We start from the raw sequence: 57,671 nt of genomic DNA, 5'->3' as shown, positions 1-57,671 counted from the left end.
GGGCCTGTTCGAGGAATATCGCGCGCTTGCGCTGGCGCAGTTCGGCAGCCCCGAACGGTTCGAGGCCGCGGTCGGCATGTTGTACGCGTTGCTACCCGACGGACACTATCGCCTGGATCTGGCGCGCACGCGCGACCTGCGCGACCTGATCGATCCCCCACGCGGAGGCGTGCTGACCGCGGCGCACCACGATCTCGCCGCGGCGCTGCAGCAGGCGATGGAGCGGATCGTGCTGCATGTCCTTGCGCATCATCGTGCGACGACCGGGCTGCACAACCTGTGCACCGCGGGCGGCATGGCGGACAATATCGCCACGAGCACCGCAATCCGCAGTGCCGGGCTGTTCGACGAAATCTTCGTCCATCCCGCGGCATACGACGCCGGATGCGCGCTGGGCGCGGCGTTGCTGGCATCGCAGGCCGCCGGCACGCCGCCGCCGCGCGCGCGCATCGACGATGTTCGCTGGGGTAGCGATGTCCGCGACGCCGCCGCCCTGCTGCGCGGTTGGAACCCTGTCGTGTCGACCGACGCGAAGAACGATACCCCGCGGCGCGCCGCCGAGTGCATCGCGCGCGGTGCGACGATCGGCTGGGTGCAGGGGCGCTCGGACTTCGGGACGCATGCACTCGGCGCGCGCAACGCCTTCGCCGCGGCAGCCCCGATCGCCAATCGCGAGCGGCTGCATCGTGCGCTCGGGCGTGTCGAAACCTATCGACCGCTTGCGGCAATGATCCGCGCCGAAGACCTGGCGCGATGGTGCGAAGGCGAAAGCGACGGCGGCGCGCTTGGTTTTCAGACCTTCCTGGTACGTGCCCGCGCCGAGACGCGCGCGCCGTTGGCCGCTGCCCTGACGCATGACGACCGGTTCTGCGTGCAGACCGTCGCGCGTGATCGCCAGCCCTTGCTCTGGCAGTTGCTCACCCATCTCGACGCGCTGACCGGGTCGCCGGTGTTGCTCAGCGCATCGCTCAACCGCAGCAACGAGCCCACCGCCGAAAGCGTCGAAGACGCGGTCGTGAGCTATCTCGGCTCGCAGCTCGATTATCTGATCGTCGGCGACTGCTTCGTCGAACGCCGCGAGATCGACTGGGACGCGCGCGGCGCGCTGCACCTGGCATTGCCGCCGCACGTCAAACTGGTCCGCAGCCAGGGACTGATCGAGCGACATTCGCAACGCATGACCGCCGAACTGCGCACCACCACCACCGCCCCGATGCGCCGCGCGGTCACCCCGCTTCTGGGCGACCTCCTGGCGACGATCGGGGAGGCCGCGCCGCTCGGCGAGATCGTGTCGGAAGCGCGACTGGCGGCGGATGATGCGCGGCAGTTGATCGACGAAATCGACGCGCTGTGGTCCGCTGGCATGGTCTTGCTCCGACCGGCGCCCGCGAAGGAAGCGGCATGAACGCGGCGTTCCTCGACGCCGACGCGCGCAGCGGCGGGTCGACGAGCGGCGCGCGGTTCGACGACGAGCTGACCGCGGCGACCGACGCGCTCGCGATCGCGCTGCGCGAACGCGATCTCGCGATATTCTATCGGGCGTTCCGCGCGACGCAGCTGCCGTTTCTGTGCGGGCCGATGCGCGACGACGTCGACGCGCTCTTTCCCGCCTGTTTCGCGGTGGTCCACCGCCTCGGCGGGCTCTCACCAGCGCTCGCACTCGCGGTCGAAAACCACTATTACGTGACCTCGGCGGTGGCGACCTTCCCCGCGGCGGCCGATCCCGCGCTCGAAGTATTTCGCCACCGGCTGCTCGATCGCGTGACCGATGCCAGGCTGCTGGTCGCCAATACCAATTCGAAGATACATGGAACCCGGTTGGGGGAGATCGGCACCGCCGCGCATCGGCATGGCGACGGGTTCCGCATCAGCGGCAAGGCCGCCTATACCTCGCTCGCGACCGAGGCCGATCTGCTGGTGCTGCTTACCGAGATCGCCGACGAAGGCACCGCGCTGTTCGTACTCGATCGGCTGCGCGACAACCCCGCGGTCGTGATCGGCGATTATCTTCTCCCGACCGCGATGATCGATTCGGATACGCGGCACATCGGGTTCGATGATCTCGACCTGCCGAAGGAAGCGCTCGCGACGGCGGCGGGCAGCCCACTCACCGCGTTGCTCATCCGCTTCGAAATGGCGTGGCACCAGGCGCTGATCGGCGCGCTTTACCTTGGCTGCGCCGCGCGCGCGCTCGACGAGATACGGCGCTTTGCAGGCGAAATGCGGGGCCGCGACGGGGTGCCGCTCGCCAAGCTCGACGGGATGATCGTCGATACCGGGCGGCTGGCGATCGACTATGCGACCGCGCGCGCCGCGGTCGAGCGCTGCGGCGCCGCGATCGCCCGCGTCCGCGCGCTTCCGCGCGACAGCGAGGCGATAGAGCGCGCGTCGAACGAGGCCAGCGTCGCCAAATATTCGGCCTGCCGTGTCGCCGAGGCGATCGTCACCGCCGCGCGCCGGATCGTCGGCGCGCGCAGCTTTGCCGGCAATTCGGTGCTCGAACGACTGTCGAGCGAGGTGATGTTCGGCGTGCTCGGCCCCGAAGTCGGCGCAGTGACCGAACGCCGGCTCGGCAAGCAGGTGCTCGAGGGCAGTTTTTTCGCGCGCACGTTCGGATAGCGCGCGACGCACGATCCATCCCGAACGGGAGAAGTGACGATGTTATGTCTGGGGTTGGCGGGTGGCCTGAACCGTGTGCATGAGAACGCGCTGGGGCTCGCGGGGGCGTTCCTGCACGACGGTGCCGCGGTGCTGGTCGAGGACGGGCGGGTGATCGCCGCGGTCGAGGAGGAGCGGCTCAACCGGATCAAGCATTCGAACAAATTCCCGTCGCTCGCGATCCGCTATTGCCTGGCCGAAGCCGGCGCCGAGCTTCGCGATGTCGATGCGATCGGCTTCTACGCCACTGAATCCTACTGCAACGCGCTGCTCGGCCAGCTCTTCGCCGCGCAGCCCGATGGCGCGGTGCCGCTCGATTCGCGTAGGTTGCTCCACGGTCTGCTGACGCACGAGTTCGGTGACCAAATCGACCCCGAACGGTTGCATTTCGTTCCGCATCACGAGGCACATGCGGTCAGCGCATTCGCGATGTCGGGGCTCGACGAGAGCCTGATCCTGACGATCGACGGCTATGGCGACTTCCTGTCGGGAAGCGTCGCGATCGGCCGCGGTTCGCAGGTCACGACGATCGAATCGTTCAGCCAGCAGCAGTCGCTGGGGCTCTTCTACCTCGAGGTGGTGCGCTTCCTCGGCTACAAGCCGTTCGACGAATACAAGGTCATGGGGCTCGCGCCCTATGGCGATCGCGCGGTGTTCCGCGCGGCATTCGATTCGTTCTACGAACTGCTCGCCGATGGCGGTTACCGCGTGCATATCGACCGGATCGGTGCCGCGTTGATCGAGCGGGGCGCGATCCGGCGCGGCGGCGATCGGTTCGAACAGCGGCATTGCGACGTTGCTGCGGCGCTGCAGGAAGCGCTCGAACGGATCGTCCTTCATATGCTGCGGCACCGGCGCGACACCATTGGCCAGCGCAATCTGTGCCTGGCGGGCGGCGTCGCACACAACTGCACTATGAACGGCAAGCTCCTGTTTTCGGGCATGTTCGACAATATCTTCGTCCAACCCGCGGCGCACGACGCCGGATGCGCGCTCGGGGCGGCGTTGATGCTGTCGGCCGACCTGGGCGCCCCTGCACCGCGCGAACCGCTGCGCCGCGTCTATTGGGGTCCCGATCTCGCCGACGACGAAACGATCGAGCAGTTGATCGAGGGCTGGGGCGCGTTCCTCGATCTCGAGCATAGCGACGACGCAGCCGAGGCAGCCGCCGATCTCATCGCGCAAGGAGCGGTCATCGGCTGGGTGCAGGGACGTTCGGAATTCGGCCCGCGCGCGCTCGGCAACCGCAGCATCGTCGCCGACCCGCGCCCGGCGTCGAACAAGGACCGGATCAATGCGATGGTCAAGAAGCGCGAAGGCTATCGGCCATTCGCGCCCTCGGTGCTCGAAGAAGAGGCGGCCGAATATTTCGCGCTGCCGCCGGGGCAGAATCACTTCCCCTTCATGAACTTCGTCGTGCCGGTGCGCGAGGATCGCCGCGAACTGCTCGGGGCAATCACCCATGTCGACGGAACCGCACGGATTCAGACCGTCGCGCGGCAGGACAACCCGGCATATTGGCGGCTGATCGCAGCCTTCAAGGCGCGCACCGGCGTTCCGGTGGTGCTCAATACATCGTTCAACAACAACGCCGAACCGATCGTCGATTCGGCCGGAGACGCGATCGTCTCGTTCCTCACCACCGATCTCGATGCGCTGGTGATCGGGCGCTTCGTCGCGCGCAAGCGTGTCGCGACGGCAGCAGATTGGCTCGCGCTCGACGTGTCGCTGCCCGACTATGTCCTGCTCGCGCAAAGCCGCTCGCTCTCGCACGACGGGCGCCGGGTGACCGCGTACGAGGCGCGCACGAGCTTCAGCGCGCGCGTCGCTGCCACCCTGTCGCCCGCGCTGTTCGACGCGTTGATGACGGTCGACGGCGCATGCGGTGTCGAAGACCTGCTGCAACGGGCGGGCGCCGCGCACGATCCCGAACCGCTGCTTGCCGAGCTTCGCGAGCTATGGGCGCGGCGGCTGGTCCGATTGGTACCGGCGCGGGTGCAGCGCACCCCGCATCGGTTGTCGCGTGTGGCGGCGGATGCGGTCGCATGATTCCGGGGAGCACGCTGGTCGACGTGCTTCGCGCCACGGTCGATTCGCGTCCCCACGCGCTCGCCTTCCGCTTCCTCGATCCCGAGGGGACCGGAATCGAGGAATGGACCTATGCCGAGGTCGATTCGCGCGCTCGCGCCATCGCCGCGCATCTTGCGGGGACGTTGCCCGCGGGTGAGCGCGCGTTGCTGCTCTATCCCTCTGGCCTCGAATTCGTCGCGGCGTTCCTGGGCTGCCTCTATGCCGGGGTCGTCGCGGTGCCGCTCCATCCCCCCGCGCCGGGGCGGCCCGGGCGCTCGGCCGAGCGGCTCGGGCTGATCGCCGCCAATTGCGCGCCGCGCGCGGTGCTCACCACCGCGCGGCTGAGCGAGAGTCGCGACGCAATCGCCGATGCATCGCCCGCGCTCGGCGACATTCCGTGGATCGTGACCAGCGCCGTCCCGGGCACGATGGCGTCGCAATGGCGCCCGCCCCGGCTCGGCGGCGACAGCGTCGCGTTCCTGCAATTCACCTCGGGATCGACCGGGACGCCCAAGGGGGTGATCAACCGCCACGCGGGTATCCTCGCCAACGAAGCCGCGATCGCGAACGGCTTCGGCACCGACGAGTCGGTCCATGTCGTCGGCTGGTTGCCGCTGTTTCACGACATGGGGCTGATCGGCAACGTGCTGCATCCGATTTGCATGGGCGGCAGCTGTACGCTGATGGCGCCCGCGACCTTTCTGAAGCATCCGCTGAACTGGCTCACCGCGATCTCGCGCTATCGGGGCAATGTCAGCGGCGGCCCCGATTTCGCCTATGCACTCTGCACCGCAAGGATCGGCGACGCCGAACGCGAGACGCTCGACCTGAGCGGGTGGCGCGTCGCCTATAATGGCTCGGAGCCGGTGCGCGCCGAAACGATGGCGCAATTTGCCGAGGCCTTCGCCCCCTGCGGCTTTACGCGCGACCAGTTCCTGCCCTGCTACGGGCTGGCCGAAGCGACGTTGTACGTCACCAGCAGCCGTGGCGGCTATCGCGACCTGCTGGTGAGCGAGGCGGCGCTTGCGGGCAATCGCGGTTCGCCGCCCGCCGCCCGGGAACCCGCTCGCGCGCTGGTATCGTCGGGCCTCGTCGCGCCTGGGCATTCGGTGCTGATCGTCGACCCCGATACCGGGCTCGATTGCCCCGATACTCAGGTCGGGGAAGTCTGGGCGAGCGGCCCGAGCATCGCCGCCGGCTATTGGAACGACCCCGATCGAACTGCGCAAACCTTCGTCGAACGCGCTACCCCGCAAGGGACGCTGCGGTTCCTGCGCACCGGCGACCTGGGGTTCGTAGCCGAGGACGAACTCTTCGTCACCGGTCGCCTGAAGGATCTCATCATTCTGCGCGGGCGCAACCTCTACCCGCACGACATCGAGGCGACTGCGGCGCGGGCCGACCCGCAGTTGCGCGCAATCGGCGCCGCGGCCTTTCCATTCGAGCGCGCGGGCGAGGAGCGTCTCGGCATCGTGGTCGAAGTACCGCGCCGGCTGCCCGCGGAGGACCGCGCAAGGGTAATCGAGGCGGTGCGCACCGCGATCGCGCGCGACCATGACGCCTGGGTCGATGTGGTGGTGCTGACGCAACCCAACGCCATCCCCAAGACGTCGAGCGGCAAGATCCGCCGGCGCGCGACTCGCGAGCAATGGCTGACCGGCGAACTGTCGGTGATCGAAACTGCAATTTCGGGCGCCAGCGACGTCCGCGCAGCCGACGACATGGCGGCATCCGAGCAGCTCGATCTGACCGCGATCGATCGCACCGCGGCCTGTGCGCTGGTTCGCGATCTGCTGATGCGCGAGATCGCCGCGATACGCGGCGGCGGCACGATCGCCGCCGACGCGGGACTGGCCCGGCTAGGGCTCGACTCGCTGATGACGCTCGAGCTGCAGGCGCGGATCGAGCGCCGGCTCGGCGTGCAGCTGCCGGGCGACCTGCTGATGCCCGCGCCGACGATCGATGCGCTTGCCGACGCGATCGCGCAAGGCGCGCAGGCGCCGGCTGAGGCGGCATTGCCGCGACCGCTTTCCGCTGTACGCGCTGCCGATGGGCAGGTTTCGTCGGGGCAATGGCGACTGTTCGTGCTCGAGGGGCTCGCGCAAGGGCTGCCGGTCTATCATGTTCAGGCCGGGGTGCGGATCGACGGCGCGCTCGACGCGCTCGCGCTCGAGGCCGCGTTTCGTACGGTCGAGGAACGCCACCCGATCCTGCGCACTGGCTTTGTCGAGCAAGACGGCGTGCCGCGGCGGCGGTTCGATCCCGCTATCCGCAACCGCTTTCGCGTCGAGACTATCGAATCCGACCCCGCCCGCCTCGACGCGCTTCGCCATGAAGAGGCGTGGGCGCCCTTCGATCTGGCCGGCGGTCGACTGACGCGCATCCTGTTGTGCTCTATCGGGCCCGATGCGCACATGCTCGTCATCACCCAGCATCACCTGATCACCGATGGCTGGTCGATCAAGCGCCTGATCGGCGATCTCGCTCGGGTCCATGCCGCGCGGATCGCCGGCGATCCGCTGCCTCCCGCCCCGGCCTTTGATTTCGGCGATTTCGTCGATCACGAAGCGTCTGCGGACTCGGTCGAAGATCGCGCGTTCTGGGAACGCCAGCTGCGCGACCTCGACCAGCTGGCGTTGCCGGGGGCGGTAGCGCCGATCGCCGATCGCTACCGCGGCGGTCGGATCGACTTCACGATTCCACCTGCGGCGGTGCGCCGGCTGTCGCAAATCGCGCGCGATGCCGACACGACGTTGTTCACCGTCCTGCTGACCGCGTACGCGCTGCTGCTGCGGGACTATGGCGGGCGCGACCGGTTTGCGATCGGCGGCGTGGTCGCCAACCGGCGACCGCAATTCCACGACCTGCTGGGTTTCTTCGCCAACACCGTCGTACTTCGCTGCGACCTGTCGGGCGCGCGGGCGTTCGGGCCGCAGCTGGCGCGCATGGAGGCGATGCGGCGCGAAACGCTGCGCCATGCCGCCTTTCCCTTCGCCGAGGCCGCGCGGCTGGCGCATGCCAGCGGCGGCGACCACCCCGCGTTCCAGGCGGCGTTCGTCTTCGAAAGCGGGGTGCCGCGCGCGATCGACGCTGCGGGCGCGCAATGGATCCCGAGCGCCTGGAGCCCCGATGGCGCGATCGACGGTACCGCCAAGTTCGACCTGTCGCTCGCGATGGTCGAGATGCCGCACGGGATAGCCGGCGGGTTCGAATATAACGCCGCGCGCTTCGACGAAGCGACCGCGCGCCGCTTTGCCGCGAGCTTCGAGCATATCGTCGCGGCGCTTGCCGCCGCTCACGCGCCGGCCGAAATCGAGCTCGATCCGCTCACGCCGACCGACCGCATTTTCCTCGCCGAAACGAATGCGACGTGCGCACCCTTTCCCGACGAGCAGGGCTTTGCCGCGCTGTTCGAGGCGCAGGCACGTCGCACCCCCGATCGGCGCGCGATCCGCGATGGCGTGGCCGACTGGACCTATGCGCGGCTCGACGCCGGCGGGGACGGGGTGGCGTGCGGGCTGGCAACGCACGGAGCTGGCCCCGAAACGCTGGTCGCGCTTCTCGCGCCGCGGGGGTGCATGCTGGCGGCAGCGATGCTCGGCACCTTTAAGGCCGGCGCCGCCTATGTGCCGATCGATCCGCACTATCCGACCGAGCGCCAGCGGCAGATCGCCGAGCAGTCGGGGGCGCGATTGCTGCTGACGACCCGCGCGCTGCTGAGCGAGGCGCGGGAAATCGCCGGCGCCGATACCGCAGTGCTCGCGATCGAAGACCTGATCATGTCGGGCGGGCGCCCGGCTGCCCCGGCCCCGGTTTCGCCGCGCAACATCGCCTATGTCATCTACACCTCGGGCTCGACGGGCACGCCCAAGGGCGCCGCGGTCGAGCATCGCGGCATGATCAACCATCTCTACGCCAAGATCGAAGCGATGGCGCTCGGCGAAGCCGACGTCGTCGCGCAGACCGCCTCGCAATGTTTCGACATTTCGGTGTGGCAGACCTTGGCCGCGCTCGCGGTCGGCGGCAGCGTCGAAGTCATCGATACCGAGATCGCTGCGCAACCCGAAGCCTTGTTCGCGCACGCCGCCGCCTCGGGGGTCACGGTGCTAGAGATCGTCCCGTCGCTGCTGCGCGCGGCGTGCGACCTGCTCGCGCACAACCGCGCCGATGCCTATGCTACCGGCGCGTTGCGCTGGCTGCTGCTGACCGGCGAAGCGCTTCCCGCCGAGCTGGTCCGTCGCTGGCTCGATCGCCACGCGGTGCCGGTGATCAACGCCTATGGCCCGACCGAATGTTCGGACGACGTGACGCACGGCGTGTTGCGTGACCCCGCGGCACTCACGGGTGCGCAGGCACCGATCGGGCGGCCGATCATCAACACCCAGCTCCACATCCTCGATCGCGGCGGCAGGCTGGCGCCGATCGGCGCGGTGGGCGACCTGCATGTCGGCGGGACCGGGGTAGGCCGCGGCTACTGGCGCGATCCCGCGCGCACCGCCGCTGCGTTCCTCCCCGATCCTTTTGCGCCCATCCCCGGCGCGCGCATGTATCGCACCGGGGATCGCGCAAGGATACTGCCCGATGGCGAGCTTCTGTTCCTCGGGCGCGACGACGATCAGGTAAAGATACGCGGCTTCCGAATCGAGCTCGGCGAGGTCGAAGCAGCGATCGAACGGCACGAAGCGGTCGCAGCAGCCGCGGTGGTCGCGTACCGCGCCGACGGCGAGCAGCGGCTGGTCGCCTATGTCGTGGGGGCCGTTGGTGCGATGTCGGAGGCATCGCTTCGGCGGCATTTGGCGGGGTTGTTGCCCGATTACATGCTGCCCGCGGGCTATGTCTTTCTCGAGTCGCTGCCGCTCACCCCGAACGGGAAGCTCGACCGGAGGGCATTGCCCGATCCGGCCGATGCGATCGGGCGCGGTGGTGCCGCCTATGTCGCGCCCGCGGGGCCGATCGAGGAGCTGGTCGCGCAGGTCTGGGGCGAGGTGCTCGGGATCGCGCGCATCGGCGCGGCGGATCACTTCTTCGAGCGCGGCGGGCATTCGCTGCTGGCGACGCGCGTGGTGGCGCGGTTGCGATCGGTGCTCGGGGTCGAGCTGCCGCTGCGCGCGCTGTTCGAAGCGCCGAGCGTCGCGGCGTTCGCGCGCGCGGTCGAGCAGGCCCGCGGCGACGCGAGCACCGTGCCGCCGCTGCAGCCGCGCGCCGATCGCGATGCTCCCGCGGCGCTGTCGTTCGCGCAGCACCGGCTGTGGTTCCTCGAACAGCTCGCGCCGGGCGAGGCGACCTATAATGTCGCGGGCGCGTTCCGCGTCACCGGCGCGCTCGACATCGACCTGCTCGAGCGATCGCTGAGCGACCTCGTCGCGCGGCACGAGACGCTGCGGACCCGCTTCGGGGTCGCGGCGGGCGAGCCGCTCCAGCTGATCGCGCCCGACGCGACGATCGCGATCGCGCGGATCGACCTGGCGGGCACCGATTCCGAGGCGCGTGCGCAGGCATGGCTCGCGGCCGAGGCGCGGCGGCCCTTCGATCTCGAGCACGGCCCCCTGCTGCGCGCCGCGGTGCTGCGGCTCGGCGACGACGCGCACATCCTGTCGGTGAGCATGCATCATATCGTCTCCGACGGCTGGTCGCTGGGCGTGCTGATGCGCGAGCTGTCCGAGCTCTACGCCGCCCACCTTGAAGCGCGGACGCCCGCGCTCGAGCCGCTCGCGGTGCAATATGCCGATTACAGCGCCTGGCAGCATGACTGGCTGCAGGGCGAGGTGCTCGACGCGCAGATCGCCTATTGGCGCGATGCGCTCGAAGGCGTGCCGACGATGCTCGACCTGCCGCTCGATCGCCCGCGCGCCGCGCGCCAGCGCCAGCGCGGCGCGCAGCATCGGCTGCGGATCGACCCGGCGCTTGCCGAGCGGCTGCGCGGCTTCGCGCGCGGCGAGGGCGCGACCTTGTACATGCTGCTGCTCGCGGGGTTCCAGGCATTGCTGTCGCGCTACACCGGGCAGCAGCGGCTGCTCGTCGGATCGCCGATCGCCGGGCGGACGCAGCGCGAGACCGAGGGGCTGATCGGCTTCTTCGTCAACACCCTCGTGCTGCGCGGCGATCTCGGCGGCGATCCCGGGCTCGCCGCGCTGCTCGCGCGGGTGCGCGAGACCACGCTGTCGGCGTTCGCGCATCAGGACGTGCCGTTCGAGAAGCTGGTCGAGGCGCTCGCGCCGCAGCGCGATCTCAGCCGCTCACCGCTGTTCCAGGCGATGTTCATCCTCCAGAATGCGCCGGCGGGCGAACTGGCGCTCGGCGATGCGCGGCTCGAGCCGGTCGCGATCGACAACGGCACCGCCAAGTTCGACCTCACGCTCGCGCTGGAGGAAGGCGGCGACGGCGGGATCGAGGGCTATTGCGAATATGATCGCGACCTGTTCGACCGCGAGACGATCGCGCGGTTCGCCGATCATTATGTCCGGCTGCTGTCGCGCGCGCTCGACGACCCGGCGATGCCGATCGCGCGGATCGACTTCCTGTCCGACGCCGAACGCCGGCGGCTGCTCCACGACTGGAACGACACCAAGGCCGCCTATCCCGACAAGACGCTCCACCAGCTGTTCGAGGAACAGGCCGCCGCCACTCCCGAGGCGACCGCGCTGATCCATCACGGCGCGACCACCAGCTATGCCGCGCTCGACGCGCACGCCAACCGGATCGCGCACGTGCTTCGCCAGCGCGGGGTCGGCCCGGGGCACCGCGTCGGCATCGCGATGCACCGCTCGCCCGCGCTCGTGGCCGCCTTGCTCGCCACGCTCAAGACCGGCGCCGCCTATGTCCCGCTCGATCCCGATTATCCCGCCGCGCGGCTGGGCTATATGACCCGATCGGCGTCAATCACGATCATCCTGACCGACGCGCGGTCGTACCAGTGCTTCGATGCCCAAGCGCAATGGATCGATGTCGACGGCCGGCTCGTCGCCGACCAGCCCGACAGCACCCTGCCTCCGCGCGGCTCGCCCGGCGATCCAGCCTATATCGTCTTCACCTCGGGATCGACGGGAACCCCCAACGGGGTGATCGGGCTCCACCGCGGCGCGATCAATCGCTGCAACTGGATGTGGCGACGTTTCCCCTTCGCCGCGCACGAGGTGTCGGCGCTCAAGACATCGACCAATTTCGTCGATTCGATCTGGGAGCTGTTCGGCCCGCTGCTCAAGGGCATCCCCTCGGTAATCTTCGATCGCGACGATGTGATCGATATCGCGCGTTTTGTGCAGGCGCTCGGCGCAGCACGCGTGACGCGCATCGTGCTCGTGCCTTCGCTGCTGCGCGCGATGCTCGATGCCGATCCCGATCTCGCCGTGCGGCTGCCCGCGCTCGATTACTGGACGGTCAGCGGCGAAGCGCTCGACCCTTCGCTGGTGGCCGCATTCGAGCAACATTTGCCCGGCAAGCGGCTGCTGAACCTATATGGCTGCTCCGAAGCATCGGGCGATTCGACCGCGCTCACCGAGGTAGTCGCCGAAGCATCGGTGCCGATCGGCCATCCGATCGACAATACGCGAATCTATATTCTCGATCGCGCGCTGCGTCCCGTCGCACCAGGCCTGCCGGGCGAAGTCTACATTGCCGGCGACGGGCTCAACGGCGGCTATCTGGCGCAGCCCGCGCGTACCGCCGAACGTTTCGTCCCCGACCCGTTCGCCGCGCGTCGGGGCGAACGGCTCTATCGCACGCGCGATATCGGACGGCATCGCCCCGACGGCGCGATCGAGTATCTCGGCCGCATCGACCGCCAGGTGAAGATACGCGGTGTCCGAATCGACCTGGGCGAGGTCGAAGCTGCGCTCGCCAGCCATCCCGACGTGCAGCAGGTGGTCGTGACCGCGACCCCCGAAGCGCTGGTCGCCTATGTCGTGGGCGCCGGCGGCGGGGTGTCGGAGGCATCGCTTCGGCGGCATTTGGCGGGGTTGTTGCCAGATTACATGCTGCCCGCAGGCTATGTCTTTCTCGAGTCGCTGCCGCTCACCCCGAACGGGAAGCTCGACCGGCGGGCATTGCCCGATCCGGGCGATGCGATCGGGCGCGGCGGTGCCGTCTATGTCGCGCCCGCGGGGCCGATCGAGGAGCTGGTCGCGCAGGTCTGGGGCGAGGTGCTCGGGATCGCGCGCATCGGCGCGGCGGATCATTTCTTCGAGCGCGGCGGGCATTCGCTGCTGGCGACGCGCGTGGTGGCGCGGTTGCGATCGGTGCTCGGGGTCGAGCTGCCGCTGCGCGCGCTGTTCGAAGCGCCGAGCGTCGCGGCGTTCGCGCGCGCGGTCGAGCAGGCCCGCGGCGAGGCGAGCACGGTGCCGCCGCTGCAGCCGCGCGCAGATCGCGATGCTCCCGCGGCGCTGTCGTTCGCGCAGCACCGGCTGTGGTTCCTCGAACAGCTCGCGCCGGGCGAGGCGACCTATAATGTCGCGGGCGCGATGCGCGTCACCGGCGCGCTCGACATCGACCTGCTCGAGCGATCGCTGAGCAACCTCGTCGCGCGGCACGAGACGCTGCGGACCCGCTTCGGGGTCTCGGCGGGCGAGCCGCTCCAGCTGATCGCGCCCGAAGCGACGATCGCGATCGCGCGGATCGACCTGGCGGGCACCGATGCCGAGGCGCGGGCGCAGGCGTGGCTCGCGGCCGAGGCGCGGCGGCCCTTCGATCTCGAGCGCGGCCCCCTGCTGCGCGCTGCGGTGCTGCGGCTCGGTGACGACGCGCACATCCTGTCGGTCAGCATGCACCATATCGTCTCCGACGGCTGGTCCTTAGGCGTGTTGATGCGCGAGCTGTCCGAGCTCTACGCCGCGCACCTTGAAGCGCGGACGCCCGCGCTCGAGCCGCTCGCGGTGCAATATGCCGATTACAGCGCCTGGCAGCACGACTGGCTGCAGGGCGAGGTGCTCGACGCGCAGATCGCCTATTGGCGCGATGCGCTCGAAGGCGTGCCGACGATGCTCGACCTGCCGCTCGATCGCCCGCGCGCCGCGCGCCAGCGCCAGCGCGGCGCGCAGCATCGGCTGCGGATCGACCCGGCGCTTGCCGAGCGGCTGCGCGGCTTCGCGCGCGGCGAGGGCGCGACCTTGTACATGCTGCTGCTCGCGGGGTTCCAGGCATTGCTGTCGCGCTACACCGGGCAGCAGCGGCTGCTCGTCGGATCGCCGATCGCCGGGCGGACGCAGCGCGAGACCGAGGGGCTGATCGGCTTCTTCGTCAACACCCTCGTGCTGCGCGGCGATCTCGGCGGCGATCCCGGGCTCGCCGCGCTGCTCGCGCAGGTGCGCGAGACCACGCTGTCGGCGTTCGCGCATCAGGACGTGCCGTTCGAGAAGCTGGTCGAGGCGCTCGCGCCGCAGCGCGATCTCAGCCGCTCACCGCTGTTCCAGGCGATGTTCATCCTCCAGAACGCGCCGGCGGGCGAACTGGCGCTCGGCGATGCGCGGCTCGAGCCGGTCGCGATCGACAACGGCACCGCCAAGTTCGACCTCACGCTCGCGCTCGAGGAAGGCGGCGACGGCGGAATCGAGGGCTATTGCGAATATGATCGCGACCTGTTCGACCGCGAGACGATCGCGCGGTTCGCCGATCATTATGTCCGGCTGCTGTCGCGCGCGCTCGACGACCCGGCGATGCCGATCGCGCGGATCGACTTCCTGTCCGACGCCGAACGCCACCGGCTGCTCCACGACTGGAACGACACCAAGGCCGCCTATCCCGACAAGACGCTCCACCAGCTGTTCGAGGAACAGGCCGCCGCCACTCCCGAGGCGACCGCGCTGATCCACCACGGCGCGACCACCAGCTATGCCGCGCTCGACGCGCACGCCAACCGAATCGCGCACGCGCTTCGCCAGCGCGGGGTCGGCCCGGGGCACCGCGTCGGCATCGCGATGCACCGCTCGCCCGCGCTCGTTGCAGCGCTGCTCGCCACGCTCAAGACCGGCGCCGCCTATGTCCCGCTCGATCCCGATTATCCCGCCGCGCGGCTGGGCTTCATGCTCGACGACGCGGATGCGATGCTGGCGCTCGTCTCGCCCGACGTGGAGGATCGGATTCCGCCTTCGCTGGCGACGATGGGTATCGGCGACGATCTCGATTGCCCGATGGTCGCGCAGGACGCCCCCTTCCCACCGACGCCGCCCGACGCGCCCGCTTATGTGCTCCACACCTCGGGGTCGACGGGCCGACCCAAGGGCGTGATGGTGCCGCACCGCGGGGTGTCGAATTGCATCGCCTGGATGCAGCAGCGCTACCGGTTGGGCGCCGACGATCGCTTCCTGTTCAAGACATCGCTCAATTTCGATCCGTCGGTGTGGGAGCTGTTCTGGCCGCTCGCGATGGGTGCGGCGGTGGTCATCGCGCCGCGCGACGCGCAGGCCGATCCCGAGCAAATCGTCGAACTCGTCGAGCGCGACGGGGTCACCACGGCGTATTTCGTCCCCGCGATGCTCGAAGCGTTTCTCGACGCTGGCGGCGCGCGCGCGGGCAACCTGCGCCACGTGATCTGCGGCGGCGAGAAGCTGCCCCAGGCGACGATCGACCGTTTCCTTGCCGAATCTACCGCCGAACTCCACCATTCCTACGGCCCGACCGAGGCGTCGATCGCGGCGTCCGAATGGACCTGCATACCCGATTATCGCGCGGTCGTGGTGGGTCGACCGCTGGGCAATGTCCGGCTCTACCTGCTCGGCCGCTGTGGCGAACTCGTGCCGCCGGGGGTGGCGGGCGAACTGCATATAGGCGGCGGCGGGGTCGCGACCGGCTATGCCGGGCGCGCCGGGCTCACCGCCGAGCGCTTCGTGCCCGATCGGTTCGGCGGTGCGCCCGGTGCGCGATTGTACCGCAGCGGCGACATGATGCGCTATCTGCCCGACGGCAATCTCGAGTTCCTCGGCCGGCGCGACGACCAGATCAAGCTGCGCGGCCATCGCGTCGAGCTCGGCGAAATCGAGCGCGTGATCGAGGAGCACGGCGCGCGTGAGGCGGTGATGGCGATCCACGACCGGGGCGGGGCCCCGTTGTTGGTTGCCTATATCACCGTGCGCGACGGCACCGCGCTCGAGCCGATACGCTCGGCGGTGCGACGCCAGTTGCCCGCCTATATGATCCCGAGCGATTATGTCGTGCTCGCCGATCTCCCGCGCGGTCCCAACGGCAAGGTCGATCGCACGGCGCTTCGTGCCCCCGATGCCCGCGATCGGGCTGTGCATGTAGCGCCCGTAAACGCTACCGAGCGCGAGATCGCGGCGATCTGGGCCGAACTGCTCGGCCGCGAGCGCGTGGGCCGGCACGACGATTTCTTCCAGCTCGGGGGGCATTCGCTGCTCGCGGTGCGGATCCTCGCGCGGTTGAACGAGCGCTTCGCGGCGGGGCTGCAACTGCACGAGCTGTTCGAATTGCGCATGGTCGCCGAGCTGGCCGAGGCGATCAAGGCGCGCCCGAGGGTCGCGGCACCGGCGCCGATCCCGCGCGCCGAACGTCGCCCGGTTCGCGTCCGCGCGATGACCGCCGAGTTCGCGGACGGCGCGCGTGATGAATAGCGCGCGCTTGGCCGATGTCGCCCCGATTGCCGCCGATACGGGGGAGGATTGCTATGCCTTTCCGGCATCGTTCGCGCAACGCCGGCTGTGGTTTCTCCACCAGCTCCACCCCGACAGCCCGGCCTATTCGATGGTGGCGGCGTTCCGCGTCACCGGCGCGCTCGACATCGACCTGCTCGAGCGATCGCTGAGCAACCTCGTCGCGCGGCACGAGACGCTGCGGACCCGCTTCGGGGTCTCGGCGGGCGAGCCGCTCCAGCTGATCGCGCCCGAAGCGACGATCGCGATCGCGCGGATCGACCTGGCGGGCACCGATGCCGAGGCGCGGGCGCAGGCGTGGCTCGCGGCCGAGGCGCGGCGGCCCTTCGATCTCGAGCGCGGCCCCCTGCTGCGCGCTGCGGTGCTGCGGCTCGGTGACGACGCGCACATCCTGTCGGTGAGCATGCATCATATCGTCTCCGACGGCTGGTCGCTGGGCGTGCTGATGCGCGAGCTGTCCGAGCTCTACGCCGCGCACCTTGAAGCGCGGACGCCCGCGCTCGAGCCGCTCGCGGTGCAATATGCCGATTACAGCGCCTGGCAGCACGACTGGCTGCAGGGCGAGGTGCTCGACGCGCAGATCGCCTATTGGCGCGATGCGCTCGAAGGCGTGCCGACGATGCTCGACCTGCCGCTCGATCGCCCGCGCGCCGCGCGCCAGCGCCAGCGCGGCGCGCAGCATCGGCTGCGGATCGACCCGGCGCTTGCCGAGCGGCTGCGCGGCTTCGCGCGCGGCGAGGGCGCGACCTTGTACATGCTGCTGCTCGCGGGGTTCCAGGCATTGCTGTCGCGCTACACCGGGCAGCAGCGGCTGCTCGTCGGATCGCCGATCGCCGGGCGGACGCAGCGCGAGACCGAGGGGCTGATCGGCTTCTTCGTCAACACCCTCGTGCTGCGCGGCGATCTCGGCGGCGATCCCGGGCTCGCCGCGCTGCTCGCGCAGGTGCGCGAGACCACGCTGTCGGCGTTCGCGCATCAGGACGTGCCGTTCGAGAAGCTGGTCGAGGCGCTCGCGCCGCAGCGCGATCTCAGCCGCTCACCGCTGTTCCAGGCGATGTTCATCCTCCAGAACGCGCCGGCGGGCGAACTGGCGCTCGGCGATGCGCGGCTCGAACCGGTCGCGATCGACAACGGCACCGCCAAGTTCGACCTCACGCTCGCGCTCGAGGAAGCCGGCGACGGCGGAATCGAGGGCTATTGCGAATATGATCGCGACCTGTTCGATCGCGAGACGATCGCGCGGTTCGCCGATCATTATGTCCGGCTGCTGTCGCGCGCGCTCGACGACCCGGCGATGCCAATCGCGCGGATCGACTTCCTGTCCGACGCCGAACGCCACCGCCTGCTCCACGACTGGAACGACACCAAGGCGGCCTATCTCGACAAGACGCTCCACCAGCTGTTCGAGGAACAGGCCGCCGCCACTCCCGAGGCGACCGCGGTGGCAGGCCCCTGGGGCGCACTCACCTATCGCGCGCTTGAAGCCCGCGCGAACCGATTGGCGCGGCTGCTCATCGACCGCGGCGCCGGGCCCGAAACCACCGTCGCGCTGTTGATCGAGCCTGGCGCCGAATTGATCGTCGCATTGCTCGCGGTGCTCAAATCGGGTGCGGCCTATGTGCCGATCGATCCGGGCTTTCCAGCGCGGCGGATCGACTACATCGTCGATCAATCGGGCGCGATCGCGAAGCTCACCGATCGGGGCGATGGTGCGCGCGGATGGCTCGACATTGCGGCGCTCGAAGCGCTGGCCGCGCCCTATCCCGCAACGCCGCCGCACGTCGCGGCAGGGCCCGGGAACCTGGCTTACGTCATCTACACTTCGGGCTCTACCGGGCGGCCTAAGGGGGTCGCGGTCGAACATCGCCAGGTGTCGAGCTACGCGCATGCGGTCACCCAAAGGTTCGGCTTCGCACCCGACGCGCATTATGCGCTGCTCCAGCCGATCGCGGTCGATTCGTCGAACACCATGCTGATGCCTTGGCTCTGCTTTGGCGGCACCCTCCACGTGCTGCCCCGACGCGACGTTCTCGATCCGCAGGCGATCGCGCGCTATTTCGGTGATGCGCCGATGGACGTGCTCAAGATCGCGCCGTCGCACCTTGCCGAACTGTTGCGCGCGTCGGACGACCCGCGGCTGCTGCCACGCGCCGCGCTGGTGCTGGGGGGTGAGGCTTCGCGCTGGGACTGGCTGCGACAGGCGGTGCTGCCACGGCTGCCCGAACCAGCCCGCGCCTATATCCACTATGGCCCCACCGAAACCACCGTCGGCGTGCTGACCAACGCGGTCGATCCCGACGAAAGCGCCAGCGCGCCGGTGGTGCCGCTGGGGCGACCATTGGGCAATGTCGATGTCCATGTCGTCGATCCCAAGGGGGCGCTGGTTCCGATCGGCGTGACGGGTGAGATACGGATCGGCGGCGACAGTGTCGCGCGCGGATATCTCGGCCGCGCGGGACTTACCGCCGAACGCTTCGTCCCCGATTCTCACGCCCGGCAGCCGGGCGCGCGGGCGTATCGGACCGGCGATCTGGCGCGGCGGCTGGCCGATGGGCGGATCGCGATCCTCGGCCGCGCCGACACCCAGATGAAGATCGGGGGGTATCGCATCGAGCCCGGCGAGATCGAAACGGTGCTGCTCGATCATCCGGCGGTAGCAACCGCGCTGGTTGTGGGCCGCGACACTGCTGCCGGCGACCGCATCCTGGTCGCCTATCACGTGGCCCACGCTGGCGCAGGCGACGCAACCGATCTGCGCGCATGGCTACGCGAACGCTTGCCCGACTATATGGTCCCGAGCGCCTTCGTCCCGCTCGAGGCGTTCCCGCTTTCGGCGCAAGGCAAGGTCGATCTCAACGCGCTCCCACCGCCGTGCGCCGCCGCGCCCGCCGCGCCCTCGGCGCTGCTGGGACCGGTCGAGCAACGACTCGCGCAACTGTGGCGCGAGTTGCTCGGGATCGAAACGCTCGGTCGCGACGACAGTTTTTTCGAGCTGGGCGGGTATTCGCTGCTGGTGATCCGCATGCTCGCCCGCGTGCGACGGCAGGAGCGTCAGGCCATTGCGCCGGTCGACTTCCTCGATCGGCCGACCATCGGTGGGCTTGCCGATCTGCTGGGCGCGCAGCCAGCGCGCCGAGCCGGGCTGCTGATACCGCTGCAGCGCCTGGGTTCGGCGCCCCCCTTGGTCTGCGTTCACCCGATCGGGGGCGACGTGCTCGGTTATGCCGGTCTCGCGCAGGCGCTGGGCGACCACCGCCCGATGCTCGCCTTGCGATCGCCGCCGGGTGGCGCTGGCGCGACGATCGAAGCGATCGCCGAGCGCTATGTCGGCGAACTGCTGCGCAGCTTTCCCGATGCGCGCTGCTTGCTCGGCGGCTGGTCGTTCGGCGGGCTCGTCGCGTTCGAGATGGTCCGCCAGCTCGAAGCGCGCGGGCTGCGCACCGCGGGCCTGGTGCTGCTCGACACCCATCTTCGCGAACCCGATCGGGCGGCACCCGACGATGAAGACCTGCTTACGCGTTTCGCCGGAGACTTCGCCGCCACGCTGGGACGCGACACCGTGGGCGACGCGGCCACCTTTGCCGCGCTCGATCGGAGAGCACGGCGCACGATGCTCAGCGCCGAATTGTTCGCCGCCGACCTGATCGAGGCCGATACCGACGCCGCGCTCGACGCGCATCTATCGACGTTCGCTGCGCACGCCGATGCCGCCGCGCGCTATCGCCCCGGCCGGATCGGCCAGGCCATCACCCTGTTCGCCGCCGACCGCGGCACGGGTCTCCCGCGGCTGGGCGAATGCTGGGCCAACCGAACGACGGGCGCGCTGCGCGGCCGATTGGTCGCGGGCGATCATTACTCGATGCTTCGCCCGCCCCACGTCGCGGGTCTCGCTGCCGCGCTCGCGCAAAGCTTTCCGGCCAGCGATGTCGCGAGGCGGGTGGCATGAATTTCACCTCGATGAAGCTCGATCCAGCCGCGTTGGCCGCGATCCGCGAGGTGCTCGACGATACGATGTACGCGCTCGTCGATTTTCGCCTGGCGCTCGAAGCGCCGATCAGCCCCACCGGCTTTCCCCGCGCCGAGCAGCTTGGTGCGGTCATCGCGCGGCTCGATCCATCGACCCGCGCAATCTTCGCGCTGCTGCGGCTAGGACAATCCGTCGATGCGGAAGGGCTCGAGGCATCGGCGCTCGGCGGCGCGATCGACGCGCTGGCGCGCAGCGGGCTGATCGAACGGCGGGGGGATGCGTGGCGTACCGTCGACCTGCTGCTGGTGCCGATCGAAGGCGTGTATCTGTTCGTAAGCACCCCGCCCTCCTACCCCACCGCGACCCGCCCCGCCGATGTGTGGTTCGATCTTTCGTCTTACGTGCTGGCCAAGGCGCTCCCGTCGACGCTGGCGGACGAAAGCGTCCTCGACCTGTGCTGCGGAAGCGGCGTGCAGGGGATATTGTGCGCAACGCGCGGCGCGCGATCGGTGCTGGGGCTCGACATCAACGAGGGGGCGGTGCGGCTTGCCCGGATCAACGCCGCGCTCAACCGGGTGGCCGAGCGCACCGAATTTCGCGTTTCAGACGGCGTCGACGCGCTGGCGCAGGGCGAGCGTTTCGATCTGGTGATCTGTAACACCCCTTATGCGCCCGTCACCGGCGGAGCGCTGACGATCGAGCGGATCGGCAACCGCGTGCTGATCGACATGATCGATTCGATCCCCGGCGCGATGACCGCCAAGGGGCGGGCGATCCTGGCGGCATGGCGTTCGGCGGGGCTGCGCGGCCGCACCGCGCAGCACGACTATCTCGCCGCGCGCCTCGCACAGGCCGGGCTCGGCACGCGCGCCTTTGTCGAGCGCGCGCCCGACACGCGCGAGGGGGTGTTGAAAATCCTCGCCGCCGATGCCGAGGCGGCCTTGGGCGCCGAGCCGGCGCAGATACTTGCCGCCCGCGCGGCGGAATTGCTTGCCAGCGCGCCGATCGATGGGTTCTACAACCAGCTCATCCGCTGCGAGCGCCGCGTACCAGAGGCTCAAACCTTCGGGCTCGATCTCGCGCCCGTAGGAGATTCGCGATGAGCGCCCAAGACCGCACCCTCGACCCGCAGGATTGGGAAGCATTTCGGACGCTCGCGCGGCGGATGGTCGACGACATGGTCGATCACCTCGCCACGCTGGCCGAGCAGCCGGCGTGGCAGCCGATGCCCGAACGCGTGCTGCACAGCTTCGACGCCGCCGCGCCGCAGGAGGGCATCGGCGAGGAGGCAGTCTATCAACGCTTCCTCGAAGACGTCCTCCCCTATCCCAATGGCAATCTTCACCCGCGCTTCTTCGGCTGGGTGCAGGGCAACGGCACCCCGCTGGGCATGATGGCCGACATGCTCGCGGCAGGAATGAACCCGCACATGGCGGGCTTCAACCAGGCCCCGGTGCTGGTCGAGGAACAGACCATCCGCTGGATGGCCGAGCTGATGGACTTTCCGCCGGGCGCCGACGGTATCCTGGTCGGCGGGGGATCGTCGGCGAACATGCTCGGGCTGGCGCTCGCGCGCAATGAAGGCATCGCCGCCGACGTGCGCACCACCGGGGTGCGCGGCGCCGATCGCCCGGTAGCGATCTACGCCTCGACCGAGACGCATGGCTGGATCGCCAAGGCCGCCGAATTGCTGGGGTTGGGGCGCGCCGCGTGCCGCGCGGTGGCCGTCGGCGACGATTATCGGATCGACACCGACGCGCTCAAGCAAGCGATCGCGCGCGACCGTGCGGATGGCATCGATCCGATCTGCGTCATCGGCACCGCGGGTACCGTCAACACCGGCGCGACCGACGACCTGCCCGCGCTTGCGCAAATCTGCCGCGACGAGAAGCTATGGTTCCATATCGATGGCGCCTTCGGGGCGCTGGCGGCATGGAGCCCCGAACTCAAGCCGATCGTCGCCGGGCTCGAACAGGCCGATTCGGTGGCGTTCGACCTGCACAAATGGGCCTATCTTCCCTTCACCGTTGCCTGCCTGCTGGTCCGCGACGGCGGGGTGCTGACGCGCAGCTTCGCCAGCCGCGCGCATTATCTGGCCGAAACCGACCGCGGCGTCGCCGCCGGGGGCATGCGCTTCGCCGACCGCGGCGTCGAGCTGACCCGCGAATTCCGCGCGCTCAAATTATGGATGAACCTGAAGGCCTATGGCGTGCGCGCCTTCGGCGACCTGATCCTGCAGAATGTCGAACAGGCGCGCAGTTTGGCGGGTCGGGTCGAAGCGCACGCCGAGCTCGAATTGCTCGCGCCGGTACCGCTCAACATCGTCTGCTTCCGCTATTGCACCGGCGCCGATCGCGACGACGCCTTCTGGAACCGCGTCAACGGCGAGCTGCTGCTCCGAATGCAGGAGACCGGCGTCGCGGTCCCGTCGAGCACCGTCCTCGACGGTCGGTTCGCGATCCGCTGCTGCTTCGTCAACCATCGCACGCGTGCGTCGGACATCGACCTACTCGTCGCCGCCGCGGTCGACATAGGCCGCGCGGTAACCGCCGAGATGGAGGGGTGATGTCGGCGCGAATCGATCTGCGCGACATCGTCGATCGCATTCGCGACCGGTCAGCCGGCAATGAAGTCGCGACCTATGAGCAAGGGCGCGTCGCCCGGCGAAGCTTCGCCGAGCTTGGCCAGGCGGTGCGTACCACCGCCGACCGGCTTCGTGCCGCAGGGGTCGAGCCGGGCATGCGCGTCGGCATCCGTGCGCCCAACAGCTATGGGTGGATGGTCCACGAGCTTGCGTTGATCGAGCTGCGCGCGGTGAGCGTGGCGTTCACCGCCGATTTTGCCGATACGCCTGCCGAGCAGCTGTGCAGCAAATATGACCTTGCGCTGATGCTGCCCGCCAAGCTCGGGGCCGATACCGCGATCCCCGACACGGCCACCGGGCCGGTGGGGGCGCCCGACCCCGAGTTCGAGCGGCCGGGCCTGATCTTCTCGTCGGGATCGGCGGGTGGGCTCAAGGGGATGGTGCTCAACCGCCGCGGGATCGAGGCGAGCGTCGAGGCCTTCGCCGGCGCGATGCTCCCGCGTCACGACGACCGACTGCTGCTGTTCCTGCCGATGTCCAACTTTCAACAGCGGCTGATGTACTATGCCGCGCTTTGGTACGGCTTCGACCTGATCGTGGTCGAACCGGTGCATCTGTTTCGCGCGCTCAAGGAACTGTCGCCGACGATCGTGATCGCGCCCCCCGCCTTTTACGAGGCGATCGAGAACCGGGTAGCGAACTTGCCCGTTCGCGCGCGGCGCCTCGCGCGCGCGGCGGGCAAGGCCGCGGGACTGCTTCCTGCAGCACCGCTTCGCCGACGCGCGCGACGGGCCATCTTCGCCAAGGTGCACGAGGCGCTGGGGGACAATATCCGCTTCATGGTCACCGGCATGGCACCGATCAAACGCGGCACGCTCGACCTGTTCCAGACGATGGGCCTGCCGCTGTTCGAGACCTATGGGCTCATCGAATCGGGCTCGGTTGCGCTCAACGTGCCCGGCGCCAACCGCATCGGCTCGGTCGGCAGGCCGCTGGCCGGGGTGCAGGTCGCGCTCGCCGACGATGGCGAGATCATCGTGCGGCGCGAGCATCCGATCGCGGTCCGCTATTTCGAATGCGCCGAGGGGGAGAACGAGCGCACCTTTGTCGACGGCGCGGTGGCGACCGGCGATATCGGCCGGTTCGATTCCGACGGTTTCCTCTATCTGGTCGGGCGCAAGAAAGAGGTAATCGTCACCGGCGGGGGCGAAAAGATTCACCCAGCAGTGATCGAAGCGGACATCGGCGCGTGCCCCGACATCGCCTGCGCGGTGGTGATCCCCCGCCCATCCGCCAGCGATCTGGCCGCGGTCGTCGTGCCGCGTGATCCCGCCGATGTGCAGGCGGCGCAGCGAATTCACCAGTTCGTCGATCGGCTCAATGCGCAGTGGCGCAATGTTTCGGTCGGCAGGGTCGTGCTCACCGACCAGCCCTTCTCGCTCGAGAACGGCTTCCTGCGCCCGAACCTGAAGCTCGATCGAACCCAAATCAGCAAGCATTTCGCGGCGGAGGCCGAATAGTCGCTACCCAGCAAAAGGCGCATCAATGGACCGGCAGACAATAGACAATATCGTCCTGGAACTCGCCGTAGAGGCCGCCCCGGGGCGATTTCGGCAGGTGCCTTTGGTGCCCACGACGCGGCTGAAGCACGATCTGGGGCTCGACTCGATCGCGATGCTCGCCTTGCTCTTCCGGCTCGAAGAGCGCTTCGGGATCGATCTCGCGGCGGTCGATGTCGGCGTGACGCTCGCGCAGCTCGTTACCGTCGGCGACCTGCTTGCCGTCGCGCATAGCGTGATCGAAGGCGCCGACACGGCGAGCGCCGATGCTGCCTGAAGGAAGCCGCATGCGCATCATCGATGCCCATTGTCACATCGCCTCGCTCGATCACATCCCGCGCTCGTTCGTCGAAGGGGCGGTGGGCAACATCCATGCGCACCTCGAGGCGCAAGGCATTCGCACGACCAAGGAAAAGCTCACCACCGTCTATCTGGCAAAGCTCGAAGACCCGCTGTGCGACGCGCTGGTGGCCGAGATGGATGCCGCAGGGATCGAAAAGAGCGTCCTGTTGGCCGCCGATTTCACGCACCAACTGCGCGATTCGCGGCTGACGATCGCCGAAACCTATGCCGCGCATCGCGTGGTGCTGGCGCGGCACCCGGGGCGTTTCGTGGTCTTCGGCGGGATGGACCCGCGCTGGGGCAAGGACGGGGTCGACCTGTTCGAACAATCGCTGCGCGAATTCGGCTTTCGCGGGTTCAAACTATACCCGCCCACGGGGTTCTCCCCCAGCGATCCGTCGCTCTATCCGTTCTATGAAATCTGCCGCGATTATCGCGTGCCCGTGACGGTGCATATCGGCCCTACCTCGCCCGCGCTCTCGTTCAAACACGCCTATCCCTTTCTGCTCGACGAAGCCGCGCAGGCCTTTCCCGAAGTCAATTTCATCATGGCGCATGGCGCGGTGAGCTTCGTCGAGGAATGCGCGATGCTCTGCGCGTTCCGGCCCAACGTCTATATGGATATCAGCGCGTTCCAGAGCGCAATGCGGCGCGACGGCAATGCCGGCGCGGTGCGATCGGCGGCGCTGCGCGGGATCAATCACAAGATCATCTTCGGCACCGACTGGCCGGTATTCCGGCTGCAGGGCGACCAGCCGAGCTTTGTCGACGCGGTGGCAGGCGACGAAGGCGCGCTTGCGCAGTTGAGCGTGAACGACCAGCGGCTGATCCTGCACGGCAATATCGAGCGGTTGCTCGCGCAGGCGCGCGTCCCCGCGGCTGCGGCGAACTGACATGCGCGTGTGCGTCCGCGGGACCGACCTGTTCTTCGACGTCGAGGGAACGAAGCTGGCGCCCGAGGGCGCGGCGATGCGCGAAAAGCCGACGTTATTGTGCCTGCATGGCGGCCCGGGCCTCGACCATTCGGGGTTCCGACCCGATTTCGCGCCGCTCGCCGACGTAGCGCAGCTGGTGTATCTCGACCAGCGCGGCCATGGGCGAAGCGGCCGAAGCACGCTCCCGCGCTGGTCGCTCGACGACTGGGCCGACGACGTCGCCGCATTCTGCGAAACGCTCGGAATCGAGCGCCCGATCGTGCTCGGTACCTCGTTCGGCGGCTATGTCGCGATGGCCTATGCGATCCGTCATCCGGGGCATCCTGCGCGGCTGATCCTGATAAGCACTTCGGCACGCGGAACGGGCAATGCCGAACGGCGCGCCAACGTCGCGGCAGCCTTCGAACGCCGCGGCGGGCCGCTCGCGCGAAGAGTGCTCGAGCGCGCGTTCGACGAGCGCACCCCGCAGGCCTATGAAGCCTATGGGCGGATCTGCGGCCCGCTCTACAACGCCACTGCCCCCGATGCCGACGCGCTCCAGCGCACCGTGCGGAACCCCGACATATTGCCCTATTTCGAGCGCTCGGCGGGCGAAGGCGTGACCTTCGACCTCAGCCCCAGGCTGTCGTCGATCCGCGCACCCACGCTGGTGATCGGCGGCGAGGAAGATCCGATCACGCCGATCGCAGAACAGGCGCATATCGTGGAACACATGGCACCAGGACGCGCGCAACTGGTGCGGTTCGAGGGTTGCGGCCATGGCGTGCAGCGCGACGATCCAGTGCGGCTGCGCGCGGCGATCGCTGCCTTCGTGGTCCAATAGCCCGCCTTCGGCGCTAATCGGGCATTTCCTCGATCTCGGCGAGCAGATCGGCGAGCGCCTGATCCTCCTGTCCTTCAAAAGCCAACTCGACCAGCGACAGCCACAGCGCCTCGATCGTCGGCGTCTCGAACATCTGGCGCACTGGCAGCTCGACCCCGAATTCGTCGCGCACGCGTGAAATCACGCGCGTCGCGAGCAGCGAATGGCCGCCGAGATCGAAAAAACTGTCGCGGATGCCGACGCGGGGCAGCTGGAGGACCTCCTGCCATATCTGCGCCAAGAGCGTTTCGACCGGGGTGCGCGGATCGAGCGACCCTGCGGTGGCGCTTGGCTCGACGTCGGGCAGATCGCGGCGGCTGAGCTTGCCGGTGGGAGTTCGCGGCAATTTGCGGCTGATCACATAGGCCGCGGGGATCATATAGTCTGGCAGCGTGGTGGCCAGATGTGCGCGCAGCTGCTGCGGCGAAGGCGCGGCGCTGGCATCGGCCTGAACATGCGCCACCAGCCGCAGTTCGCCGCCTTCGGCGCGCGCCACCACGACCGCCTCCTGCACCGCAGGATAGGTGCGCAGTCCCGCCTCGACCTCGGCAAGCTCGACGCGAAAGCCGCGAATCTTCACCTGGTCGTCGGCGCGCCCGAGGAACTCGATCTCGCCGCCGGGGCGATAGCGCGCGCGATCGCCGGTCCGGTAGAAGCGGCCCGCTCCCGCGCCTTGTGGATCGGGAAGGAAGCGCTGGGCAGTCAGCACGGGCCGCGCCAGATAGCCGGTCGCGAGCACCCCGCCGCCGATGTACAGTTCCCCCGGTACGCCGATCGGGCAGGGCTGCCCGCGATCGTCGAGGATCTGGATCGTGGCGTTGGGAATCGGCCTGCCGATCGAGGGTCGCGCGGGCCAGTCGGCAGCGGGACCTTCGAGCTTGGCTTCGGTGACGACATGGCTCTCGGTCGGGCCATATTGATTGTAGAGCGCGGCACCGGCGCCCAGCCGCTCGAACAGCGCGGCGATCTGCGGGGTCACCTGCAGTTGTTCGCCCGCGGCGACGATTTCGGTGAGCGGGGGCAGCGTCGCCAGGTGGCGCGCCGAGTCGGCTAGCTGCTGGAGCGCGACATAAGGCAGGAACAGCCGCGCGACCCGGGCATCGGCCAGCAGCGCCCACATCAGCCGCGGATCGCGGCGCTGGGCTTCCTCGACCAGCACCAGCGTGCCGCCTGCCCCCAAGGTCGCGAATATCTCCTGGAACGAAACGTCGAAGCTCAGCGATGCGAATTGCAACGTGCGTGCGCCGGGATCGAGCGCCGAACGCGCGATCTGCCAATCTACCAACGCGGCAAGCGGTGCGTGCGCCATCGCCACACCCTTGGGCCGGCCGGTCGAGCCAGAGGTGTAGATGACATAGGCCAAGTCGCCGATACCCGCCGCGGTGGTGGGCGGATCGTCGCGAAGTGCGGGCGGATCGGCGGCATCGATTGCCACGACCGCGCCGTCGAGCCGTGCGAACCGTTCGTGCAATGCGTCTTGGGTAAGCACCACCGCCAGCCGGGCATCGGCGGCCATGAAGGCAATTCTGTCGGCAGGAAAATCGGGGTCGATCGGGACATAGCCGGCGCCAGCCTTGAGCACCGCGAGCACCGCGACGATCATGTCGAACGACCGCCCCATCGCGATCCCCACGCGCGCGCCGCGGCCGACACCGAGCGCGACCAGCCGATGCGCCCAGCCATTCGCGCGCGCATCGAGCTCGCGATAGGTGACGCTGCGGTCGCTCATCAGCATTGCTGGCGCGTCGCCCATCTTGCGCGCCACCTGCTCGAAGCGATGATGCGCGCAGACCGCCTGGCGCGGCGCGGCGGTGTCGTTCCAGTCGGCGAGGGCGGTGGTTTCCTCGGGGGTGAGTATCGGCAGCGAACCTATTGGTCGGTCGGGTGCCGACGCCGCCGCAGCGAGCAATGTTTCATAGTGCCGGGCAAAGCGCGTGATCGTCGCGGCGTCGAACAGGTCCGAATTATATTCGATTCCGGCGCGCAGATCGCTCAAGGTTTCGGAGACGAACATCGTCAGGTCGAACTTGGCCACCCCCGCCCCCAGCACCGGCGCGTCCTCCCCCTCGGGCAGCGCCCCCATTTCGCCGGGTCGCCCGGTATTCTGCAGCGCGAACATCACCTGGAACAGCGGGTGATAGGCGACGTTGCGCTCGGGCTGGAGCTCCTCGACCAGCTTCTCGAACGGAATGTCCTGATGCGCATAGGCGCCGAGCGTCGCCTCCTTCACGCGCGCGATCAGGTCGTTGAAGCTGAGGTCGGGGGTCAGGCGCACCCGCAGCACCAGCGTGTTGGCGAAGAAGCCGATCAGCCCTTCGAGCTCGGGGCGCGTGCGGCTGGCGATCGGCGAGCCGACGACGAGATCGTCGCGCGCGGTATAGCGATGCAGCAGCGCGTAAAACGCCGCGAGCAAGGTGGTGAACAACGTCACCTGCGCGGCTTCGGACACGCGCTTGGCGGCGCGCAGCGTCGCGCCGCTCATCGCGAAGGCGTAGAGCTCGCCGGCAAAGGTCTGCACCGGCGGGCGCGGCCGATCGGTGGGCAGCGCGAGCAGCGGCGGCGCACCACCGAGCGAGCGTTTCCAGTAATCGACCTGCGCCTGCAGCACCGCGCCGCGCAACCAGCGGCGCTGCCAGCTGGCGAAATCGGCATATTGGATCGTCAGCGCGGGCAATGACGCCACCCGCCCGCCGCGCCGCGCGTCGTAGAACTGGAGCAGTTCGCGCATCAGCACGTCGAGCGACCAGCCATCGGCGGCGATGTGGTGGATCGTCAGCAGCAACAGGCTTTCCGACCCCGAAATCTGCACCAAGCCGGCGCGGATGACGGGACCGTGCTGGAGGTCGAACGGGCGCTGGGCTTCGACCCGCGCCAGCCGGTTCGCCTCGCGGTTGCGCTCGGCGACCGGCAAGCCGCGCAAATCGTGGATCGGCATCTCGATCGGCATGGCGGGCGCGATCACCTGGACGGGTTCGCCGCCATCGGCGCCGAAGCTGGTGCGCAGCGTTTCGTGCCGGCTCACCAGATCGTCGATCGCGCCGCGAAGCGCGACCGGGTCGACCGCCTGGGCAAACCGCATCGGCAACGCGATGTTGTAAAAGGCGCTCCCCGGTTCGAACTGATCGAGGAACCACAAACGCTGCTGGGCGAACGACAGCGCCAGCGGCCGATCGCGTGGGACCGGCACCAGCGGCACCAGCTCGAGCTCCTGCTCGCTGCCGACCATCGGGGCGACGATCCGCGCCAGCTGTTCGATCGTCGGCGCTTCGAAGATCCGCTGCAACGGCAGGTCGATCCGGAACATGTCGCCGATCCGCGCCACCATCTGCGTCGCGATCAGCGAATGCCCCCCCAGCCGGAAGAAATTGTCGTGGACGCCGATCCGTTCGCGGCCGAGCACTTCGATCCACACCCCGGCGAGCGCGGTCTCGATCCGGTCGCGCGGCGCGACGAAGGGCGCGTCGACCAGCTTGCGCGCGTCGAGCGCGGCGGCAAGTTCATCGAGCGCGCGCCGATCGATCGCGCCCCGGCTATCGCGCGGGATCGGCTGATCGACCACGATCAGATCGGGCACCAGCCGCGCGGGAAGCTGCGCGGCCAGCAGCGCGCGAAGGTCTTCGGGTGTCGCACCGACCGCTGCCTCGACGATCGCGACCAGCCCCGCCCCCCGAAGCCCCTGGCGCGGCTGCGCGGTCAGCGCCGCGGCGGCTACCCCCGGCAGCCCCACCAGCGCGTCCTCGATCTCGCCGCGATCGACCGCGACGCCGCTGTGGACGATCGCATCCTGCCAGGGGCAATGCGCGACGAAGACCCCGCCCGCCAGCCGCGCGACGACCCCGGTCGATTGGTCTTCCACGAACAGCTCGCCGGGGACCCCTGCGGGGACCGAATCATGGTCGGCATCGAGCAGCTCGGCGGCGATGCCCGCGACGGGGCGGCCGAGCGGGATCGACGCCGCGGCATCGGCGATCGCGCGCAGCGGCTGCACCAGGCGCAACCGCGGCGACACCATGTAGATGCGATCGAGGATTTCGGCGGGAAGCGCTTCGCGAAGCTCCCCCCAATCGAGCCGCCGCTCGTCGCTCAGCACCAACCTGAGGCTGCGCAACGCGCGCGGAAATTCCCGCGCCAGCCGCTCGATATCGGCAAGGTCGGCGGTCATTACCGACACTTGCTGGTCGCGCAGTAACGTGGCGAAGCGGCGCGATCCCGGCGTCGATTCGGGCGGCGCGAACACGATTGCGGCTCCTGCCGCCAGCGCGCCGAACAGCACCATCGCCGCGCGATCGCCGTCGATCCGCGGCGGGCAGGCGATCCGGTCGCCCGCGGTGAAGCCGATTGCGGGGTCGGTCGCGATCCGCACCAGCAGCCGATGGCTGCGCGCTTCGGGACCGTCGCTGCCTTCGCAAGGCCGCGGTATCGCCAACGCCGGATCGTTGGCGTCGAACGTACCTGCGGGCGCCGCATCGCTCTCGGTCGCGGCCCGCGCCGCCAGATCGCCCCAGCCGAGCACGCGAACCCCCGCTTGCGCCCATGCCTCGCCCGCGCCTTCGCCGACCACCACCAAGGCCGGCATCACCGTATCGACGATCCGCGCGATCCGCGGGGCGGCGAGGCAATCGGCGGGGTCGAGCGGTGTGCAGCGCATCCCCGCCTTGAGCACCCCCGCCAGCGCCACGAGCGTGTCGGCGCAAGGCGGCATCGCCACCGCGATCGTGCTGCCGCGGACGATCCCCAGCGCGCCGATCGCGTGCGCGATCTGGTTCGATCGCGCATCGAGATCGCGATAGCTGAGCGCGCCGCCGGCGCCGATCGCCGCGATCGCCTCGGGCGCCGCCGCTGCGTGCGCGGCGATCCGCGCGCCCAAATGGATCGGCAGCGGGTCCGCCACCGGCGCGGGCGAATCGACCTGCGGCGCAGGCTCGTCGGGCAGCCAGATCGACAGCCGCGACAATCGCTCGCGCGGGCGCATGCCGATGTCGCGCAGCAGCGCGATATAGCGCGCGATCATCGCCTCGGCCGTCGCCTCGTCGAACAGGTCGCAATTATATTCGAGGAAGCCCTGCGCCCCCGCGCCGGTATCGAGCACCGACAGGGTCAGGTCGAACTTCGCGGTGCCGTTGCCCATCGCCCCCGCCTGCAGGTTCGACGCCTGGATCGGCACCGCGTTGCGGTCGATGATCCCGAAATTCTGCACCGCGAACAGGATCTGGAACAGCGGGTTGCGGCTGAGATCGCGATCGGGCTGCAGCTCCTCGACCAGCCGTTCGAACGGCATGTCCTGGTTGCCATAGGCACCGAGCGCGGTGTCGCGCTCGCGCGCCAGCAGCTCGACGAAGCTCGGGTCGCCCGAAAGATCGGTGCGCAGCAGCAACGTGTTGACGAAAAAGCCGATCAACCCCTCGAGCTCGGATTGGGTTCGGTTCGCGATCGGGGTGCCGATCGCGATGTCGGTTTCGCCGCTCAGCCGGAACAGCAAGGTCTTGAAGGCCGCGAGCAGGGTCATGAACAACGTCGCGCCATTGGCCTGCGCCAACGCCTTGATCCGTTCGCAGGTCTGCCGATCGATCGTGAAGCCGCGCACCGATCCGCGGCTGGTCTGGATCGGCGGGCGCGGGCGATCGGTGGGCAGGTTGAGCAGCGGCCGCAGCCCGGTGAGCCGATCGCGCCAATAGCCGAGCTGGCGCTGCATCACCTGGCCGGTGAACCATTCGGCCTGCCATTCGGTGAAATCGGCATATTGGACGGGCAGATCGGCGAGCGGCGAGGGCTGGCCGCGCAGGAACGCCATGTACAGTTCGGTCAGCTCGCGCGTGAGTACCGCCATCGACCAGCCATCGGAGACGATGTGGTGCATCACCAGCATCAGCAAATGGTCGCCCGGCCCGATCCGCGCGAGCGATGCGCGCAGCAAGGGCCCGGTGCCCAGATCGAACGCATGCCGGCCTTCGCGAAAGACGAAATCGCCGACGTCGGCGGGGGTGGCGAGGCCGGTCGACGAGCGCAGGTCGACGCGATCGAGCGCGATCGATCGTGCGGGGGCGATGACCTGCATCGGCTGGCCGTCGATCACGCGGAAGACGGTGCGCAGTGCCTCGTGCCGCAACAATATCTCGTCGAGCGCGCGCGACAGCATCTCGACATTGACCGCGCCGCGCAGCGGGATCGTCGCTGGGATATTATAGGCGGGGTTGCCGGGCTGGAGCCGGTCGAGAATCCACAGCCGCGCTTGCGCGAACGACAGCGGATGCGCGCGCTCGCCATCGCTGGGCGCCGCGATGGCATCGTCGCGATCGATGATGCTCGTCGGATCGGATAACAGCATTGCCGACACCCCTGATTGCGCGACCCCGCCGCGGTGGTTCCAAGCCTAATCGCCAGCCTAATCGGTCGCCATCGCGGGCACCGCGCGGCGGCGGACGCGCGCGATCACCGGCGGCACCGCGGCAGCATCGCCGTCGCGGGCACGCTCGACGAGGCGCGCCAGATCGCCGACGACGGGATATTCGAACAGCTCGCGCAGCGGCAGCGCGATGCCGAAGCGTTCGTTGAGCCGCATCACCGCGCGCGTCGCGAGCAGCGAATGACCGCCGAGTTCGAAGAAATTGGCGTCGCGGCCAAGCCGCGGCACTTCGAGCACCTCGGCGAACAGCGCCGCGATTTCGCGTTCGATCGGGCTGCCTTCGGCATCGGCGACCGGTTCGGTGGCGGCATCGTCCCCGATCCGCGCGATCGCCTTGCGGTCGATCTTGCCGCTGCCGGTGCGCGGCAGCGCCGCGAGCACCAGCAGCCTGGCGGGGAGCATGAATTCGGGCAGCTGCGCGCGCAGGTGATCGAGCAGCGCGTCGCGCGCGAGTGCGGCGCCGTCGCGGGGCGAACAGGCGAGCAATATCCGCGGCTCGCCGCGCGGCGACCGCTCGATCACCGCCGCCGCCATCGCCACCGCGGGATGCGCGCCCGCCACGCTTTCGATCTCGCCGAGTTCGATCCGGTAGCCGCGAAGCTTGATCTGGTGATCGACGCGGCCGACGAAGCGAATGCTGCCATCGGGGCGCAAATTCGCGCGATCGCCGGTGCGGTAGAGCCGCGCGCCGGGGGCGTCGGCGAAGGGATCGGGGACGAAGCGCTCGGCGGTGAGCGCGGGACGACCGAGATAACCGAGCGCCACCCCCGCGCCGCCGATATGGAGTTCGCCGGGGAACCCCGGCGGCAGCGGTTGCAGCCATCGGTCGAGCACCTGCGCCCGCACGCGCGACACCGCACGGCCGATCGGCGGCGGCCCCGCCCCCTCGCGGCATTCGTGATAGGTCGCCCAGATCGTCGTCTCGGTCGGACCATAGGCGTTGATCACGCGGCGTCCGGACGCCGCCCAAGCCGACGCCAGCTCGGGAGCGAGCGCCTCGCCGCCGCACACCAACGTGGTGAGCGCGGGGAGCGGCGTCACCGGCGTCACCGCCAGCCCCGACGGCGGCAGCGTGATCGCGTTGATCGCAAGCGTGCGCAGCGTGTCGGCAAGCGGCGGTCCGGGCAGCAGATCGTCGGCATCGGCGATGCAGAGCGTGCCGCCACAGCCCCACGCCATCAGCACGTCGAAGATCGAGATGTCGAAGCTCAACGATCCGAACTGGAGCACGCGGGTCGCTTGGGGCAGCGCGAACGCCTCGACCAGCGTCTGCAGCGCGTTGGCGGCACCCTCGTGCGTCACCAGCACCCCCTTGGGTCGCCCCGTCGATCCCGAGGTGTAGATGACATAGGCAAGCGCGCTTCCCGGCACCGACACCGGCGCCGCGGGGACGTGGTCGGGGTATGGGTCGGGGTATGGGTCGGGGTCGGCGCCGGGCGGGGCGTCGCGGTCGAGCCGCCAGACCGGCCCGGCATAGGCCCCCGCGAGCACCTCCTCGGCAACCCCGTGGGTCAGCACCAGCGCGGCGCCCGCATCGGCCAGCATGAAGCCCAGCCGATCGGCGGGGAGCGCAGGATCGAGCGGCAGGAAGGCAGCGCCGGCGTTCCAGATCGCGAGCATCGCTATCGGCAGCGCGGCGGCGCGGCGCATGCAAAGACCGACGATCGCCCCGGGCCCGATCCCCGCGGCGCCAAGCGCGCGGGCGAGACGGTTCGCCTCGCGGTCGCTGTCGGCATAGCTGAGCGTGCGGTCCTGCGCCTCGATCGCGATGGCGTCGGGGGTCTTGGCGCTTTGCAGCGCGAACAGGTCGTGCACCGTCGCGGCTGCGGGCGCCGCGCCCGGCGTGGCGGCGGCTTCGATCAATTGCGCACGCTGCTGCCCGCGCGCCAGCGGCAGCCGCGAGACCGGCAGGTCGGGGAAGTCGGTCACCGCCTCGATCAGCGTGCCAAAGGTATCCGCCAGCGCGGTGATCGTCTCGGCGTCGAACAGCGCCGAGGCGAACTCGAAGGCACAGGTCAGCCCGCCTGCGGTTTCGGTGGCGCTGACGGTCAGGTCGAACTTCGACGTCGCCGCGCCCAATTGGGTGTTTTCGTCATGCCGCGGGCGTTCGGCCTCAGTATTCTGCATCCCGAACATCACCTGGAACAGCGGGTTGTGATCGAGGCTGCGGCTGGGGTTGAGCTTTTCGACGAGCTGCTCGAAGGGCAGGTCCTGGTGCGCATAGGCGCCGAGCGTCACGTCGCGCACGCGGCCGAGCACGCCGGCGAAATCGGGGTCACCGGCCAGGTCGGTCCGCAGCACCATCGTGTTGACGAAGAAGCCGATCAGCGATTCGAGCTCGACCCGCCCGCGGTTGGCGATCGGCGACCCGACGACGATGTCGGTCTGCCCCGAAAGCCGATGCAGCAGGATTTTGAAGACCGCGAGCAGCGCCATGAACAGCGTTGCGTCGTGGCGCTGCGCCAGCCGCGACAGTGCGTCGATCGCGGGCTTGGGATAGGGGCGGACGAACATGCCACCCTCGAAGGTCTGGACGCGCGGGCGGACGCGATCGGTGGGGAGTTCGAGCAGGGTGGGCATGCCGGCGAGGGCGCGGGTCCAATACTCGGTCAGGCGATCGAGCGTCTCGCCCTGCAGATGATCGCGCTGCCAGAGCGCGAAATCGGCATATTGCAGCGGCAGCGGCGGCAGCGGTGATGGCCTGCCCTCGCTGCGCGCGGCATAGATCGCCGAAAGCTCGCGCGCGAACACCCCGAGCGACCAGCCGTCAGCGACGATGTGATGCATCGTCACCGTCAGCAGGTGATCGGCGGGCCCGAGCCGCAACAGCTGCGCGCGGATCAGCGGGCCGTCGCGCAGATCGAACGGCAGCAGCGCCGAGGCGAGCGAGCGGCGCCCCGCCTCGGCCTCGCGCTGCGCGGGCGGCAGCGACGCAAGGTCGCCTTGATCGAGACTGATTTCGATCGCGCGAACGATTTCCTGGCACGGCTCGCCCTCGACCAGGACGAAGCGGGTGCGGAGGATTTCGTGGCGCGCGGCGATGTCATTGATCGCCGCCTGCAACCGCCGCGCGTCGACCGGCGCGTTGAAGCGGAGCACCAGGGGCAGATTATAGTGCCCGCCACCGGGTTCGAGCTGTTCGAGGAACCACAGCCGCTGCTGCGCGAACGACAGCGGCGGATGCTCGCCGTGGTTGCGCAGCGGAATCCGCGGCGAGGGCGTTTCGGGCCGGTCGGCGCGCAACCGCTTTTCGAGCATCGCGCGCTTCGCCGGCGACAGCGCCGCGAGACGGGAACGTATATCGCCCGACATCTACCTTCTTCGCCCTCCAATAGATATCGATCTAGGACAGACCTATACTTTGCCCAGATCGAATAAACCAGTTGATTAGCTTCGCGATATGGTCGGCGCGATCGTATAACAGATAATGCGTCGCGCCGGGTACTTGCACGATCTGCGAGTGCGCGAACAAGGCACCGGCGAATAGCGAGGATTCGACCGAAGCAACTCGGTCGAACTCGGCGGCGACCAGCAGCACCGGGGCGTCGATGTCCTTGGCCGCGTGCCGGACGTCGAGGCGCCAGAATTCCGCCAGCTGCGCGGCATATCGCAGCATCGACTCCTCGTCGCGGAAGGGCCGCAACACCGGATCGCGCAGATCGGCGTTCATCATCGCGAGCACCGTAGCGGCTGCATCCTCGATCGGTTGCTCGGCATCGCCCCAGGCATTGGCGGTCAGCGAGGCCAGCATCGACGATGCCATCGCCGGACGCCGCGCGAGCACGTCGCACAGCGATCCGAAGTTGCGTTCATAGGCGGTATCGAGCGCCGCGGGGGTCGACCCACCCTTGAGCGTCGTATTGAGCAGCACCATCGCCCCCGTTCGCGATGCAAAGCGCCGCGCGAATTCGATCGCGATCTTCGGCCCGGTGCACCAGGCGACCAGATGCGCGCGATCGACCTGCTCGGCATCGAGGATCGCCGCGAGGTCGGCGACGTGATCGGCGGTGGTCATGACCGGATCGGTCGCGTCCAACCCGCGCAGATCCCAGCCCAACACGCGAAAATCGGCCGCCAGCCGCCGACCCAGCCGCGACCAGGCTTCGCTTCCCTGGCCCAAGGCGTTGACGAATACCAACGCCGGCCCTGAGTCGCCGACCCGATCATAGGCAATGCGCTGCGCATCGCGTTCGGCATGACGGCGTTCGAGGGGGGTCGCGCTGGTCCGCCAATCGGCGCGTTGCTGGCGCGATCGGGCGACCGCGATGTGTTGCGTGAGGTCAGACGGTCCGAAACGCATGTCCGCGGCGTCGATCCCGGCAAGCGCCCATGCCCGCTCGGCTTCGGCGCGATCGGGGGCGACCAGCTGTGCGCCGAACTGCATGAGACGCAGATCGAACAGCGTGTCGAGCGACGTCGCCTCGGCGCCCCCGGCCGCGGGGGAACCGAGCAAGCTCAGATCATAGGCATCGCCGACCAGGTCGAGAAAATCCTCGCCCGCCATCGTGTCGGCGGCGGCGATGGTGAAGCTTCCACCGTCCGCCTTGTCGGCGATCGAGGCGATCATCGTCGCCGCGCGCTCAACCGGAAGGATGGCGACGGGTGCCGAACGATCGATCGCGCAGCGCAGCGCGTGATAGTCGAAGAAATCGCCGGTGCGCTCCTCGATCTCGGTCTTCAGATCGAACAGCACCGCGAGGAAATGCAGCACGCCTTCCTGCGCGCTGTCGCCCGCGATGTCGTCGGCGGGGGCGGCGCCGATGGTCAGCGAGGTACGGAAGCGCCGCACGCAGCCGATTCCCGCCGCGCCGGGATCGCCAGCGTCCGCGCACGCTTGTGGCGCCAACAGCCAGCGCCAGCGCCCCCCGCCGCAGTACGGCGTCTCGACGATATTGAGCGCGGCGACGTCGGCATCGCGCAACGCCTCGAGCCAGTCGCGCTCGATCGGCTCGCCCGGTGCGATGAAATGCCAAATCTCGGCACCCGCGAGCGGCCCGGCCTCTTCGGGCTCCACCGCCGAGCCACCGCTGTCGGTCGCGACGCCAGCGACCAGCGAAGCAAAGCGCAGCGCATCCGCCGCTGAGAGGCGATACGCGACCGCCCGCCCGCGCGCCTGCTGCGACAACACCAAATGCGCTGCGAGCAGCCCCGGCGCGCCGGTAATTACCGAAACCGCCGCGGACATGCCCGCATCGCCCTCCTTCGCGCTCCGGTCTTATTCGTCGGCCGTGCTGGCTTCGGACTTCGTCGTCGCGGCCTCGAAGGGGTTGTTGTAGGTCGCCGTCTGGCCGCAGCTGAGGCTCAGCGCCATCTGCGACACGCCAAACAGGCTTTGGCTCAACTGGGTGATATCGGTGAACGTCAGCTCGTCGATGTCGACCGACCCGAACATCGCCTTGATCGAGCGCTTGTAGCGGCGATAGGCCTCCGCATAGTCGTTAGCCGAGCTGGTATCGGCGGTCGCCGATTCGAGCGCGCGCTGGTAATTTTCGTTGGCGGCGCGGAAGCCGTCGGGTTCCTGCTTCAGGAAAGCGGTCTCGACCGACCGCTCATATTCGGTCTGGATCGTCTGATAGCGCGCTTGTGCCTTGGCGCAGATATCGGCGACATCCTGGAAATAGCCCTCATGCGCGCTTTGCAGCTGTTTATAATGCGGATCGCCATCGTCGAAGACGGCGGCGTCGGCAGATGCGGTAGAAGCCTTTGCCATGAATTTTCCTCCCGAGCTTTGGATTTCACTGGGTATGCGAATTCATATGCTCGCGCAGGCTGCGCGGTCGCATATCGGTCCAGACGGTTTCGATATATTCGAGGCATTCGCCCTTGAGCCCCGTTTTGCCGACGGCTTCCCAACCAGCAGGCAATTCCCGGCCGACCGACCAAATGGAATATTGGTCTTCCTGGTTTTTTACTACCTCATATTGCGAGGTGTCTTCTTCGTCATCGCTCGACATGATGTATTCGACTCCAAGGATGCAGGATATCGAACGCTGTGAACTGCGATTTAGTAAGCCATATCTATCGGCGATCGTCCAGCCGATTTCACCGCGGTTGCGGCGTAATTCGCGTCAAGCGGTCGCGCACAGCGCGAGCGGGTCGTCGAGCCGATGCAACCGCAGCGAACGCGCTTCGCCGCGATGCACCAGCGCAGCGGCATATCGCCGACCCACCGCGATGTCGTGGAGCGACCAATTGTCTTCGGTGGGGGGCAGCCGAACGAAGCGCGGCGCGGTCGCATCGAGCGACACGCTGAAGCTGTCGAGCGGCGCCGAAAGCCCCAGGCCGGTGGCCTTCACGAACGCCTCCTTGCGCGTCCAACAGCGGAAAAATGCGGTCTCACGCTGGGCATCGGCGGTCGCCGCCAGCGCATCGGCCTCGTCGGCGGCGAAGAACCTTCGCGCGATCGCCAGCCAATCGGGCGCGGCGCGGACGGCTTCGATATCGACCCCGACATCGCAGTCGCGCGCGAACCCGAGCAGCGCGAATTCGCCCGAATGCGAAACATTGAATCGCAACGGGCCGCGAACCACGGGCTTTCCCCGCTCCTGGCTGGTGATCTCCACCGCTGCGGGAGCTTCGCCCAGATAGCGCGCGAGCAACTGGCGCAGCACCCCCCGCGTGACGACATAGCTATCGTGCGATGGTCGGTGGCGGAAACGGCCCGCGGCGGCAAGCTCGGCGGGCGAGAGCATCGCCAGCAGGGCGGGCGGCGGCGCCGCGGGGGGCAGCCGCACCAGCCAAACGTCGACGACGTCGTCAGTCAGGGTCCAGCAGCGGGCCATGCCATGCTTGTCGCAGCATCGCCCGCCGCCCTCAATCCCGCCGCCCTCAATCCGGCCGCCCTCAATTCCGCCGCCCCAATCGCGACCGCCGCTTCGTGCAGCGGCGCGAAATCTCAGACGCGCATCGGCATCAGCACGTACAGCGCCTGCGACTGGTCGTTCTCGCGGATCAGTGTCGGGGCTGCGGCGTCGGCCAGATGGACCTCGACCATGTCGCCTTCGATCTGGTTGAGGATGTCCATCAGATAGCGGCTGTTGAAGCCGATCTCGAACGGCATCGATGCGTAATCGCCGGGCACTTCCTCGGCGGCGGTGCCGTTTTCGGGGCTGGTGACCGACAAGGTGATCTTGTCGCGATCGACCGCCATCTTCACCGCGCGGGTCTTTTCGGTGGCGATCGTCGACACGCGATCGACCCCCTGCATGAAGCTGCGCGGATCGAGCTTGAGCAACTTGTCGTTGGCGACCGGGATCACCCGCGAATAATCGGGGAAGGTGCCGTCGATCAGCTTCGAGGTCAGGATCGCCTGCCCCAGATCGAAGCGGATCTTCGACGGGCTGAGCGACACGCCGACCGACCCATCGACCTCGTCGAGCAACTTGCGCAGCTCGGCGACGCATTTGCGCGGGACGATCACGTCGGGCATCGCCTCGGCGCCGTCGGGCCGCGGCACGGTGACACGCGCCAGCCGGTGGCCGTCGGTCGCCGCTGCCTTGAGCACCGGCTGCGCGCCACCGGGACCGCCCTCATCGGCGACGTGCAGGAAGATGCCGTTGAGATAATAGCGCGTCTCTTCGGTCGAGATCGCGAAGCGCGTCTTGTCGATGATCGCCTTGAGCGTATTGGCGGGCAGCTCGAACACCGTCGGCAGCTCGCCCTCGGCGATCACGGGGAAATCGTCGCGCGGCAGCGTCGCCAGCGTAAAGCGCGCGCGCCCCGCGACGATCGTCATCCGCCCTTCGGCCGCGGTGACCTCGACCTGCGATCCCTCGGGCAATTTCCGCGCGATGTCGAACAACGTGTGCGCCGACACCGTGGTCGCGCCCGGCTGGTCGACCGCGGCGGCGATCGTCTCGTCGATCTGCAGGTCGAGGTCGGTCGCCATCAGCCGCAGCGTGCCGCCGGCCTGCGCATCGAGCAGGACGTTCGACAGGATCGGAATGGTGTTGCGCCGCTCGACCACCGACTGGACGTGGCTGAGCCCCTTCAACAAGGTTGCGCGTTCGATCGTCGCCTTCATCGTATCCAACCCCCGGGAGCAACGTCCCAAAACCGATTAATCCCTCGCGCCCGACCGCCGCGCGACAATTGGTCGGCTGTATCTCTAACGCGAAAAAGGGCCGGAGCAAGCTGCCCCGGCCCCCTGCCGTCCCGATTATGGGTCGATGGTTAAGCAGGCGTTAAAAACGCATGCCCACGCCGGCGACTACCTGGTGACGATCGGTGTCGATGTCGAAGTCGCTGGTGGTCGCGCCATTCGCATATTCGAAGTTCGCGTTCGAATAGTTCGAATAGCGATATTCGACCTTGGCAAAGGCGTTGGTGCCGATCGCGCGCTCGACGCCTGCACCGACGCGGAAGCCGTCGAGTTCGAAATTCTCGTCGAACTCGGTGGTGCCGTCGCTGCCCAGCAGGTTCAGCCGGGCATTGGTGTAGCCGCCCTTGGCATAGATCAGCGTCTCGGGGGTCGCGAGCACACCGGCGCGAAGGCCGAGATAGATGTCGCGGCCGGTGCTGACTTCACCGAAGCCGAAGGTGTTCGGGTTGACGCGAGCGGTTTCAACCTTGCCGGTCGAATCGGTCAGCTCGACCTCGGCGCCGACGAGCGCGCCGCCGAGCGCGATGTCGTAGCCGGCTTCGACGCCGTACAGGAAGCCGTCGACGGTCTGATCGATGCCTTCGACATCGGCGTCGTTGCTGCTGCCCGGCTGGATGCCGTCATAGCCGCCGAGAACCGCGATGCGCGGACCGGTGAACACCGGGTTCACCTCCTGCGCGAAGGCGGGTGCTGCGAGCGCGGTCGATGCGACCAGCGCGGCTGCGATTGCGTAACGCATACAAATCTCCAATTACTGAACACACCCGTTCAATCGTCGGGCGGGATGCTCAAATAGGTGGCGCGCCCCGAAGTTGCATGAACCCAAAATAAACAAGGTTTTCCGTTGCTTTTGCGCCACAGGGGGTTGAAACGGCAGCGATGTCGACCATCCCGCGCGCCGGCCGCGACTTCATTGCCCGCCATGGCGAGACCGTGTTCAACGCCGCGCGGCGGCTGCAGGGCGATCATCCGCATACCCCGCTGACGCGCGCAGGCTTCGGCCAGGCCGAGGAGATGGGCCGCGCCTTGCTCGCCGAACTCGGGTCGTCGCCCCGGCTGACGTTGTGGGCGTCGCCCACCGGGCGCGCGCTGCAGACACTGGCGGTGATCGCCGAGATTCTGGGGCTCGACTGGCACGGCGCGCACATCGATGCGCGGCTGATCGAGATCGGCATGGGCAGCTGGGGCGGGCTTTATTATGCCGATTTGATCGCGCGGGTGGGGCCGGTGTTCGATTCGAGCAACGGCGCGCTGGCCTGCGCCCCCGATGGCGAGAGCTATGCCGACATCGCCGATCGATCGGCGGGGTGGCTCACCGATACCGCAGGCGATTCGGGCGACCGGCTGGTGATCACCCACGGCATTTCGAGCCGGGTGCTGCGCGGGCTGATGACCGGGCTGCCGCCGACGCCGTCGCTCGACGCGCCGTTCGCCGAGGGGCTGCCGCAAGGGTCGGTGGTGGCGGTCGAGCGCGGTGCCGAACGGGTCGTCCATCTGGGCACCGGGCGCTCGCCGGCATGATGCTCGCGCTCGCGCTTGCCCTGGCGCTTTCGCAAGGCGGCGCGCGCGAGCCGATCGGCGTTTTCGAATCCTGGGGGGCGTTTCGCGATGTCGAGCCCGCGCGCTGCTACGCGATCGCTGCCCCGGTCCAGCGCCGGCGTCGCGGCGCCTTCGCCTCGATCGCAACCTGGCCGGGCAAGCAGGTCCACAACCAGCTCCACATCCGCCTCAGCCGCCAGCGCACCCCGCGCGCGCGCGTGACGCTGGCGATCGGCGAGCGGCGGTTTCAGCTCAAGGCGGGCGACCGCGACGCCTGGTCCCCCGACGCGCGCACCGACCGGGCGATCGTCGGCGCGATCCGCGCCGGGCGCAGCATGAGCGTCGAAAGCATCGCCGCGAACGGCGCCCCCTTCGCCGACGTCTATGCGCTGGCGGGCGCCGCCACCGCGATCGACGCGGCGGGGGTGGGGTGCGCGCGGCGTCCGGCCCCCTAGCGAACACCGCCGTTTTCGGCTATGTCGCCGCCATGCTGACAGTCTCGACGCCGCCCATGCCCATCCCCGGGCACATCGATCCCGTGCCCGTCCCGCGTGCGCTGCCGATGCGCAGCGACGGGCGTATCGACCTGCTGGGGCTGTCGAAGGCCGATCTGCGGATGGCGCTCGAGACCTCGCAGCTCGAACCCAAGCAGGCGAAATTGCGCGCCAAGCAGTTATGGCACTGGATCTACAATCGCGGCGTCACCGATTTCGCGCTGATGACCGACATTTCAAAGACGATGCAGCCTTGGCTGGCGCAGCGCTTCGTCATCAGCCGCCCGCAAGTGGTCGAGGCGCAGGTGTCGACCGACGGCACCCGCAAATGGCTGCTGCGCACGGACGACGCGCAAGACTATGAAATGGTGTTCATCCCCGACGCCGATCGCGGCACCCTATGCGTATCGAGCCAGGTCGGCTGCACGTTGAATTGCACCTTCTGTCACACAGGCACCATGCGCCTAGTCCGCAACCTGACGCCGGCAGAGATCGTCGGCCAGGTCATGCTGGCGCGCGACAATCTTGGCGAATGGCCGAGCCAGCCCGACGGGCGGATGCTCACCAACATCGTGATGATGGGCATGGGCGAGCCGCTGTATAATTTCGACAGCGTCCGCGATGCGCTGGGAATCGTGATGGACGGCGACGGCATCGCGCTGTCGAAGCGGCGGATCACGCTCTCGACCTCGGGCGTGGTGCCGATGATGGCGCGCGCGGGGGCCGAGATCGGCGTGAACCTTGCCGTATCGCTCCACGCGGTGACCAAGGAAGTGCGCGACGAGATCGTGCCGCTCAACCGCAAATACGGCATCGAGGAACTGCTCCAAGCCTGTGCCGACTATCCGGGTGCGAACAATGCCCGCCGAATCACCTTTGAGTACGTGATGCTCAAGGACAAGAACGACAGCGACGCCGACGCGCACGAGCTGGTGCGGGTGCTCAAACACTATCGTCTGCCCGCCAAGGTGAATCTGATCCCGTTCAACCCCTGGCCCGGCGCGAATTACGAATGCTCGACGCCCGAGCGAATCCGCAGCTTCAGCGAGATCGTCTTCGGGGCGGGCATCTCGGCCCCGGTGCGGACGCCGCGCGGTCGCGACATCGACGCTGCGTGCGGGCAGCTCAAGACCGCATCGGAGAAGAAGAGTCGAGCCGAACTGGACCGGATCGCCGAGGACAAGATGGCGGCGCTGGGGTAACGGGTTTTCGGTTGGTTCGGGGCTGTTTACGGAAAGCTGCACTGCTTTGCAGCTCGCTCACAAGCGATCCGGATACCAGCAATCGTCCCGTTCCCCTCCCCTCCGTCGGTCGCTGCGCGACCGCCACCTCCCCTTGGCGGGGGAGGATTGTCCGAATCTTCTCTCCCCCGCCAGGGGGAGGTGGCAGCCGCAGGGCTGACGGAGGGGGCGGATGCGGGGTAGCCGCTTTGGACGCAGAACCCTTGCCTCAGACCAACCGGAACAGGCTCCACCCCTTCCTTCTCCCCCTCGACACGCCCACCCCGATCGGCTCTAGCCGCGATCCATGCTCGACCTTCCCATCCTGGCGCTGGCCGCCGCTGCCGGGCTTGTCGGCGGGGCGATGAACGCGCTGGCGGGCGGGGGCACTTTTGCCACCATGCCCGCGCTGATCGCGATCGGCCTGCCTAGCCCGATCGCCAACGCGACCTCGAACGTCGCGCTGCAGCCCGGCGCGTTCATGAGTGCGTACACCTATCGCGAGGGGCTGCGCCCGGTCGCGGGGATGTCGGTGCGGACGCTTGCCGGAATCACCTTTGTCGGGGGGTTGGTGGGCAGCCTGTTGCTGGTGGTTACCCCCACCACGACCTTCGACATCATCATCCCCTGGCTGCTGCTGATGGCGACGATCGCGATCGCGTTCGGCAAGCGCGCCGCCGAGGTGCTGCAGCGCCATGCCGCGCCGGGGCCGCGGGCGCTGTTCGTCGCGCAGGCGCTGCTGGGGGTTTATGGTGGCTATTTCGGCGGCGGGGTGGGGATGATGCTGACCGCGGTATGGGGGTTGCTCGCGGGGGAACCGCCGCACCGGCTGATGGCACCGCGCACGCTGATGCTGGCGGTCGCCAACACCGCCGCGATGATCGTGTTCATCGGTTTCGGGATGGTGCGATGGGACGCCTGCCTGCCGATGCTGGCCGGCGCGGTGCTGGGCGGATGGCTGGGCGCGCGCGCGGGCAAAAAGCTGCCACCCACCGCGATCCGTATCTGGACGCTGCTGGTGACGATCGTCACCACGATCGTGTTCTTCGTTCGCGCCTATGGATAGGGTAGACTGACCTCGATGGCCCCGCGCGACTCGAACGACCCCGCCGACATCGCCGCACCGGGAACCCGGCGCGCGATCTACAAGCATCGGCTGGCGACCCGGCTGTGGCACTGGACCAACGCCGCAGCGGTGATCGTGCTGCTGGGATCGGGGCTGATGATCCTCAACGCGCACCCGCAGCTTTATTGGGGGCAATATGGCGCGAACATGGACCAGCCCTGGTTCCGCGTCGGCTGGATTTTCGAGGGCGGGCGAATTCCCGGCTGGCTGACGATCCCGTCGACCTATAATCTGGCGCTCGCGCGGCGATGGCATCTGACGGTGGCGCTGGTCTTCGGCTTCGCATTGCTGGCGTTCATGCTGGTGAGCCTGCTCAACCGGCATTTCCAGCGCGACCTGCGCTTTCGCCGCGCCGAACTTGCCGCCAAGCACCTGGCGCATGACGTGCGCGAGCATCTGGCGCTGCGGTTCCACGATGCCGCCGATCCGGGCGGACGCAACGTGCTTCAGAAACTGAGCTATGTCGGGGTGATCTTCGTCGCGCTCCCGCTGGCGATCTTTACCGGGCTGACGATGTCACCGGGGATCAACGCCGCCGCGCCGTGGATGCTCGACCTGTTCGGCGGGCGGCAATCGGCGCGGTCGATCCACTTCATCGCATCGATGGGGATCGCATTGTTCATCATCGTCCACCTGACGCTGGTGATCCTGGCCGGGCCGCTGAACGAGGTGCGATCGATGATCACCGGCTGGTGGCACACCCCGCAGGAGCCGCAGCGATGATCCTCACCCGCCGCGCCTTGTTCACCGGCGTCGCCGCCTCGGGCGCGACGCTGCTTGCGGGCTGCGACCGGCTGGGCGAGAGCGAGGCGTTCCGGTCGATCCTTTTCAAGGGCGCCGATTGGAACGAATGGACTCAGCGCGCGCTGACCGAGCGCAACGCCCTGGCACGCGAGTTCCGCCCCGACCAGATGTCGCCGGTGTTCCGCACCAACGGCACGCGGAACCCCGATACGCCAAGCTACAATGCGCAGGCAGCGACGGGCTTCGCCGATTGGCGGGTGCGGATCGATGGGCTGGTGGCGCGGCCGCAGGCGCTGTCGATCGCGCAGCTATCCTCGATGCCGCAGCGCGCGCAGATCACCCGCCATGATTGCGTCGAGGGGTGGAGCGCGATCGGCAAATGGCAGGGGCCGCAGCTTTCGACGGTGCTCAACGCGGCGGGCTTGAGCGACCGCGCGCGCTTCCTGGTGTTCCACTGCGCCGATGCCTATTCGGGCGGTACCCGGCCCTATTATGAATCGATCGACTTGGTCGACGCCTTCCACCCGCAGACGATCCTGGCGCTCGGGCTGAACGACGAGCGGCTGGGCATCGGCCATGGCGCGCCGGTGCGGCTGCGCGTCGAGCGGCATCTGGGATACAAGCACGCCAAATATGTCGAGCGGATCGAGGCGGTGGCCAGCCTTGCCGATATCCATGGCGGCAAGGGCGGGCTGTGGGAGGATATTGCCGGCTATGAATGGTATGCGGGGATTTGAGCGAACCTCCGTTCGTCCAGAGTAGGGACTGAGCGAAGGCGAAGGCCCGTATCGAAGGACATTGCCCCAAGCTGACGAATGCTTCGATACGCCGCCCTTCGACTGCCTGCCAAGGCAGGCGCTCAGGACAGGCTTCGACAAGCTCAGCGGCTACTCAGCACGAACGGACTGTGGGGACGGCTCGCCTATCTAGGCCAACCGCGCCTGCCCCGCTAAAGCACCCGACAATGTCGCTCCTCTCCGTCCACCGCGCAGACCTTGCCGCCCTCGCCAGCGCCGATCGCCTCCGATCGCTTGCCGCGCGCACCGGCGTCGATTTTGCCTCGAACGATTATATCGGTCTCGCCGGCAGCGAACGCTTGCACGCTGCCGCCAGTGACGCACTGGCGCGCAGCGTCCCGATCGGCTCGGGCGGGTCGCGGCTGCTGCGCGGCAACCATCCCGAACACGAAGCGCTCGAAGCCGAAGCCGCCGCGTTCTTCGGCGCCGAGGCCGCCTTGTTCCTGGCGAACGGCTTCGTCGCCAACATGGCGCTGTTCGCGACCCTGCCCCAGCGCGGCGATCTGGTGGTGTATGACGCATTGCTCCACGCCAGCGCGCATGACGGGATGCGGCTCGGCCGCGCCGAGCGTGTCGCCGCCGCGCATAACGACGTTGCCGCCTTCGAGGACGCGATCGCCGCGTGGCGCACCGCCGGCGGCAGCGGGCGCGTGTGGATCGCGGTCGAGAGCCTGTACAGCATGGATGGCGACCAGGCGCCGCTTGCCGAACTGGCTGCGCTCGCCGAACGCCACGACGCTTTCCTACTGATCGACGAGGCGCACGCCACGGGGGTGTTCGGGCCGGACGGGCGCGGACTGGCCGAGGCGTTCGAAGGCCGGCCCAACGTCGTAACGTTGCACAGCTGCGGTAAGGCGCTGGGGGCCGAGGGCGCGTTGCTGTGCCTACCCGCGGTGCTGCGCGACATGCTGGTCAATCGCGCGCGCGGCTTCGTGTTTTCGACCGCACCCTCGCCGCTGATCGCGGCGGTGGTGCGCGACGCGTTGCGCGCGCTGGCGGAGGAACCGTGGCGGCGCGATGACCTGCGCGCGCTGATCGCGGCGGGCGGAGCCGCGCTCGCGCCGCTGGGGGCCATCGCCACCGGCTCGCCGATCCTGCCGCTGATCCTGGGCGACGACGCCCGCACGATGCACATCGCGCGCTCGGTGCAGGCGCAAGGCTTCGACGTTCGCGGCATCCGTCCACCAACGGTGCCCGAGGGTACCGCGCGGCTGCGTATATCGCTCACGCTCAACGCAACCCCCGCCGATGTCGAAGCGCTCGCCGCCGCGCTCAAGGAAGCCCTTACATGACCGTCCAGCGTTTCGTCGTCACCGGCACCGATACCGATATCGGCAAGACCGTCTTTGCCGCTGCACTGACGCAGGCGATCGGCGCGGACTATTGGAAGCCGATCCAGGCGGGCACCGATGGCGGCACCGATGCCGGGCGCGTGGCGGCATTGGGCGTTGCTGTCGACCGCATCCTGCCGTCTGCCTACACCCTTGCCACCCCCTGCTCGCCGCACCGCGCCGCCGCGATCGACGGGGTGTCAATCGCGCTCGACCGGCTCGATCCCCCCGCCATTCCCGGGCCGCTGGTGATAGAGGGGGCAGGCGGGGTGCTGGTGCCGTTCGACGACACCCGCACCTTTGCCGATCTGTTCGCGCGCTGGTGCCTGCCGACGATTTTGGTCGCGCGGACCGCGCTCGGCACGATCAACCACAGCCTGTTGTCGATCGAGGCGCTGCGCGGGCGCGGGGTGCCGATCCACGGCATCGCCTTCATCGGCGAGGCGCAGGAGGACAGCGAGGCGACGATCGCGCGGATGGGGCGGGTGCGGCGATTGGGGCGGCTGCCGCTGCTCGATCCGCTGACGCCCGAGGCGTTGCGCGCGGGGTTCGCGGCGGCGTTTGACTTCGCATGACCTCCCCCGTCTGGCACCCCTTTACCCAGCACGGCCTCGACGAGCCGATCCCGGTGGTCGCATCGGCCAAGGGCACGATCCTGACCACCAAGGACGGCCGCCGGATCATCGACGCGATCTCGTCCTGGTGGGTAACGACGCACGGCCACGCGCATCCCCGGATCACCGCCGCGATCGCCGAACAGGCCACGCAGCTCGACCAGATCATCTTCGCCGGCTGGACGCACGAGCCCGCCGAACAGCTTGCGCGCGAGCTGGTGGCAATGATGGGACTGCCGCACGTCTTCTATTCGGATTCGGGTTCGACCGCGGTCGAGGTCGCGGTGAAGATGGCGCTTGGGTTCTGGGCCAATCAGGGTCAGCCGCGCCACCGGATCCTGGTGCTCGATCACGGTTATCACGGCGACACGATCGGCGCGATGTCGGTCGGCGCGCGCGGGGTGTTCAACCAGCAATATCAGCCCTTGCTGTTCGACGTCGGCACCCTGCCCTGCCCGTCCGGCGACGGCCAGCCGACGCTCGACGCGCTCGATCACGCCTGCCGCCACGATGCGCCGGCGGCGTTGCTGGTCGAGCCATTGGTGCTGGGTGCCGGCGGGATGCACTTCTACGCCCCCGCGATCCTCGCCGAGATGCGGCGGATCTGCGACCGCCACGGCGTACCGATGATCGCCGATGAAGTGATGACCGGCTGGGGCCGCACCGGCACGCTGTTGGCGTGCGAACAGGCTGGGATCGTGCCCGACCTGCTGTGCCTGTCGAAAGGGATCACCGGCGGATCGCTGCCGCTAGCGGTGACGATGGCCTCGAGCGCGATGTTCGAGGCGCATCGATCGCCCGATCGCGCGCGGATGTTCTTTCATTCGTCGAGCTACACCGCCAACCCGATCGCCTGCGCCGCCGCCGTGGCGAACCTGGCCGTGTGGCGCGACGAGCCGGTGCGCGATCGGATCGCCGACCTTGCGCGCCGACAGGGCGAGCGCCTGGCCCGCATCGCCGATCGCGTCCATAACCCGCGCCAATTGGGCACGATCACCGCGTTCGAGGTCGGCGCGGGCGAAGGTTATATGTCCGATCTCGCCCCGCGCCTGCTCGCGCATTTCCGCGACCGCGACGTGCTGCTGCGGCCATTGGGCGACACGGTATATGTCATGCCGCCCTATTGCATCACCGATGCCGAACTCGACCGGGTATATGCGGTGATAGAGGAAGTGCTGGGGTAACCCCGACCCGTTCAGTTCGTGGTCGGGAACCCGCGCACCTTGAGCAGCGCGTTCACATCGGGATCGCGCCCGCGGAACGCGCGATAGGCTTCGGCGCGGTCGGTTTCGTTGCCCGTCGACAGCAGCACCTCGGCGAAGCGATCGGCGGTCGCCTTGTCCCAGGGACTCCCGGCTTCCTCGAACGCCGCCCACGTGTCGGCGTCCATCGTCTCCGACCAGAGATAGCTGTAATAGCCCGCCGAATAGGCATCGGACGAGAACAGGTGATTGAACTGCGGCAGGCGGTGCCGCATCACGATCTCCTTGGGCATGCCGATCTCGGCCAGCGCCGCCTTTTCGAACGCATCGGCATCGACCACGCCATCGGCGACGGTGTGCAGCTTCATGTCGACGATCGCCGACGACAGATATTCGACGGTGGCAAAGCCCTGGTTGAAGGTCTGCGCCGCGATCACCTTGTCGAGGAGCGCCTGCGGCATCGGTGCCTTGGTCTGGTAATGCCGGGCATATTTGTCGAGCACGTCGCGCGTCAGCAGCCAATGCTCGTTCACCTGGCTCGGATATTCGACGAAGTCGCGCGGCGTGCCGGTGAGGCCGGGATAGTTCACGTCCTGCAGCATCGAATGGATCGCATGGCCGAATTCGTGGAACAGCGTTTCGGCATCGTCGAGGCTGATCAGCACCGGCTGGCCCGGCGCCGCCGAGGCGAAGTTGTTGTTGTTCGACGACAGCACGTTCTGTGCCGGCGCAAGGTTGCGCTGCGAGCGATAGGTGGTCGCCCACGCGCCCGACCGCTTGCCGGTGCGCGCGAAATCGTCGCGGTAGAACAGGCCGACTTCCTTGCCGTTCTTGTCGGTGACGTGGAACACGCGGACGTTCTTTTCGAACACCGGCACCTGGCCGGTAATCTCCTTGAAGTTGAGCCCGTACAGCCGGTTGGCGGCGTAGTAAGACGCATCGATGATGTTATCGAGCGCGAAATAGGGCTTGAGCTCGGTCTGATCGAGGTCGTAGCGCGCCTTGCGGACCTTCTCCTGGTAGAAGCGATAGTCCCACGGCTCGATCGTGATCGGCGTGCCTTCCTTCGCCGCGATCGCCTGCATGTCCGCGACCTCCTGTTTCACCCGCGCGGTCGCGGCCGGCCAGACGCGCATCATCAGATCGGTCGCCGCCTGCGGCGTCTTGGCCATCGTGTCCTGCATCCGCCAATGCGCGTGCGTCGGGAAGCCGAGCAGCTTGGCGCGTTCGGCGCGCAGCTTCACGATCCGGGCGATCGTCGCGTTGGTATCGGTCGCGCCGCCATTGTCGCCGCGGTTGACGAAGGTGCGCCACACTTTCTCACGCAGCGCGCGATCGGTGCCAAAGGTGAGCACCGGATCGACCGCCGAGCGGGTGTTGACGATCGCGAAGCCCGGCTGGCCGCGCTCTTGCGCGGCGGCCTTGGCGGTCGCCTTGACGCTGTCGGGCAGCCCGGCGAGCATCGCTTCGTCGGTCACCGTGATCGCGGTGCCTTCGTCGGCGAGCAGCTTTTCGGAGAAGGTCGAAAATTCGGTCGCGAGCGCCTGGTTGATCCGCGACATCTCGGCCTTTTGCGCGGCGTTCAGCTTGGCGCCCTGGCGGACGTAGCTGTCATAGGTGCGCGTCACGAGCCGCTGCTGCTGTGCGTCGAGCCCGCTGGCGGTGCGCGCGTCGTAGATCGCCTGGATGCGCGCGAATAATTTGGGATCGAAGGTGATCTCGTCGCCCGCCGCCGACAGCTTGGGGCTCCATTCGCGATCGAGCGCCTGATAGGCGGGCGAATTCATGTTCGACGTCATCACCCCGAACACCGCCAGCACCCGGCCCAGCCTTTTGCCGGCATTCTGCATCGGCACGAAGGTGTTGGCGAAGGTTGGCGCGGCGCGATTGTCGGCGATGCGGCGATATTCGGCGCGGCGCTCGGCAATCGCGACTTCCATTGCCTGCGGGAACAGCGCCGGGGTCACCTTGTCCCAGGGCGGCACCCCGCCATAGGGGCCGGTCCAGTCGGCGAGCAACGGATTGGCGGCGACGGCCGCAGCGGGTGCCGGCGCGGCAGGCGCCGGCGAGGCGGTTTGGGCGGCCAGGGTCATCGGCACGAGCGACAGGGCGGTTGCAGCAAGCAGGGTGATGCGCAAATCGGGTTCTCCAAGCGATACATGCAGGGAACATAGCGATCCCGCCCGTAACGGGAACCCCCGCGCGGCTTTAGGGCACGCCATTCGCATTCCCGCCCAACGCCGGTCTTGCCGTCGCGATCGGTTTTGCTGCAGGGGCGCGGGCGGACAGATCGGCGCTGACAAAGTTCTGCGACAATGGCCGCCTACTCACCCCGTATGCGTCCATCCCCGGGCGGCAACTGCGACTGGACGTATTTCGATGATCGACCGCAACCGCGTAGCCAAAGCGCGCTGGCTCCTCCTGCTTTCGGCCGCCACCGTCTGGCCCGCGCACGCGCAAGTGGTGCCTGCGCCGACCGAGCAGGAAGCGGTCGACGATGGCGAGGCGCTCGGCGCCGAGATGAGCGACGAGGAAACCGGCGAAGAAATGGTCGATGACATCGTCGTCACCGGTCAGGCCGAGCGCGGCGCGGTTGTGGGCGATGTTCCCCCCGAACAACAGCTCTCGCCCGCCGACATCCGCGCCTATGGCGTGAGCTCGATCGCCGAGCTGCTCGCCGAATTGTCGCCGCAGACGTCGAGCGGCCGCGGGCGCGGCGGCGAGGGGCCGGTGGTGCTGCTCGACGGGCGCCGCATCGGCTCGTTCCGCGAGATCCGCGAAATCCCGACCGAAGCGATCCTGCGCGTCGACATCCTGCCCGAGGAGGTCGCGCTGAAATACGGCTATAGTGCGAACCAGCGCGTCGTAAACTTCGTCCTTCGGCCGCGCTTTCGCGCGATCACCGCCGAGGCCGATTTCGGCGGGCCGGTGCAGGGCGGCAACAGCAGCGGCGAAGTCGAGCTCAATTACCTGCGGATCAACCGCAACGGACGGTTCAACCTCGACCTCGAGGTCGAAGCGCGCAGCCTGCTGCTCGAAAGCGAGCGCGACCTGTTGTCGAACCCCGCGGGATCGCCGTTCGACCTGACCGGCAATGTCGTCGCGCCGACCAACGGCGCCGAGATCGATCCCGCATTGAGCGCCGCCGCCGGCGCTCCAGTTACCGTGGCAGCGGTGCCTGGATCATTCGCCGGAGGCACGCCGCTGCTTACCGATTTCGTCGGCGGCGCCAATGCCGCCAATGTCACCGACCTCGGCCCCTTCCGCTCGCTCCAGGGCGCGACCGAAGCGGTGCGCGGCAACGCGGTGCTCGCGCGCACCATTTTCGGCGACGTCGCCGCGACCGCGACGGTCGGCTTCGACTTCAACGACAGCCGCTCGCTGCTCGGGCTGCCCTCGGTCGATCTCGCGCTGCCCGCCGACAACCCCTTTTCGCCCTTCGCGGGCGATGTCCGCGTGCTGCGCTACACCGACGCCTTCGGCCCGTTGATGCGCGAATCGCGTAGCCGCAATGTCGAGGCGGCGTTCAGCATGAACGGGACGTTGTCCGACTGGCGCTGGACGCTGACGGGCAATTACGACCGCCAGCAGACCGACACCGACACCGATCGCCGGGTCGATTCGACCGGGCTGCAGACGGCGGTGCTCGGCGGCGCTTCGCCCTTCGGCCCGATCGTGCCGGGGCAATTGTCGCTGGTCGCGCCCGACACCGCGCGATCGGTGAGCAATGTCGCGCGCGTCGAGGGCGTGGTGAACGGCGACGTCCTCGCGCTTCCCGCGGGCGATCTTTCGACCACCTTCCGCGTCGGGCTGCGCAGCCAGGACCAGGACGCGCGCTCGGTGCGGTCAGGCTTCGCGCAGGTGACCGATATCGGCCGCCGCAGCGCCAACGGCCAGCTCAACATCGACGTACCGATCACCAGCCGGCGCCGCGCGGTGCTCGACGCGATCGGCGACCTGTCGCTCAACGCCAATGTCGAGGTCGATCGGCTGTCGGACTTCGGCACGCTCACCAGCTATGGCTATGGGCTCAACTGGGCGCCGGTGCCCCAGCTTCGGCTCGTTGCGTCGGTCACCAACGAAGAAGGCGCGCCGAGCCCGCAGCAGGTGGGCAACCCCGCGATCACCACCCCCAATGTCCGCGTGTTCGATTTCGTGCGCGGCGAGACGGTCGATGTCACCTTCCTCGACGGCGGCAATCCGCTGCTGCGATCGGACAGCCGCGACGTGCTGAAGCTGGGGCTGAACTTCAAGCCGCTCGACGCAACCGACCTCAACATCCGCGCCGACTACACCAGCAGCACGATCGAGGATTCGATCGCGACCTTCCCGACCGCGACCAACGAAATCCAGGCGGCGTTCCCCGAACGCTTCACGCGCGACGCCAGCGGACGGTTGTTGCAGATCGACAATCGCCCGGTGAATTTCGCGCGCAACGAGCGCGAGCAGTTCCGCTGGGGCTTCAACCTGTCGCTGCCGGTGACGGGCACGTTGCAGCGCGAAGTACAGGCGGCGCGCGATGCGGGGCAGGATCCGCGTGCGGTGCTGCGCCAGGCCTATGGCCGCCCCGAACGCCAGCGGCGCGCGCCTGCCGAAGGCCAGGCAGCGCCGTTGCCCGCCGAGGGTTCGGCGGCGCAAGGCGCAGAGCCGACTCCCGCGCCCGACGCCGAACGCCCGCGCCGCGAGGGTCGCGGTGGCGGTGAGGGACGCGGCGGTGGCGGCGGTGGACGCGGCTTCGGTGGCGGCGGCGGCGGACGGGGTGGCTTTGGCGGCGGCGGTGCCGGCGGCGGGCGAATCCAGTTCTCAGCCTTCCACACCTATCGCATCAAGGAAACGATCCTGATCCGCGAGGGCGTTCCCGAACTCGACCTGCTGAACGGGTCGGCGACGGGCAGCAATGGCGGGCTGGCGCGGCACCAGGTCGAGGTGCGCACCGGCTTCACCAAGGATGGCATGGGGGTTCGCCTCAACGCCGACTGGCAGAGCGGCACCCGCGTCGACGGCGCGGTGCCGGGCGACACCTTGTTCTTCGGCGACCTCGCCAAGGTCGACCTGCGGCTGTTCGCCAATCTGGGGCAGATGCCCGATCTGGTGCGCAACCACGCCTGGCTGCGCGGCACGCGGGTCAGCCTGCGGCTCGACAATGTGTTCAACCAGCGGCTCGACGTGCGCGATTCGAGCGGGGTGGTCCCGCTGGGCTATCAGGCGGCGCTGCTCGACCCGGTGGGCCGGTCGATCCGGCTGGATTTCCGGAAGATGTTCTGAGGCGTTCCCCCTCCCGAAAGGGGGGGGGTGGTCGTGGTATCTACGGTAAGTCGGATTGCGCGAGCCTTCCGTATCGCGAGCAATCGACCCACCCCCCCAGCCCCTCCCTTTCAGGGAGGGGAGTCTTTCAACGACTCGCCAGTCTTGTCATCGCGCCTCGGCCGCCGGCTTCGCCCTTGCGATAGAGCAGCGTGATCGCCACCCGGCGGTTGCGCGGGTCGGTCGGGTCCTTCGCGACCATCGGTTCACGATCGGCGACGCCCTCGATCCGTTCGAAGCGCGCATCGGGCAGCCCGCCCGCGGCCAGCCGCCGCCGCGTCGCCTCGGCGCGCCCGCTCGAGAGCATCCAGTTGTTCATGTCGAGTGGGTTGCCATAGCCCAGCGAATCGGTGTGGCCGCGGATCATGATCGCGTTTTCCATCGTACCGATCGACGCGGCGATCTCGCCGATCAGCTGGTCGGCCTCGCCCACCAGGGCGGTCGTGCCGAGGTCGAACATCGAATAATCGGCATTGTCGACCAGATCGATCCGCAGCCCTTCGCTGGTCTCGACGAAGCGGACATGCTTGCCCAGCTTGGTGATACTGCCATTGGCCTTCATCCGCTGTTCGAGCTGCTGGCGCAGCTTCGAGAAGTTGCGGCGATCCTGCGCGTTGAGCGCCGCCTGATCCTTGAGCGTGCCCTTTTCGCCGGTCCCCACCTGCGCGCCGCCCTCGGCGCCCGCGGGCACGGTGAGCGCGCGCGTGCCGGTCTGGCCCGCGCGATTGGGGTAATTATCGACATCGGTGAGCGATGCGCCGCCGAACGGGCCATAGGACCCGGCGCTTTTCTGCTTCAGCTCGATCAGCGTCGGCGCGAAATAATCGGCGAGCGCCTTGCGCTGCGCTTCGGTGGTCGCACCGAGCAGCCACATCAGCAGGAAGAACGCCATCATCGCGGTCACGAAATCGGCATAGGCGACCTTCCACGCGCCGCCATGATGGCCGCCATGGCCCTCGATATAGATTTTCTTGACGATGATCTTGGGCGGCTGGTTGGTGCCATGGGGTGCGCGCGCGGCCATTTAGCGTCCCCGCAGCCCGTCGAACACCTCGGCGAAGCCGGGCTGGTTGTGGTGCGCGATCCCGCTGCGCGCGGCTTCGATCACCAGCGGCTGCGGATGGCCGTGGAGCGAGGCGATGATGATCTGCTTGATCGTGTGATAGATCGCGGCATCGGCATCGATCACCTGCTGCAACCGCGTCGCGAGCGGCCCGACGATGCCATAGGCCAGCAGCACGCCAAGGAACGTCCCCACCAGCGCCGATCCGATCATCCCGCCCAGGATCTCGGGTGGCTTGTCGATCGACCCCATCGTCTTGACCACCCCCAGCACCGCCGCGACGATGCCGAGCGCGGGCAGCGCATCGGCGAGCCCCTGCAGCGTCGTCTGCGGACTCTGCACTTCGTGGTGGTGCGTCTTGATCGAGTTATCCATCACGTCCTCGACCGCGTGGACGTCGAGCGTGCCCGACGACACCACCACCAGCCGCAGCGTATCGGCGATCAGGTTGGTGAGCGTCTGGTCGGCGAGGAGGCGGGGATATTCGGCGAACACCGCCGATGACTTGGGATCCTCGACATGCGGCTCGAGCGCGATCGGCCCCTCGACGCGCAGCATCTTCATCAGCTTGCTGACCAGGAAGATCGCGTCGAGATAGTCCTGCTTCTTGTATTTGGGGCCCTTGACCACCTTCATGAAGCCGCTGCCCAGCGCCTTGATCTCGAGCATCGAGTTGCCGATGATCAGCGCGCCGACCGCGGCGCCGCCGATGATCAGCATCTCGTGCGGCAGCGCGTGCATCACCGGGCCGAGCGCGCCGCCGGTGAGTGCGAACCCGCCGAACACCATCACGATCAGCACGACGAACCCAATCAAAACGAACATTGGCGCTGTTACCCCCGAAACGCTGTCGCGACCCCAATTGAGGAACGACCGGCCGCGCCGAAACTTGCGCGGTGCGGGGTGGAAAAATGGCCAATGCGGCGAAGAAACCGGCGGCGCGGTGCCGGGGTGCGGTTCAGCGTAGATAGTCGAACAGGCTGAGGCTCGACAGCTTGGTGAAGCTGCCCTGCGTCGCCTGCAGGATCGTCAGCGTCTTTTGCAGCTCGGTGATCGCGGCGCTCATGTCGAGATCCTCGATCCCGCCCCGCGCCGCCTCGCGATCGACCGCGACATCGGCGAGCCGGCCCATTTCGATATCGAGCCGGAAGCCGCGCGC

General features: G+C 68.3%; 33 protein-coding genes (2 of these 33 only partly in view). 21 read left to right on the top strand and 12 right to left on the bottom strand.

Annotated elements, in window-relative coordinates; all coding sequences use genetic code 11:
• The 11 genes in view from NMP03_RS14190 to NMP03_RS14140 are tightly spaced (at most 39 nt apart) and all read left to right on the top strand, a layout consistent with a single transcriptional unit that may run on beyond the window.
• Positions 1-1,405, top strand: partial view of a carbamoyltransferase N-terminal domain-containing protein gene (locus NMP03_RS14190; RefSeq protein ID WP_256506126.1) — the 3' portion only. Its footprint begins 596 nt before the window's first position; 1,405 of the gene's 2,001 nt are visible here — the last part of the coding sequence; its start codon lies beyond the left edge, outside the window; its stop codon occupies positions 1,403-1,405.
• Complete coding sequence (locus NMP03_RS14185; RefSeq protein WP_256506125.1) at positions 1,402-2,619, top strand: acyl-CoA dehydrogenase family protein; 1,218 nt, start codon at positions 1,402-1,404, stop codon at positions 2,617-2,619. Before NMP03_RS14190 ends, NMP03_RS14185 begins: the two co-directional genes overlap by 4 nt.
• 39 nt (positions 2,620-2,658) lie before the next feature.
• A complete protein-coding gene (locus tag NMP03_RS14180; protein ID WP_256508139.1) occupies positions 2,659-4,707 on the top strand; it encodes a carbamoyltransferase family protein in 2,049 nt (682 codons plus the stop codon).
• Positions 4,704-16,286, top strand: coding sequence for a non-ribosomal peptide synthetase (locus NMP03_RS14175; RefSeq protein ID WP_256506122.1), 11,583 nt, complete (start codon positions 4,704-4,706; stop codon positions 16,284-16,286). Before NMP03_RS14180 ends, NMP03_RS14175 begins: the two co-directional genes overlap by 4 nt.
• Positions 16,279-20,271, top strand: a complete 3,993-nt coding sequence (locus NMP03_RS14170; protein ID WP_256506120.1) for an amino acid adenylation domain-containing protein — start codon at positions 16,279-16,281, stop codon at positions 20,269-20,271. The genes NMP03_RS14175 and NMP03_RS14170 overlap by 8 nt, the downstream gene beginning before the upstream one ends.
• On the top strand, positions 20,268-21,395 hold the full coding sequence (locus NMP03_RS14165) for a methyltransferase (protein WP_256506119.1): 1,128 nt from the start codon (positions 20,268-20,270) through the stop codon (positions 21,393-21,395). The genes NMP03_RS14170 and NMP03_RS14165 overlap by 4 nt, the downstream gene beginning before the upstream one ends.
• Positions 21,392-22,858, top strand: coding sequence for a pyridoxal phosphate-dependent decarboxylase family protein (locus NMP03_RS14160; RefSeq protein WP_256506117.1), 1,467 nt, complete (start codon positions 21,392-21,394; stop codon positions 22,856-22,858). Before NMP03_RS14165 ends, NMP03_RS14160 begins: the two co-directional genes overlap by 4 nt.
• On the top strand, positions 22,858-24,396 hold the full coding sequence (locus tag NMP03_RS14155; RefSeq protein WP_256506116.1) for an AMP-binding protein: 1,539 nt from the start codon (positions 22,858-22,860) through the stop codon (positions 24,394-24,396). Before NMP03_RS14160 ends, NMP03_RS14155 begins: the two co-directional genes overlap by 1 nt.
• 25 nt (positions 24,397-24,421) lie before the next feature.
• Complete coding sequence (locus NMP03_RS14150; RefSeq protein ID WP_256506114.1) at positions 24,422-24,712, top strand: acyl carrier protein; 291 nt, start codon at positions 24,422-24,424, stop codon at positions 24,710-24,712.
• Positions 24,713-24,722: 10 nt separating this feature from the next.
• Positions 24,723-25,670 (top strand): amidohydrolase family protein, encoded by a 948-nt coding sequence (locus NMP03_RS14145; RefSeq protein WP_256506113.1) that lies wholly within the window; start codon positions 24,723-24,725, stop codon positions 25,668-25,670.
• A 1-nt stretch (position 25,671) separates the two neighbouring features.
• Positions 25,672-26,535, top strand: a complete 864-nt coding sequence (locus NMP03_RS14140; protein WP_256506112.1) for an alpha/beta fold hydrolase — start codon at positions 25,672-25,674, stop codon at positions 26,533-26,535.
• 13 nt (positions 26,536-26,548) lie between these two features.
• On the opposite strand, the gene NMP03_RS14135 is transcribed toward NMP03_RS14140, so the two are convergent.
• From NMP03_RS14135 to NMP03_RS14100, 8 genes are all read right to left on the bottom strand, one after another.
• Complete coding sequence (locus NMP03_RS14135) at positions 26,549-32,899, bottom strand: non-ribosomal peptide synthetase (protein ID WP_256506110.1); 6,351 nt, start codon at positions 32,897-32,899, stop codon at positions 26,549-26,551.
• 57 nt (positions 32,900-32,956) lie between these two features.
• Positions 32,957-36,289 carry an amino acid adenylation domain-containing protein gene (locus NMP03_RS14130; RefSeq protein WP_256506109.1) on the bottom strand — a complete coding sequence of 1,111 codons (3,333 nt, stop codon included), beginning with the start codon at positions 36,287-36,289 and terminating at the stop codon, positions 32,957-32,959.
• Positions 36,290-36,320: 31 nt separating this feature from the next.
• On the bottom strand, positions 36,321-38,162 hold the full coding sequence (locus tag NMP03_RS14125; protein ID WP_256506108.1) for an alpha/beta fold hydrolase: 1,842 nt from the start codon (positions 38,160-38,162) through the stop codon (positions 36,321-36,323).
• Between the two features lie 30 nt (positions 38,163-38,192).
• Complete coding sequence (locus tag NMP03_RS14120) at positions 38,193-38,687, bottom strand: hypothetical protein (RefSeq protein ID WP_256506107.1); 495 nt, start codon at positions 38,685-38,687, stop codon at positions 38,193-38,195.
• Between the two features lie 25 nt (positions 38,688-38,712).
• Positions 38,713-38,931 carry an MbtH family protein gene (locus NMP03_RS14115; protein ID WP_256506106.1) on the bottom strand — a complete coding sequence of 73 codons (219 nt, stop codon included), beginning with the start codon at positions 38,929-38,931 and terminating at the stop codon, positions 38,713-38,715.
• A 114-nt stretch (positions 38,932-39,045) separates the two neighbouring features.
• Positions 39,046-39,759 (bottom strand): 4'-phosphopantetheinyl transferase family protein, encoded by a 714-nt coding sequence (locus tag NMP03_RS14110; protein WP_256506104.1) that lies wholly within the window; start codon positions 39,757-39,759, stop codon positions 39,046-39,048.
• Between the two features lie 113 nt (positions 39,760-39,872).
• Positions 39,873-41,000, bottom strand: a complete 1,128-nt coding sequence (dnaN, locus tag NMP03_RS14105) for a DNA polymerase III subunit beta (RefSeq protein WP_256506102.1) — start codon at positions 40,998-41,000, stop codon at positions 39,873-39,875.
• 160 nt (positions 41,001-41,160) lie between these two features.
• Positions 41,161-41,817, bottom strand: coding sequence for an outer membrane protein (locus tag NMP03_RS14100; protein WP_256506101.1), 657 nt, complete (start codon positions 41,815-41,817; stop codon positions 41,161-41,163).
• 140 nt (positions 41,818-41,957) lie between these two features.
• Between NMP03_RS14100 and NMP03_RS14095 the strand changes: the two genes are divergently transcribed.
• The 9 genes from NMP03_RS14095 to NMP03_RS14055 all read left to right on the top strand — a co-directional run bounded on the left by NMP03_RS14095 (position 41,958) and on the right by NMP03_RS14055 (position 50,127).
• Positions 41,958-42,599, top strand: a complete 642-nt coding sequence (locus NMP03_RS14095; protein WP_256506100.1) for a histidine phosphatase family protein — start codon at positions 41,958-41,960, stop codon at positions 42,597-42,599.
• Positions 42,596-43,072, top strand: coding sequence for a hypothetical protein (locus NMP03_RS14090; protein WP_256506099.1), 477 nt, complete (start codon positions 42,596-42,598; stop codon positions 43,070-43,072). Before NMP03_RS14095 ends, NMP03_RS14090 begins: the two co-directional genes overlap by 4 nt.
• A gap of 32 nt (positions 43,073-43,104) precedes the next feature.
• Positions 43,105-44,313 carry a 23S rRNA (adenine(2503)-C(2))-methyltransferase RlmN gene (rlmN, locus tag NMP03_RS14085; protein WP_256506098.1) on the top strand — a complete coding sequence of 403 codons (1,209 nt, stop codon included), beginning with the start codon at positions 43,105-43,107 and terminating at the stop codon, positions 44,311-44,313.
• A 325-nt stretch (positions 44,314-44,638) separates the two neighbouring features.
• Positions 44,639-45,397, top strand: coding sequence for a sulfite exporter TauE/SafE family protein (locus tag NMP03_RS14080; RefSeq protein ID WP_256506097.1), 759 nt, complete (start codon positions 44,639-44,641; stop codon positions 45,395-45,397).
• A gap of 15 nt (positions 45,398-45,412) precedes the next feature.
• Positions 45,413-46,180: a cytochrome b/b6 domain-containing protein gene (locus NMP03_RS14075; protein WP_256506096.1), complete on the top strand. Its 768-nt coding sequence runs from the start codon at positions 45,413-45,415 to the stop codon at positions 46,178-46,180.
• Entirely contained in the window at positions 46,177-46,938 is a 762-nt protein-coding gene (locus NMP03_RS14070) for a molybdopterin-dependent oxidoreductase (protein WP_256506095.1), read from the top strand. Before NMP03_RS14075 ends, NMP03_RS14070 begins: the two co-directional genes overlap by 4 nt.
• 227 nt (positions 46,939-47,165) lie before the next feature.
• On the top strand, positions 47,166-48,290 hold the full coding sequence (locus NMP03_RS14065) for an 8-amino-7-oxononanoate synthase (RefSeq protein ID WP_256506094.1): 1,125 nt from the start codon (positions 47,166-47,168) through the stop codon (positions 48,288-48,290).
• Positions 48,287-48,904 carry a dethiobiotin synthase gene (bioD, locus tag NMP03_RS14060; RefSeq protein ID WP_256506093.1) on the top strand — a complete coding sequence of 206 codons (618 nt, stop codon included), beginning with the start codon at positions 48,287-48,289 and terminating at the stop codon, positions 48,902-48,904. Before NMP03_RS14065 ends, bioD begins: the two co-directional genes overlap by 4 nt.
• A complete protein-coding gene (locus tag NMP03_RS14055) occupies positions 48,901-50,127 on the top strand; it encodes an adenosylmethionine--8-amino-7-oxononanoate transaminase (protein ID WP_256506092.1) in 1,227 nt (408 codons plus the stop codon). Before bioD ends, NMP03_RS14055 begins: the two co-directional genes overlap by 4 nt.
• Positions 50,128-50,138: 11 nt before the next feature.
• Here the strand turns inward: NMP03_RS14055 and NMP03_RS14050 are convergent, their stop codons facing one another.
• Positions 50,139-52,283 (bottom strand): M3 family metallopeptidase, encoded by a 2,145-nt coding sequence (locus NMP03_RS14050; RefSeq protein ID WP_319937603.1) that lies wholly within the window; start codon positions 52,281-52,283, stop codon positions 50,139-50,141.
• Positions 52,284-52,524: 241 nt separating this feature from the next.
• Here NMP03_RS14050 and NMP03_RS14045 point away from each other — a divergent pair, with 241 nt between their 5' ends.
• Complete coding sequence (locus tag NMP03_RS14045) at positions 52,525-55,410, top strand: TonB-dependent receptor (RefSeq protein WP_256506091.1); 2,886 nt, start codon at positions 52,525-52,527, stop codon at positions 55,408-55,410.
• Positions 55,411-55,537: 127 nt separating this feature from the next.
• Here NMP03_RS14045 and NMP03_RS14040 read toward each other — a convergent pair whose 3' ends face one another.
• From NMP03_RS14040 to flgL, 3 genes are all read right to left on the bottom strand, one after another.
• Entirely contained in the window at positions 55,538-56,473 is a 936-nt protein-coding gene (locus NMP03_RS14040; RefSeq protein WP_256506090.1) for a flagellar motor protein MotB, read from the bottom strand.
• A complete protein-coding gene (motA, locus tag NMP03_RS14035) occupies positions 56,474-57,337 on the bottom strand; it encodes a flagellar motor stator protein MotA (protein WP_256506089.1) in 864 nt (287 codons plus the stop codon). It lies immediately after the preceding gene.
• Between the two features lie 133 nt (positions 57,338-57,470).
• Positions 57,471-57,671, bottom strand: partial view of a flagellar hook-associated protein FlgL gene (flgL, locus tag NMP03_RS14030; protein ID WP_256506088.1) — the end only. Its footprint extends 672 nt past the window's final position; the window shows 201 of its 873 coding nt (coding positions 673-873); its start codon lies off the right edge, out of view; its stop codon occupies positions 57,471-57,473.

This window comes from Sphingomonas qomolangmaensis, assembly GCF_024496245.1.
GTDB lineage: Bacteria > Pseudomonadota > Alphaproteobacteria > Sphingomonadales > Sphingomonadaceae > Sphingomonas > Sphingomonas qomolangmaensis.
This window is presented reverse-complemented; position numbering and strand designations above follow the sequence as displayed.

What these genes read in the sequence shown, in the direction of transcription:
- NMP03_RS14125 (WP_256506108.1), bottom strand. Translation starts at nt 38,162, where the DNA reads ATGTCCGCGGCGGTTTCGGTAATTACCGGCGCGCCGGGGCTGCTCGCA.
- NMP03_RS14175 (WP_256506122.1), top strand. Translation starts at nt 4,704, where the DNA reads ATGATTCCGGGGAGCACGCTGGTCGACGTGCTTCGCGCCACGGTCGAT.
- NMP03_RS14080 (WP_256506097.1), top strand. Translation starts at nt 44,639, where the DNA reads ATGCTCGACCTTCCCATCCTGGCGCTGGCCGCCGCTGCCGGGCTTGTC.
- motA (WP_256506089.1), bottom strand. Translation starts at nt 57,337, where the DNA reads ATGTTCGTTTTGATTGGGTTCGTCGTGCTGATCGTGATGGTGTTCGGC.
- rlmN (WP_256506098.1), top strand. Translation starts at nt 43,105, where the DNA reads ATGCTGACAGTCTCGACGCCGCCCATGCCCATCCCCGGGCACATCGAT.
- NMP03_RS14095 (WP_256506100.1), top strand. Translation starts at nt 41,958, where the DNA reads ATGTCGACCATCCCGCGCGCCGGCCGCGACTTCATTGCCCGCCATGGC.
- dnaN (WP_256506102.1), bottom strand. Translation starts at nt 41,000, where the DNA reads ATGAAGGCGACGATCGAACGCGCAACCTTGTTGAAGGGGCTCAGCCAC.
- NMP03_RS14100 (WP_256506101.1), bottom strand. Translation starts at nt 41,817, where the DNA reads ATGCGTTACGCAATCGCAGCCGCGCTGGTCGCATCGACCGCGCTCGCA.
- NMP03_RS14165 (WP_256506119.1), top strand. Translation starts at nt 20,268, where the DNA reads ATGAATTTCACCTCGATGAAGCTCGATCCAGCCGCGTTGGCCGCGATC.
- NMP03_RS14115 (WP_256506106.1), bottom strand. Translation starts at nt 38,931, where the DNA reads ATGTCGAGCGATGACGAAGAAGACACCTCGCAATATGAGGTAGTAAAA.
- NMP03_RS14120 (WP_256506107.1), bottom strand. Translation starts at nt 38,687, where the DNA reads ATGGCAAAGGCTTCTACCGCATCTGCCGACGCCGCCGTCTTCGACGAT.
- NMP03_RS14055 (WP_256506092.1), top strand. Translation starts at nt 48,901, where the DNA reads ATGACCTCCCCCGTCTGGCACCCCTTTACCCAGCACGGCCTCGACGAG.
- NMP03_RS14065 (WP_256506094.1), top strand. Translation starts at nt 47,166, where the DNA reads ATGTCGCTCCTCTCCGTCCACCGCGCAGACCTTGCCGCCCTCGCCAGC.
- bioD (WP_256506093.1), top strand. Translation starts at nt 48,287, where the DNA reads ATGACCGTCCAGCGTTTCGTCGTCACCGGCACCGATACCGATATCGGC.
- NMP03_RS14145 (WP_256506113.1), top strand. Translation starts at nt 24,723, where the DNA reads ATGCGCATCATCGATGCCCATTGTCACATCGCCTCGCTCGATCACATC.
- NMP03_RS14070 (WP_256506095.1), top strand. Translation starts at nt 46,177, where the DNA reads ATGATCCTCACCCGCCGCGCCTTGTTCACCGGCGTCGCCGCCTCGGGC.
- NMP03_RS14155 (WP_256506116.1), top strand. Translation starts at nt 22,858, where the DNA reads ATGTCGGCGCGAATCGATCTGCGCGACATCGTCGATCGCATTCGCGAC.
- NMP03_RS14040 (WP_256506090.1), bottom strand. Translation starts at nt 56,473, where the DNA reads ATGGCCGCGCGCGCACCCCATGGCACCAACCAGCCGCCCAAGATCATC.
- NMP03_RS14075 (WP_256506096.1), top strand. Translation starts at nt 45,413, where the DNA reads ATGGCCCCGCGCGACTCGAACGACCCCGCCGACATCGCCGCACCGGGA.
- NMP03_RS14090 (WP_256506099.1), top strand. Translation starts at nt 42,596, where the DNA reads ATGATGCTCGCGCTCGCGCTTGCCCTGGCGCTTTCGCAAGGCGGCGCG.
- NMP03_RS14150 (WP_256506114.1), top strand. Translation starts at nt 24,422, where the DNA reads ATGGACCGGCAGACAATAGACAATATCGTCCTGGAACTCGCCGTAGAG.
- NMP03_RS14160 (WP_256506117.1), top strand. Translation starts at nt 21,392, where the DNA reads ATGAGCGCCCAAGACCGCACCCTCGACCCGCAGGATTGGGAAGCATTT.
- NMP03_RS14135 (WP_256506110.1), bottom strand. Translation starts at nt 32,899, where the DNA reads ATGCTGTTATCCGATCCGACGAGCATCATCGATCGCGACGATGCCATC.
- NMP03_RS14170 (WP_256506120.1), top strand. Translation starts at nt 16,279, where the DNA reads ATGAATAGCGCGCGCTTGGCCGATGTCGCCCCGATTGCCGCCGATACG.
- NMP03_RS14110 (WP_256506104.1), bottom strand. Translation starts at nt 39,759, where the DNA reads ATGGCCCGCTGCTGGACCCTGACTGACGACGTCGTCGACGTTTGGCTG.
- NMP03_RS14045 (WP_256506091.1), top strand. Translation starts at nt 52,525, where the DNA reads ATGATCGACCGCAACCGCGTAGCCAAAGCGCGCTGGCTCCTCCTGCTT.
- NMP03_RS14130 (WP_256506109.1), bottom strand. Translation starts at nt 36,289, where the DNA reads ATGTCGGGCGATATACGTTCCCGTCTCGCGGCGCTGTCGCCGGCGAAG.
- NMP03_RS14140 (WP_256506112.1), top strand. Translation starts at nt 25,672, where the DNA reads ATGCGCGTGTGCGTCCGCGGGACCGACCTGTTCTTCGACGTCGAGGGA.
- NMP03_RS14185 (WP_256506125.1), top strand. Translation starts at nt 1,402, where the DNA reads ATGAACGCGGCGTTCCTCGACGCCGACGCGCGCAGCGGCGGGTCGACG.
- NMP03_RS14180 (WP_256508139.1), top strand. Translation starts at nt 2,659, where the DNA reads ATGTTATGTCTGGGGTTGGCGGGTGGCCTGAACCGTGTGCATGAGAAC.